The 57671-nt window shown below is 40.9% G+C and carries 55 protein-coding genes (1 of these 55 running past the window's edge); 46 read left to right on the top strand and 9 right to left on the bottom strand.

The genetic code is table 11. The annotated features are described in order from the left end of the window. The 10 genes from EKM81_RS03020 to EKM81_RS02975 all read left to right on the top strand — a co-directional run. Positions 1 to 7 carry the final stretch of a response regulator transcription factor gene (locus tag EKM81_RS03020; RefSeq protein ID WP_125648237.1) on the top strand. Its footprint begins 668 nt before the window's first position, so only the last 7 of its 675 coding nucleotides appear in the window; its start codon lies off the left edge, out of view; it ends in the stop codon at positions 5 to 7. A gap of 15 nt (positions 8 to 22) precedes the next feature. After that, on the top strand, positions 23 to 1072 hold the full coding sequence (locus tag EKM81_RS03015; protein ID WP_125648234.1) for a sensor histidine kinase: 1050 nt from the start codon (positions 23 to 25) through the stop codon (positions 1070 to 1072). A 58-nt stretch (positions 1073 to 1130) separates the two neighbouring features. Beyond that, the gene (gene thiD, locus EKM81_RS03010) at positions 1131 to 1946 is read left to right on the top strand and encodes a bifunctional hydroxymethylpyrimidine kinase/phosphomethylpyrimidine kinase (protein WP_125648302.1); all 816 of its coding nucleotides are present in this window, start codon (positions 1131 to 1133) and stop codon (positions 1944 to 1946) included. A 29-nt stretch (positions 1947 to 1975) separates the two neighbouring features. Continuing rightward, positions 1976 to 2461, top strand: a complete 486-nt coding sequence (locus EKM81_RS03005; RefSeq protein WP_125648231.1) for a nucleoside 2-deoxyribosyltransferase — start codon at positions 1976 to 1978, stop codon at positions 2459 to 2461. Between the two features lie 18 nt (positions 2462 to 2479). Then, positions 2480 to 3253 carry an ABC transporter ATP-binding protein gene (locus EKM81_RS03000; protein ID WP_225420156.1) on the top strand — a complete coding sequence of 258 codons (774 nt, stop codon included), beginning with the start codon at positions 2480 to 2482 and terminating at the stop codon, positions 3251 to 3253. Then, complete coding sequence (locus EKM81_RS02995; RefSeq protein WP_125648228.1) at positions 3231 to 5294, top strand: FtsX-like permease family protein; 2064 nt, start codon at positions 3231 to 3233, stop codon at positions 5292 to 5294. Before EKM81_RS03000 ends, EKM81_RS02995 begins: the two co-directional genes overlap by 23 nt. A gap of 104 nt (positions 5295 to 5398) precedes the next feature. Further along, the gene (locus EKM81_RS02990) at positions 5399 to 6133 is read left to right on the top strand and encodes an MBL fold metallo-hydrolase (protein ID WP_125648225.1); all 735 of its coding nucleotides are present in this window, start codon (positions 5399 to 5401) and stop codon (positions 6131 to 6133) included. 334 nt (positions 6134 to 6467) lie between these two features. Then, positions 6468 to 6866 (top strand): transcriptional regulator SpxA, encoded by a 399-nt coding sequence (spxA, locus tag EKM81_RS02985; RefSeq protein WP_125648223.1) that lies wholly within the window; start codon positions 6468 to 6470, stop codon positions 6864 to 6866. Between the two features lie 282 nt (positions 6867 to 7148). Beyond that, complete coding sequence (locus EKM81_RS02980) at positions 7149 to 7856, top strand: adaptor protein MecA (protein WP_125648220.1); 708 nt, start codon at positions 7149 to 7151, stop codon at positions 7854 to 7856. 237 nt (positions 7857 to 8093) lie between these two features. After that, positions 8094 to 9056, top strand: a complete 963-nt coding sequence (locus tag EKM81_RS02975) for a competence protein CoiA (RefSeq protein ID WP_125648217.1) — start codon at positions 8094 to 8096, stop codon at positions 9054 to 9056. 132 nt (positions 9057 to 9188) lie between these two features. Here EKM81_RS02975 and EKM81_RS02970 read toward each other — a convergent pair whose 3' ends face one another. Then, positions 9189 to 9839 (bottom strand): DsbA family protein, encoded by a 651-nt coding sequence (locus EKM81_RS02970; protein ID WP_125648214.1) that lies wholly within the window; start codon positions 9837 to 9839, stop codon positions 9189 to 9191. 108 nt (positions 9840 to 9947) lie between these two features. Continuing rightward, complete coding sequence (locus tag EKM81_RS02965; RefSeq protein WP_125648211.1) at positions 9948 to 10553, bottom strand: CYTH domain-containing protein; 606 nt, start codon at positions 10551 to 10553, stop codon at positions 9948 to 9950. Positions 10554 to 10895: 342 nt separating this feature from the next. Between EKM81_RS02965 and EKM81_RS02960 the strand changes: the two genes are divergently transcribed. The 4 genes from EKM81_RS02960 to mgtE are packed head-to-tail and all read left to right on the top strand — an operon-like array spanning position 10896 to position 14764. Continuing rightward, entirely contained in the window at positions 10896 to 11648 is a 753-nt protein-coding gene (locus EKM81_RS02960; RefSeq protein WP_125648208.1) for a GTP pyrophosphokinase, read from the top strand. Beyond that, on the top strand, positions 11645 to 12472 hold the full coding sequence (locus tag EKM81_RS02955; RefSeq protein ID WP_125648205.1) for an NAD kinase: 828 nt from the start codon (positions 11645 to 11647) through the stop codon (positions 12470 to 12472). Before EKM81_RS02960 ends, EKM81_RS02955 begins: the two co-directional genes overlap by 4 nt. Then, the gene (locus tag EKM81_RS02950; RefSeq protein WP_125648202.1) at positions 12462 to 13370 is read left to right on the top strand and encodes an RluA family pseudouridine synthase; all 909 of its coding nucleotides are present in this window, start codon (positions 12462 to 12464) and stop codon (positions 13368 to 13370) included. Before EKM81_RS02955 ends, EKM81_RS02950 begins: the two co-directional genes overlap by 11 nt. Positions 13371 to 13399: 29 nt before the next feature. Continuing rightward, positions 13400 to 14764, top strand: coding sequence for a magnesium transporter (gene mgtE / locus EKM81_RS02945; RefSeq protein WP_125648200.1), 1365 nt, complete (start codon positions 13400 to 13402; stop codon positions 14762 to 14764). A gap of 234 nt (positions 14765 to 14998) precedes the next feature. Here the strand turns inward: mgtE and EKM81_RS02940 are convergent, their stop codons facing one another. The 3 genes from EKM81_RS02940 to EKM81_RS02930 form a co-directional block, all read right to left on the bottom strand. Then, positions 14999 to 15532, bottom strand: coding sequence for a sensor histidine kinase (locus tag EKM81_RS02940; RefSeq protein WP_125648197.1), 534 nt, complete (start codon positions 15530 to 15532; stop codon positions 14999 to 15001). Positions 15533 to 15598: 66 nt separating this feature from the next. Further along, entirely contained in the window at positions 15599 to 16306 is a 708-nt protein-coding gene (locus EKM81_RS02935) for a histidine kinase dimerization/phospho-acceptor domain-containing protein (protein ID WP_125648194.1), read from the bottom strand. Positions 16307 to 16315: 9 nt separating this feature from the next. Further along, positions 16316 to 16903 carry a response regulator transcription factor gene (locus tag EKM81_RS02930; RefSeq protein ID WP_318531225.1) on the bottom strand — a complete coding sequence of 196 codons (588 nt, stop codon included), beginning with the start codon at positions 16901 to 16903 and terminating at the stop codon, positions 16316 to 16318. A 250-nt stretch (positions 16904 to 17153) separates the two neighbouring features. Here EKM81_RS02930 and EKM81_RS11490 point away from each other — a divergent pair, with 250 nt between their 5' ends. From EKM81_RS11490 to EKM81_RS02920, 3 genes are read left to right on the top strand one after another with little or no spacing between them, the layout of a single operon-like run. Beyond that, positions 17154 to 18431 carry an ArnT family glycosyltransferase gene (locus EKM81_RS11490; RefSeq protein ID WP_318531224.1) on the top strand — a complete coding sequence of 426 codons (1278 nt, stop codon included), beginning with the start codon at positions 17154 to 17156 and terminating at the stop codon, positions 18429 to 18431. Continuing rightward, complete coding sequence (locus EKM81_RS11485) at positions 18364 to 19473, top strand: mannosyltransferase YkcB-related protein (protein WP_318531223.1); 1110 nt, start codon at positions 18364 to 18366, stop codon at positions 19471 to 19473. The genes EKM81_RS11490 and EKM81_RS11485 overlap by 68 nt, the downstream gene beginning before the upstream one ends. Before the next feature lie 33 nt (positions 19474 to 19506). After that, the gene (locus tag EKM81_RS02920) at positions 19507 to 20484 is read left to right on the top strand and encodes a glycosyltransferase family 2 protein (protein ID WP_125648191.1); all 978 of its coding nucleotides are present in this window, start codon (positions 19507 to 19509) and stop codon (positions 20482 to 20484) included. Between the two features lie 280 nt (positions 20485 to 20764). Here the strand turns inward: EKM81_RS02920 and EKM81_RS02915 are convergent, their stop codons facing one another. The 3 genes from EKM81_RS02915 to EKM81_RS02905 form a co-directional block, all read right to left on the bottom strand. After that, a complete protein-coding gene (locus tag EKM81_RS02915; protein WP_125648188.1) occupies positions 20765 to 21406 on the bottom strand; it encodes a copper homeostasis protein CutC in 642 nt (213 codons plus the stop codon). A 66-nt stretch (positions 21407 to 21472) separates the two neighbouring features. Continuing rightward, on the bottom strand, positions 21473 to 22303 hold the full coding sequence (locus tag EKM81_RS02910) for an undecaprenyl-diphosphate phosphatase (protein WP_125648185.1): 831 nt from the start codon (positions 22301 to 22303) through the stop codon (positions 21473 to 21475). Positions 22304 to 22350: 47 nt separating this feature from the next. Beyond that, entirely contained in the window at positions 22351 to 23379 is a 1029-nt protein-coding gene (locus EKM81_RS02905) for a lactonase family protein (protein WP_125648182.1), read from the bottom strand. 296 nt (positions 23380 to 23675) lie between these two features. Between EKM81_RS02905 and EKM81_RS02900 the strand changes: the two genes are divergently transcribed. From EKM81_RS02900 to EKM81_RS02835, 14 genes are all read left to right on the top strand, one after another. After that, the gene (locus EKM81_RS02900) at positions 23676 to 24065 is read left to right on the top strand and encodes a PTS glucitol/sorbitol transporter subunit IIA (RefSeq protein ID WP_125648179.1); all 390 of its coding nucleotides are present in this window, start codon (positions 23676 to 23678) and stop codon (positions 24063 to 24065) included. A gap of 36 nt (positions 24066 to 24101) precedes the next feature. After that, positions 24102 to 25325, top strand: a complete 1224-nt coding sequence (locus EKM81_RS02895; protein WP_125648176.1) for an AI-2E family transporter — start codon at positions 24102 to 24104, stop codon at positions 25323 to 25325. 387 nt (positions 25326 to 25712) lie between these two features. After that, positions 25713 to 26222, top strand: coding sequence for a tRNA (uridine(34)/cytosine(34)/5-carboxymethylaminomethyluridine(34)-2'-O)-methyltransferase TrmL (gene trmL, locus EKM81_RS02890; RefSeq protein ID WP_125648294.1), 510 nt, complete (start codon positions 25713 to 25715; stop codon positions 26220 to 26222). Between the two features lie 251 nt (positions 26223 to 26473). Continuing rightward, positions 26474 to 29056 carry a DNA translocase FtsK gene (locus tag EKM81_RS02885; protein WP_125648173.1) on the top strand — a complete coding sequence of 861 codons (2583 nt, stop codon included), beginning with the start codon at positions 26474 to 26476 and terminating at the stop codon, positions 29054 to 29056. 33 nt (positions 29057 to 29089) lie between these two features. Continuing rightward, entirely contained in the window at positions 29090 to 30379 is a 1290-nt protein-coding gene (locus EKM81_RS02880) for an insulinase family protein (protein ID WP_125648170.1), read from the top strand. After that, positions 30376 to 31620 carry an EF-P 5-aminopentanol modification-associated protein YfmH gene (yfmH, locus tag EKM81_RS02875; protein ID WP_125648167.1) on the top strand — a complete coding sequence of 415 codons (1245 nt, stop codon included), beginning with the start codon at positions 30376 to 30378 and terminating at the stop codon, positions 31618 to 31620. The genes EKM81_RS02880 and yfmH overlap by 4 nt, the downstream gene beginning before the upstream one ends. Next, positions 31617 to 32363 carry an elongation factor P 5-aminopentanone reductase gene (ymfI, locus tag EKM81_RS02870; RefSeq protein ID WP_125648164.1) on the top strand — a complete coding sequence of 249 codons (747 nt, stop codon included), beginning with the start codon at positions 31617 to 31619 and terminating at the stop codon, positions 32361 to 32363. Before yfmH ends, ymfI begins: the two co-directional genes overlap by 4 nt. A gap of 80 nt (positions 32364 to 32443) precedes the next feature. After that, entirely contained in the window at positions 32444 to 33358 is a 915-nt protein-coding gene (locus EKM81_RS02865; RefSeq protein ID WP_125648161.1) for a helix-turn-helix domain-containing protein, read from the top strand. Positions 33359 to 33380: 22 nt separating this feature from the next. Then, positions 33381 to 33965, top strand: a complete 585-nt coding sequence (pgsA, locus tag EKM81_RS02860) for a CDP-diacylglycerol--glycerol-3-phosphate 3-phosphatidyltransferase (RefSeq protein ID WP_125648158.1) — start codon at positions 33381 to 33383, stop codon at positions 33963 to 33965. Positions 33966 to 34075: 110 nt separating this feature from the next. Further along, entirely contained in the window at positions 34076 to 35320 is a 1245-nt protein-coding gene (locus EKM81_RS02855; protein WP_125648154.1) for a competence/damage-inducible protein A, read from the top strand. 88 nt (positions 35321 to 35408) lie between these two features. Next, positions 35409 to 36491: a recombinase RecA gene (gene recA / locus EKM81_RS02850; protein WP_125648151.1), complete on the top strand. Its 1083-nt coding sequence runs from the start codon at positions 35409 to 35411 to the stop codon at positions 36489 to 36491. 536 nt (positions 36492 to 37027) lie between these two features. After that, positions 37028 to 38596 carry a ribonuclease Y gene (gene rny / locus EKM81_RS02845; RefSeq protein WP_125648148.1) on the top strand — a complete coding sequence of 523 codons (1569 nt, stop codon included), beginning with the start codon at positions 37028 to 37030 and terminating at the stop codon, positions 38594 to 38596. 102 nt (positions 38597 to 38698) lie between these two features. Next, positions 38699 to 39799, top strand: coding sequence for a glycosyltransferase family 4 protein (locus EKM81_RS02840; RefSeq protein WP_125648145.1), 1101 nt, complete (start codon positions 38699 to 38701; stop codon positions 39797 to 39799). Between the two features lie 227 nt (positions 39800 to 40026). Next, complete coding sequence (locus EKM81_RS02835; protein WP_125648143.1) at positions 40027 to 40521, top strand: AAA family ATPase; 495 nt, start codon at positions 40027 to 40029, stop codon at positions 40519 to 40521. A 7-nt stretch (positions 40522 to 40528) separates the two neighbouring features. Here EKM81_RS02835 and EKM81_RS02830 read toward each other — a convergent pair whose 3' ends face one another. After that, on the bottom strand, positions 40529 to 41173 hold the full coding sequence (locus EKM81_RS02830; RefSeq protein ID WP_225420155.1) for a YigZ family protein: 645 nt from the start codon (positions 41171 to 41173) through the stop codon (positions 40529 to 40531). Between the two features lie 48 nt (positions 41174 to 41221). Here EKM81_RS02830 and EKM81_RS02825 point away from each other — a divergent pair, with 48 nt between their 5' ends. The 15 genes from EKM81_RS02825 to phoU all read left to right on the top strand — a co-directional run bounded on the left by EKM81_RS02825 (position 41222) and on the right by phoU (position 57381). After that, positions 41222 to 42595 (top strand): DEAD/DEAH box helicase, encoded by a 1374-nt coding sequence (locus EKM81_RS02825; RefSeq protein WP_125648140.1) that lies wholly within the window; start codon positions 41222 to 41224, stop codon positions 42593 to 42595. A 188-nt stretch (positions 42596 to 42783) separates the two neighbouring features. Beyond that, positions 42784 to 43284 (top strand): ComF family protein, encoded by a 501-nt coding sequence (locus EKM81_RS02820; RefSeq protein ID WP_125648137.1) that lies wholly within the window; start codon positions 42784 to 42786, stop codon positions 43282 to 43284. Positions 43285 to 43389: 105 nt separating this feature from the next. After that, positions 43390 to 43956 carry a ribosome hibernation-promoting factor, HPF/YfiA family gene (hpf, locus tag EKM81_RS02815; RefSeq protein WP_125648134.1) on the top strand — a complete coding sequence of 189 codons (567 nt, stop codon included), beginning with the start codon at positions 43390 to 43392 and terminating at the stop codon, positions 43954 to 43956. Positions 43957 to 44231: 275 nt separating this feature from the next. After that, entirely contained in the window at positions 44232 to 46595 is a 2364-nt protein-coding gene (gene secA / locus EKM81_RS02810; protein ID WP_125648132.1) for a preprotein translocase subunit SecA, read from the top strand. Between the two features lie 115 nt (positions 46596 to 46710). Further along, positions 46711 to 47827 (top strand): peptide chain release factor 2 gene (gene prfB / locus EKM81_RS02805; RefSeq protein WP_164509188.1). Its coding sequence is split into 2 segments (ribosomal slippage): positions 46711 to 46782 and positions 46784 to 47827, totalling 1116 coding nucleotides; the frame shifts between segments, so codons are not numbered across the junction. 19 nt (positions 47828 to 47846) lie between these two features. After that, complete coding sequence (ftsE, locus tag EKM81_RS02800) at positions 47847 to 48560, top strand: cell division ATP-binding protein FtsE (protein WP_125648127.1); 714 nt, start codon at positions 47847 to 47849, stop codon at positions 48558 to 48560. Then, positions 48523 to 49410: a permease-like cell division protein FtsX gene (gene ftsX, locus EKM81_RS02795; RefSeq protein ID WP_125648125.1), complete on the top strand. Its 888-nt coding sequence runs from the start codon at positions 48523 to 48525 to the stop codon at positions 49408 to 49410. The genes ftsE and ftsX overlap by 38 nt, the downstream gene beginning before the upstream one ends. Positions 49411 to 49885: 475 nt before the next feature. Continuing rightward, positions 49886 to 50593 (top strand): response regulator transcription factor, encoded by a 708-nt coding sequence (locus EKM81_RS02790; protein ID WP_125648122.1) that lies wholly within the window; start codon positions 49886 to 49888, stop codon positions 50591 to 50593. Continuing rightward, positions 50577 to 52298, top strand: coding sequence for a sensor histidine kinase (locus EKM81_RS02785; protein ID WP_125648119.1), 1722 nt, complete (start codon positions 50577 to 50579; stop codon positions 52296 to 52298). The genes EKM81_RS02790 and EKM81_RS02785 overlap by 17 nt, the downstream gene beginning before the upstream one ends. Before the next feature lie 87 nt (positions 52299 to 52385). After that, a complete protein-coding gene (locus tag EKM81_RS02780) occupies positions 52386 to 53255 on the top strand; it encodes a phosphate ABC transporter substrate-binding protein PstS family protein (protein WP_125648115.1) in 870 nt (289 codons plus the stop codon). Continuing rightward, positions 53245 to 54171, top strand: a complete 927-nt coding sequence (pstC, locus tag EKM81_RS02775; protein WP_125648112.1) for a phosphate ABC transporter permease subunit PstC — start codon at positions 53245 to 53247, stop codon at positions 54169 to 54171. Before EKM81_RS02780 ends, pstC begins: the two co-directional genes overlap by 11 nt. Further along, the gene (gene pstA / locus EKM81_RS02770) at positions 54171 to 55067 is read left to right on the top strand and encodes a phosphate ABC transporter permease PstA (RefSeq protein ID WP_125648110.1); all 897 of its coding nucleotides are present in this window, start codon (positions 54171 to 54173) and stop codon (positions 55065 to 55067) included. Before pstC ends, pstA begins: the two co-directional genes overlap by 1 nt. Positions 55068 to 55069: 2 nt before the next feature. After that, positions 55070 to 55879 carry a phosphate ABC transporter ATP-binding protein PstB gene (pstB, locus tag EKM81_RS02765; RefSeq protein WP_125648107.1) on the top strand — a complete coding sequence of 270 codons (810 nt, stop codon included), beginning with the start codon at positions 55070 to 55072 and terminating at the stop codon, positions 55877 to 55879. Between the two features lie 18 nt (positions 55880 to 55897). Then, entirely contained in the window at positions 55898 to 56662 is a 765-nt protein-coding gene (gene pstB / locus EKM81_RS02760) for a phosphate ABC transporter ATP-binding protein PstB (RefSeq protein ID WP_125648104.1), read from the top strand. Positions 56663 to 56697: 35 nt separating this feature from the next. Beyond that, positions 56698 to 57381 carry a phosphate signaling complex protein PhoU gene (phoU, locus tag EKM81_RS02755; RefSeq protein WP_125648101.1) on the top strand — a complete coding sequence of 228 codons (684 nt, stop codon included), beginning with the start codon at positions 56698 to 56700 and terminating at the stop codon, positions 57379 to 57381. Positions 57382 to 57671 lie beyond the last annotated feature (290 nt).

Below are 57671 nucleotides of genomic sequence, written 5' to 3'. Positions count from 1 at the left end.
ACCATAAGTGGGTGGCGTAAGGATGACATTCTTTAAATTTTTGAAAGATCACTTGCTACAGATCCTGTTTTGGCTAATGGGATTGATTTTGCTGAATTTAGTTATTTGGTTAGATCCATCCAATTCTGTGGCATTAGCTAATTTATTATATTTAGATTTATTACTGGTCGTTTTTTTAGCGATATTTCTCTTTATTCTTTACTGGAGCCGGCGCAATTGGTATCAGCAATTAACCAGTAAAATAAAGGATGCTGATAATATTTTAAATTATCCACTAGATAATCCCCAGTCTAATGATGAACAATTGGTGGCACAGTATTCGCAAACGCTCTTAGATACTCATCAGCAGATTTTAAATAGCTTGATCAATGAACAAAATGATCAGCGCGAGTTTGTCGATAGTTGGGTTCATGATATTAAGGTCCCTTTAGCTGCATTAAAGCTAATTACTGATAGTGTTGAAGATCAAATCAGTGAAGAGAAGTATCTGCAGTTAACTGACGAAGTGACGCGGATGAATCATTATGTTGAAAAAGTGCTGTATTATTCGCGGTTAAGCAGTTTTGCTAATGACTATTTGATTCAGGAATATTCCTTAAAAGATATTATTAATCCGGTTGTTCGAGATAATATGAATTACTTCATTAATAAACGAATTCAGTTAGTGCAACATAATTTGGATTATACTGTTTTAACTGACCGCAAGTGGCTGAGTTTTATTCTGGAACAGTTACTATCAAATAGTTTGAAATACACACCTGCTCAAGGAACAATTACGATTGAGGTTGTGTCCCAACGTGATGGGTTAAACCTTTTGATCAAAGATAGTGGTGTGGGGATTCCAGAAGCTGATTTAGGTCGGATTTTTGATAAGGGATTTACTGGCGAGAATGGCCGTCACGCTGATACTCACGCGACGGGATTGGGACTTTATTTAGCCAAACAATTGGCCGATAAATTGGGCCATCAAATATCAGCAACTTCTAAAGTGGGTCAAGGAACGACTTTAGTGATACATTTTCCACTGCTGAGTTATTACAATAGTCCCGGCAGCGCGACACAAATTCGATAATATAGGTTTCAGGATGATGTAAAAATGAGGGAGATTTTGAAAGATGACGAAGCAAACTATGACGACTAATCAAACAATTCAGGTAGTGACAATCGCTGGTAATGATTCTGACGGCAGCGCGGGGATGCCTGCTGACTTACACAGCTTTTTCCAACGTGGTGTTTATGGGATGGGATTGTTGACGGCAGCGGTTGCCGGGAACTCTTATGGGATTGATGCGGCCCAAATTATGCCTGTGGACTTTATTGCCCAGCAATTTGCTACTTTAGCGCGTGATTTTGACATTCGTGCGGCTAAAACAGGTATGTTAGCTGATAGTGACGTGATTAATACTGTTGCTGATTGTTATCAAAAGTATGATTTTGGCCCATTAGTGGTTGATCCGGTGATTATTACCAAACATGGTAATTTGTTACTGGAAGCAGCAGCATATGAAACCTTTAAGGCGCGTTTAATTCCGTTGGCTACTGTCATCACGCCTAATTTTTTTGAAGCGCAGAAGTTAACAGGGTTGTCACTGGCTAATGATGCGGAAATTATGGCGGCTGCGGAAAAGTTACAGGCGATGGGTGCTCAAAATGTTTTGATCAAGGGGCGCCATGATCAAGATCAGCAAGCTGAGGTTCGTGATTATGTGCTAACGGCGACTGGCGAGCATTTCTGGCTAGCAGAGCCGTTTGTTCAGACTGATCGCGTGAATGGCACTGGTGACTCTTTATCGGCGGTTATTACTGCGGAAATCGGTAAAGGTCAAGATGTCGCGTCAGCTATTCGGATTGCCAAGAAATTTGTTCATCAGGCGATTGCGCAACCAATTGCGGTCGGCCATAAGTATGGTCCCATTAATCATTGGGCTACCGATAATTTAAAATAAGTAGATTCAAGTGAAAGTAGGTAATTACTATGGCAAAAGTTTATCTAGCCGGTCCTTTTTTTGATCAAGCGGGAATTGAATTACAGCGCTTAGAGGCTGTCAAAGCGGCGTTAAGTAAAAACCCCACGATCAGTGCAGTTTTTAGCCCGAAGGATGAAGATTTAAAAAGTCCGATTATCAGTCAATTACCTGTGATGAGTTCTGACTGGCAACAAGCTGTTTTCGAAAATGATCTGCGTGGACTTAAAGAAGCAGATGTCTTACTTGTCATCACTGATTCTGCCAGTAACGCAAATGGCTCTGATGATGGCACTGCTTTTGAAGTGGGCTATTGGTACGCAATGAACCAAGTCAGCCAACAGCAGCGTCCCATTGTGTTATATGCTGAAAGGGCTGCTAAATTGAATTTAATGATTGCGCGCAGTGCTGAGTATTACACAACAGTTTTAGCAGAGCTAGCTGATTTGGATTTTAATCAGCTACCCACAAATCCTTATCAAGGCGTGGTTAATTAATGAGGAGGCGATTTTGGCATGCGAATGGTGGAAGTCAAGCAAGTCAGTAAAAGTTTTGGTGCCCGTAATAATTTAGTGCGCGCCCTGAATAATATCAGTTTCACCATCGATCGTGGTGAGTTCGTCGGGGTAATGGGTCCGTCTGGTGCTGGGAAAACAACGTTGTTGAATATTATGTCAACAATTGATCACCCGTCAGTTGGTCGGGTTTATCTGGCCGGGCAAGAGATTACGGCCTTGCCAGAACGTGATTTAGCTACTTTTCGTCGTGAGAATATTGGGTTTATTTTTCAGGATTTCAATTTACTCCCAGCGTTATCAGTTAGTGAAAATCTAATAATGGTTTTATCAATGTTGAAGATTCCACGTGAGGAAGTTCAGAAGCGTTTAGCATACTACAGTGAGCATCTAAATTTAAAGCAGTTGTTGAATCGCTACCCAAATGAACTGTCGATTGGACAAAAGCAGCGCGTCGCCGCAGCGCGAGCGTTGATGACGCAACCTAAAATTTTATTTGCGGATGAACCAACAGGAAGTCTGGATTCCAAATCAGCAACCGAATTACTTCAGTATTTGGCGACAATTAACTTAGAAAATGAAACAACCATTATGATGGTGACTCATGATGCATTTACCGCTAGTTATTGTAATCGCATTGTTTTTATTAAGGATGGGGCCTTTTATTCAGAGGTTGTTCGTTCTGGTAGTCGTCAGCAGTTTTTTAATCAGATTATTGACATGCAAGCGGCAATTGGTGGAGGCAAAATAAGTGATTTTAGAAACCGCGATTAAGAATTTTCGCCGCCATTTAGCTGGTCGAGTTTTGTATTTAGTTGCTCTGGCCTTACTGGTCATGGTTTCTTACGATTGTTTAACGACCTATCAAGATTCATTTATTAATCAAATTAGTCAAGGAAATCCGGCATTAGTCGCTTTATTGCTGTTGTTTTTTTCGTTGCTAGGTTTTGGCGTTTTAATTATTTTTTATGCGAATCGCTTTTTTATTCATCAACATCGACCAGAGCTTGGCTTAATGATTATCTCAGGATTATCACGGAGTCAAATTGCTTTAATTTTTTTCTTGGAGACGCTATTTGGTGAATTATTAGCGTTGGGCTTTGGCTTGATATTGGGGTTACTAACTAATAAGTTGTTTGCCATGTTGCTACTCAGGTTGATGGGGTTGCACGCAGCGACTAATCATTGGTTCTCCTTAGCAGCACTCTGGAAAACTGGCTTAGGTTTCTTGATTGTTTTTATATTAGTTGGCATTTTTGATAGTTCGCGAATTTTTAGTTTACGAACGGTCAGATTACTGTATCCCAATGATTTGGAGGGTATTCGGCAAAGAAATTCTTGGTTTAATCGATTACTAGCTTGGTTAGGGCCTTTATTGATTATTGCTGGATACGTCGCAATTTTTAAATTAAGCTGGATTCATTTTATGGAAACGTTGCGCTTCAGTGATCGCGCTACCTTAAATACAGGCTTAATTATGATAACTTTGATTTTGGGTATTTGGTTTTGTTTTCGAAATACGATTCCTGCACTCTTTGCTTGGTTGCAAGGGACAAACTGGGCCTATCGCCAGCAGCGAATTTTGGATTTTGCGACTACTGGCCAAGAAGTGCAATTCCATCATCAATCATTAACGCTGACAACTCTATTTGTTACTGCTTCAGTGGTACTATTGGGCTTCGCATCAGTACTATATTCAGATGGCTTTCGTAATTTAGAGGAAGAAGCCCCGATAGATCTAGTGGCTGATCACCAATATCATGATCAGGTTTTGCAACAAATTAAAGCACGTGGTGGTCAATTAAAGCGATTGGCTCACTTGCCTGTAAAAATTATGCCAGTGGCGTTTCACGGCCCGAAAAGTGAAGTGATTATGTCACAGGCAACTATGCCGATTGAAATTGTCGGGATGCATAATTATTTGCAGATTCAACGGCATCAAAAAAACTTGCTGCCAGTAATTCTTGATCGTAACCAAGCACTATTCATATCGGCCGACTTTCAGTATCAGCATGTGCGTTTGCATGAGTTAATGAAGAATCAAGTGCAGTTTGCTGACGCTAAATTACCTCGCTTACAAATTGTCGCTTTTTCTCGGGTTTATCCCTTTGGCAGTAATCTTTTCTTCGGCAATGTTCTAGTGGTGCCGGATAATATATTTGAACAAATTCCGGACACCAATAGTCGGGTACTGGTGGGCTACCGCTTGATGAAAATTGCCCCTGACAGTAACTTCCTGCAAAAGATTGACGATAATTCCTATAAGTCTAAGGCTTCACGCCAAATGCGTTACACTTACCCTAAACAGTTGCAAAAAGCTAAAATTACCATTTATCAGGATGTCAAACGTGATTTAACTAACGCCTATATTAGTTCTAATTATTCGGTCCGTGGTCCAGCTCAAGTCTTGTTACAGCGGGTTTTGGGCGCGATTGTTTTTGTGATTGGTTTATTGGCCATTCTGATGACTTTTGCCTGGGCCAGTGTTTGTTCCTTGCGGGAACTATCCGAAGTAGAGCGAACACGGTTTGATTATTTAACCCTAACCAAAATGGGTATTGAACAGCATTATCTATTGCGTTACAGCAATTGGAAAAATCGCTTGCTTTTTCTTAGCCCGGTTATTTTTGGGATTGGTAATGGGCTACTCGTGATGCGCTTTGTGGGGCTATATTTGAATCACTTACCATTAAAACTGCTATATTTGTTAACGGCAGTGGTTTTTGTGATTTATTGGTGTTTCTACTTATTTACGGCCTATAATTATCGTCGCATCATTAAGATGAATAGACCACCAGAACAACAAGCGCGTTAGTAATCAGCGCCAATTTTAAATAGGTTTTCCAGTGAAGTAAGATTTTTGCTGAGCTACTCAGCAAGGATTACAATAATTTTGTGATCAAAAGGAGCTAGATATTATTGAAAATAACTATTTTAGGCTATTATGGTGGTTATCCAACTGCTAAAGCGGGAACGACAGGTTTTTTAATTGAAGAGAGTGGCTACCATTTATTGTTAGATTGTGGGAGTGGCGTTTTGACAGAATTGGAGCGTCATTTGGATCCGCTACAATTAAATGCGGTATTGCTAACCCATTATCACCAGGATCATATTGCTGATGTGGGTGTTCTTCAATATTATTGGCAACTACGATCTGGTCAGCGTCAAGAACCCATTTTGCCGATTTATGGGCATACTGAAGATTTATTGAATTTTCCTAGTTTGACCTGGACTAATGCGACTAGGGCTCAGGCGTATGATCCTGATGTGCCTTTAAAATTAGGGCCTTGGACCATTACTTTTCAGCGGACCATTCATCCAGTGCCGACCTTTGCTGTTCGGATTGTTAACGCAAGCGGTAAAGTCTTGGCTTTTACAGCTGATAGTGCTTATTTTCCAGAATTAGCGGATTTTGTTCAAGGAGCAGATTTGCTGATTACAGATACGAATTTTAATAATCAAAAAACGGGGAAAATGTGGCATCTAACTTCTGGACAAACCGGCAACTTGGCAATGGCCGCAAAAGCGCATCGAGTCTTGCTTAGTCACTTACCACAAACTATTGATCATCAACAACTTTTGGCTGAGGTGAAAGCTGCAGCACCAACTATACCAATTTTGCTAGCTAGTCGTGGCTTGACTCTAGAAGTATGAAATAATTATGCATGATTGGCTACTAACTTTAAGTAAGCCTAGTGGTAACGGCATTTTTAACAGGCGGTTAACAACTAATTTATACAGAATATTTAAATTATCTTAATAACAAGAAAAATATTTGATTAATCAAATTATTATATAAAACGCGAATCAAGTTTAACATTGATATATCAAGAAAGTATATTTGGTCATACCATGTATATTTCAGTTTCTTTACAATTTTTTTGAATTTAACTAGATTTTTCTCACTAGAATGGTTATAATTAACTTGTGAATTGATAAGGGAAACATCTAGTTATGTTCAAGATTATGTTATAAGGGAGCGAACGTCATGGTAAATTTATATACATCACCAAGTTGCACATCCTGCCGTAAAGCCCGTGCTTGGCTTAAAGAACATAATATACCTTTCAAGGAAAGAAATATTTTTTCTGAGCCATTAAGTAAGGACGAAATTAAGGCAATTCTTCGAATGACTGAAGATGGAACTGAGGAAATTATCTCAACTCGTTCGAAAGTATTTCAGGAATTAAATGTCAATTTAGACAGCCTCAAGATGGATGAATTACTCGACTTAGTTGAGCAAAATCCTGGCCTCTTACGTCGGCCAATTATTATGGACGATAAACGTCTTCAAGTTGGCTATAATGAAGATGAGATCCGTCGCTTCTTACCCCGGGAAGTACGGGCATTGGAATTACAGCAAGCACAATTATTGGCTGGTTATTAAATTAAAAAATTTAACTGGTAGGTGAATCGTTTATTAAGTTACCTACTTGAATTTAGTTCCGTTTGGCCATTTGGCTGGACGGAATTTTTGTATCTTTAAAAGCTGAAGTAACTTCACAATCTGGTTAATTCGTGTTACTATACTTTAGTAAGTGACTATAAAGATAAAAAAGTAGTTTAGTCGGTTTTTTTAAGTCTGGTGGTGTAGTATACTGCTTAGATAGGGATGAACTTTGTCGATGATGGCAAAGAGTCCTTTGGTCGCAGAAATGAGGTGGACCTAATGGAAATGGAACGAATTGATGAAAATACGATCCGGGTCATTCTTGGCAATGATGATTTAGCTGAGCGTGGGGTCACAGTTTTGGATTTACTGGGTGACCACCAACAAGTCGAGAAGTTCTTCTATTCTATTCTAGAAGAGGTTGACACAGATCATATGTTTGCCAGCGATGAGGCGGTTTCGTTTCAGGTGATGCCCAATAAGAAGGGTTTAGAGATTCTGATCAGTAAAATGTCAGATGAAGATTTAGCCGAGAAGGAACAATTACAATCAGCTTTTAAACCAAAAGCAAAAGTTAAAAAGAATAATAGCCAATTGGCAGCGTTACAACGTAAATTACAAGGTACCGATCAGGATGATGATGACGATTTCAGCCATTATTTAGAGGATCGGGATGTTAATTATCGACAACTTGTTTTACAATTACCTGATTTTGAGGCCTTGATTCAATTGGCCAGTGTTTTGCGAGTGGATTCAGCCATCTCCAATTTATATCGTTATCAAGGGGCATTTTACCTTGAGTTAGTCCTGTTTGAAGATGAGATGCATGATATCAGTGCTGATGATGCGCTAACGATTGCGAAAGAATATGGTCAGAAGACAACAGTTACTGCTGAAGTTTTAGCAGAGTATGGTGAGAAGATCATGGATCAAGTCGCCTTACAGTTGATCCGACATTATTTCTTAAATGATCATCAGAAGGACTAGACTAGCACCGTTGTTAAGTATGAACTGAACAAAAAGGCCGGCACGCGGTAAAGACGTTTAGCTGGTGAGCATTAACGTAAAAAGGCGAACAATTCGGCAGAATTGCTCGCCTTTTTGGCGTTAAGCTGGACCGATTCTCTGGGGAAAACACGCTTCAGTTGTTATAGCTGGTTTTGTTTTCTAGCACAGTCGCGGTCTTTTTTTATTAGTTGGCGTAATTATTATTGGTGATGAGAAATGTATGCTGCTTTACAAGCCGATAATCGTTTAATTAATGCTCAGCGAGATTTACCGCGCCAAGCAAATTATCGTTGTCCTAATTGCCAACAACCAGTTCAGTTAGTTATTTCTGGTCGAGGGCGGCCTTTTTTTCGTCATGTGGCAGCTTTCGAGACCAACTATGCTGAAAGTCAGTTACACGAACAAGGCAAATTACAACTTTATCAGGAAATGCAGCAGCTAGGTGTGGCTGCGCAAACTGAAGTTATTTTAGGGAGTGATCAGGAACGACGGGCCGATGTTTATTGGCAACATGGTCGACAAAAATGGGCTTTAGAATTCCAATGTGCGCCCTTATCGTTGGTAGAATTGACACAGCGTCATGTATCATATCAAAGCTTACAGGTCAATGAAATTTGGTTGTTGGGCGCAACTTATTGGTCTGCCGGTCAGGTACCTGTGAAAGCCGCACGTCATTATATTAGTTATGGTCAGTATTGGGGATATTATTTAGCTTATTGGCAACCTCAGCGGCGGCAAGTTTGTTTATTGAAGCATTTGCAGTATCGACCACCAGCAAGTCAACTTTATTATCAGCTAGCGTGGTTACCATTAGCAGAATTTATTCAGTTGGTGGCTCGGCAACGTGTTGTAGGCTTGCCCCGAGTGCTCAGACCGCAATCCTTGTCATTTGACCCGCGGCTATGGTTATTTGAACAATTGCACTGGCCAACAACGCGTTGGTGGCATTGGCAAGATCGTTGTTATCAGCAAGGTTTGCGGCTAACCGATTTACCACGGTGCTTGTGGTTACCCCAGGTTTTACCGCCAAGTACCAAACAATGGTCGGTGTTGTTAGAACGGCAAATTGCTTGGTATCTACAGTATCACGAACTAAATTGGTCACAACGAAGTCGACTGTACTTACAAAGTCAGTGGCCACTGTTGCCCAAACCAATTCAGAAACACGCAGTTAAATAGTTGCTGGACCGATTCGAAATAGAAAACTGAAAAATATGGTAAAAAACCCAAGTACAATTCTGATTCGACGATCAGAATTGTACTTGGGTAATTTAACGAGCTAGATTTAATTAGTAGAGTTGCTGCTTTGCTCTAAATAAGATGGGATAAAGTCCGACTGCTAATAATTTTTAGCACTGGCCGTTGGCTATCGAAATCAGATTGTTGTTGTGGCAGTTTATCTTCTAATAATTGGTCAATTAGGACTTGGGAAACAGAACCATTAATTAGAATACCATCGCCATCAGGATTATGGCGATAGTCAACAAAAACAGTTGATGGCGTTTTGAGTACACCTAAATCATTTGCTAGCTGGCGATCAGCGTGGCATAAGTCTTGAACTAGTTGCCCTTTGCGATCGTCCCAGAATGTATCTTGGTCAAGTTGAACTTCGTCGGCAATCTGTTCAACTAATTGGTCAGAATAATGGCTAAGTCCAGCATCACAGAGATGTTCTTGTAAACTCATCATGAAGGCACGGGCTTTTTTGTTACCTTGAAAGGAGGCTGCCTTAAAGTCAAGCATTGATTGATAGGTGATGGTCATGACTTGATTACGCAAGGCCAAATCATGGTCATCAAGATGGTTTCTTTGAAGATAATCGGTTACAATCCGCATATTAGTCATTGGTACTAAATTTATCTGTGCTCTTTGTTGATGTTGCTTAAGACCACGCATAATATTTACTTCAGTTGTTAAACAAAGCTCACCAATGGGATTGGCAAACATAAATATTTCTAACAAGGTTGTTCCCCCATATTAATCGTAAGTTCAGAATAAAAATAGAGTAACTCAGCGTCTAGAAGACCCGCTTACTCAATAATGATCGAAGAATTTAACCAATTACAATTATTAATTACGTTTAAAATCGTTTTCAAATTCTTTGACGGCTCGAGCAACTTTATTTAGTTGTGGACGCTGTGGAATTTGATGTTGTTGTAGTAAATCACGATAAAAGTTGTTGGCCTGAATTGGTTCCGAGGTCTCCAGTTCCAATTCGAAATCTTGTCGACCATTAGGATAAGAAGTGCGATCGATAGTTAAATCACCAACTGGTAACTTCGCGATTTGTCGTTTAGTTGTTCCTTGACCAATTAACTTAAGCCGCCGCGGGTCAAGCTTGTATTTTGCTAAGGCAAGAATCGATTGGCCAGTCATTAAGATCTGATGCTGGTCCAATAATTGAGCTGCCTGCTTAAGTGTTAAACGATCAGTGATTTCATATAACTGGTGTCGCGCCGGTGTCGTCACGGGCGCTGGCACTTTCAACGTTTGTTCAGCATAATCGACAAAAAGGCGAATGCGCAAACCACAATGTGCTTGCTGTAATAAGCGATCCGGCGTGTCGAAATAATAATTCTGCTGCAGGAAGGGTTGACCAAACGGATAAGCTTGACGCAACTCGTCATACTCTGTGACTGTTAGTAAATTCTTAAATTCAACCTCTAAAGTCGCCATTGTCTGACCTCCCAAAAATTATTCTAACATGGCCATATATGAACTGCATTAAAATTGCTTGAATTAAGTATTACAGCTTGATGACGGTGCACAATTTTTTGCTTTAACTAGACAACTATTTGGCCGCTAGCTGTGCCAGTTAGAAAATAATCGGCTAAAAATTCAAGCCTTAATAAGGGTCATTGAGGTTAACTAGTTAAGGCATATTATTCGGTGCTGGCGGGCAGTTGAAATAATTGGTACGGTTAGCTTTTAACGCTGGTACGATATCCGGTTTCCCCGCGCTAAGAGCAAGAAGTGTGTTAAAATAAATGTGGATTACGAAGAGTGGGGAATTTTAATATGATTGAAAATTGGTCACATTTTTTAATGCCTTATAGTCAAGCTGTTGATGAGTTGAAATTGAAGTTTCGTGCCATTCGTCAACAATATCAAACTGCTGGCGAACATTCACCAATTGAGTTTGTGACTGGACGAGTCAAACCAGTTGGCAGCATTCAAGAAAAAATGAAACGGCGCTTTATTCGTGAAGATGTTCTAGAAACTGATATGCAGGATATTGCTGGTTTACGGATTATGTGTCAGTTTGTTGAAGATATCTATCAAGTTGCCGATTTATTACGGCAACGAGATGACATGACTGTCATTGAGGAACGTGATTACGTTTCGAATAGCAAGCCGAGTGGTTATCGCTCTTATCATATTGTCATTGAATATCCAATTCAGATGTTAGATCATACCAAAAAAGTTTTAGTTGAAGTTCAGGTACGAACATTGTCCATGAATTTCTGGGCGACAATTGAACATTCATTAAATTATAAATACAATGGGGCGTTCCCTGAAGACATCAGTGCCCGGCTTAAGCGTGCTGCTGAGGCATCATTTATGTTAGATCAAGAAATGTCAGAAATTCGTGAGGAAATTCAAGAAGCACAACGTTATGCGTATGGCCATAAATTAATTGACAGTGATGCGCATCGACTAGCGTCTACCACGACAGCTGATGATGACCCGAACGACGCTTCAAATGCACCAGGGACCAAGGATAACGACAAGGCGCCAACTGATCAAGAGAAAAATGAGGATAAGCTATGAGAATTGCAGTTTTAGGAAATCCAGGTAATCAATCTCAGCGCGTTGCGACTGAACTGAAACAACGTTTACTTGCTTCTGGGCATACACTGGACGAACGACAGCCAGAATTAGTTATTAGTGTTGGTGGTGATGGTACTTTGCTTAATAGCTTTCATCGCTACAATCACCAGTTGGATCAAGTGCGGTTTATTGGGGTTCATACTGGTCATCTTGGCTTTTATACTGACTGGCGTGATTATGAGTTGCCAGAATTAGTCCAATCAATTAATGAGGATCAAGGTCAGAGTGTTAGCTATCCCTTATTAAGCGTCGCAGTTGATTATCAAGATCAAGAAGAGCCGAGTCACTTTTTATCATTAAATGAGTCAACGATCCGGCGCAATGCGTTAACAATTAAAACCGATATTTATATTCGCGATGAGTTATTCGAGAGCTTTCGAGGTGATGGTATCTGTGTCGCAACGCCAACGGGTTCCACTGCTTATAGTAAGTCACTTGGTGGAGCGGTGTTACATCCACGTTTAGAGGCGTTACAAATGACTGAAATTGCTTCGATCAATAATCGCGTCTTTCGAACACTGTCATCACCAATTGTGATTGCCCCAGATGAATGGATCACGATTAAAGCAAGCTCGGCGGCTGATTATACTTTGACGGTTGATCAAATGAGTAGTCATAATCGCTCAATTAAACAAATTAGATACTCAATTGCGCAAGAACGGATTCGCTTTGCTAAATATCGCCACATGCATTTCTGGTCGCGAGTTGAAGATGCTTTCTTGGGAAATGCCCAGCAGGAACGGCGCCTAACGCATGGAATTTAAATGGACTTATCAAGCTAAAAATGCTTGGCCGCAACCAATGATTTTACAAACATTCCTTAAACAAAAGGGTTTTTCTAAGGCCCAACTTGCCCGTCTGAAATTTTCAGGCGGACAAATTTTTGTCAATCATCGTGAACGTTATACCAATTATCAGCTACATGATCAGGACGTGATTCGGGTTTTTCTGGCCCCAGAATTGGCGGCTGCGACTATTCAACCGAGTCAATTACCAATAGAAATTGTTTACGAAGATGATTTGTTTTTGGTGCTGAATAAATCGGCCGGTGTTCCTTCGATCCCATCGCGGACGCATGCAACTGACACGATTGCTAATCGAGTTAAGGGTTATCTTCAGGCGCAAAATGCCGAGAGCCTTAGTATTCATATTGTGACGCGCTTGGATATGGATACTTCAGGCTTGATCATTTTTGCCAAGAATGCTTATGGGCATAGCGTACTGGCACAGCAAGGTAAGACCCATACCTTGCAAAAGTCTTATTTAGCAATTGCTCAAGGGCAATTTACTCAGACCTCAGGTTTAATTGATTTACCAATTGGTCGTGAGCGACAGCATTCAATGAAACGGATTATTACTAAGACTGGCAAAGCGTCACAAACTTCCTATCAAGTGCAGGCCAGTACTGCCAAGGCTACTTTGGTCAAGTTAGCCTTGCTGACTGGTCGAACGCATCAAATTAGAGTACACTTAGCGGCAATAGGGCACCCGCTATATGGTGATCAATTGTATGGTGGCCCAATGTCAATTGAGGCACAACGCCAAGCGTTACACTGTACCGAGGTAAAATTCTACCAGCCAATCAAGCAGCAAGAAATCGTATTAACTGCGCCATTGCCAGCAGATATGGCTCAATTATGGGCTCATTTAAACTTGGTGTGACGTAAGAACTTTAATCGTGGGGTGACATTATGGAGCAAAATAATGGGACGAACAAGGTAATGCAGGCGAAATTATTACAAGCGCTGACGAAAAACGAAAATAAAGTTTTTCGTAAAGCATTCTTGGATATGCATTTTTATGATCAGGCTCAGTTTTACCTCTCATTAGTGCCCGAGCAACGACAAAAACTTTATCAGATTTTGGACCCCCATGAAGTTGGCGATTTCTTTGATACGATTGAAGATGATTTACCAGAAATGCGGGAATTATTACTAGAAATGGACACGAGCTATGCCGCTAGCTTATTGAATAGTATGTTTGATGATAACGCAGCGGATATTTTGGAGCACTTGCCTAAAGACGAAGTTGATCGTTATTTGAATTTGATGGATAAAGCTGATGCCAGTCAGTTACGCAAATTATTACATTACGATACGGAAACTGCCGGCGGGATCATGACTACCGATTTCATTACCTTACAGGCGGAGTTAACGGTTGGTGAAGCACTCACTATTTTGAAACATGAGGCTGACGAAGCGGAAACAATTTACTATGTCTATTTAGTTAATGCCGATCAGCGTTTGGTGGGTGTGATCACGTTACGAGATTTAATTGTCACCGATGATGATACCAAGTTGGCCACCATTATGACTGCTCAAGTAATCACTGCCAGTGTTCATGATGAACAAGCTGATGTTGCTCAAAAGATCCGTGATTATAATTTTATTGCTTTACCAGTTGTTGATGATCAGCAACGCTTAGTAGGAATTGTCACGGTTGATGACGTTATTGAAGTTATTGATGACGAAGCTCAAGCAGATTACTCTGGGTTAGCCGGGGTCGATGTGGAAGATGTTTCAGATAATCCTTTGAAGGCTGCTTCAAAACGGTTACCCTGGCTGATTACGTTGCTTTTCTTGGGGATGTCAACAGCTACTTTGATCAATCATTATGAGGACTTGCTAAGTGAAGCCAGTATTTTAGCTGTTTTTATTTCCTTAATTACTGGGACTGCCGGTAATGCTGGTACTCAGAGTTTGGCCGTTGCTGTTCGGCGCCTGGCTTTTAAGGGCAATGATAAGCCTAAACTTGTGCGCTTGGTCGTCAGTGAAATTCTGACTGGTTTGGTGACTGGTTTGATTACTGGCTTAACCATCATGTTAATTGTCGGTTTTTGGAAGCAGAATTTTGCCTTAGGTTTAACGATTGGTTTGGCAATGACAGCCGCCATCACTGTTGCCAACTTGGCCGGAAGCTTGATTCCAATGTTAATGGATAAATTAGGTTTTGATCCCGCTGTCGCTAGTGGTCCTTTTATCACAACCTTGAGTGACTTAACAAGTGTGCTGATTTATTTCAGTATTGCGCAAGTCTTTATTCATGCTTTTATGTAAGAAATTTATAAGTAATTATTTAAAGAGTGGGGTCAGTTGATTTTTGTGGTTTAGTTTGTTAATGGCAATGTAGTCACGGCGAAAAATTGGTGGCACTTAACGTTAAAATAGTCTGTTTGACCGTCTTCAATTTTATTTTCTGAAGGCGGTCAAACAGACTATTTATTTACCAGTGCATGGTCATTAGACAATATTTCTGATTGTAACTAGCCAAAAAAATTATTGTTGTGAGTGTTAGTGTCGTTTGCGAGAGGCTGCTTTTTCGGTACGCGGTGACTTTAGTGGTAAACGAACCAGCATTTTTGTACCAGCAGGATGATTGGCCTGAACTGCTAGGTGGCCTTGATGCTGCTGAACAATAAGTTGCGCGATGGCTAGGCCTAAACCACTACCGCCAGTTTGTTGGGTACGTGAATGATCTGCTCGATAGAAACGATCAAAAATATGTTTTTGGGCCTCAGGACTAATGCCAATTCCGGTGTCGCTAACGTCGATTGCTAACTGACCGTTCTGAGCTTTAATGGTGACAGTAATGGTATCACCGGCGTGAGTATACTTAAGGGCGTTATCCAATAAAATCACCAGTAATTGACGGATTTGCGTTGGATCGGCCACAAACTTTTGTTGATAGAAATTTTGTAGTAGTAAAGACTTTTGTTGCTGACTAGCGATTTCCTGATAGGGTGTCACTATTTGATTCCAGAACTCAAGACTGTTGATGGTTGTTGGCTGGTTGGTCAAGGCTTTTGCGTCAGCACGAGCCAGCATTAATAGCTCGCCCGTGATTTTTTTAAGCTGTGTGGTCTCGGTGAGTGCCGTATTGATTGGTTCAATTTAATCAATGATGGTTTGTCGTGGCTGGGTCAATAAATACTCGAGATTATTTTGAATGATTGTGAGTGGGGTGCGTAACTCGTGGGCTGCATCGGCACTAAAATCGCGTTGCTTCTGCCAAGACTGAATAATTGGTCGCATACTACGTTGGGTCAGGAAATAAGCAATAATAACCGCCAAGAGACCGCAAATAATTAGTGTGAATAATAATACCAAGCGAAAATTATTGAAGGCATTGATTTGTGGATCGATATTCTGAATAAGTAAAACATAATGACCAGCATAGGCAGGATTGGGATTCTTACGACTGGCCTTAACTAGTAATGTCCTAAAATTAGCTTGATTATTATTTCTAGTTAACGTGATTGTTTGCAGCTGATTAAGGGTTTTTGTATCCAAGCTAATTGATTTAAACAGATTGTAATTTTGCTGACCTAAAAAATTTTGATTACTGATCTGACCGTTTTGATTGAAGACGACTGCATTGGCCTGAAATGGCAAATTAGGTGCGTTTTTTGGTTGTCCTTTGGTTGAAGTAAGTTGCGTTCGTTGTTGATTCAGATTTTGGTCCACATCATTGTATAAAGTTCGCTGATACAAGTTTAAAATAATCAAGGCTAACACGACAAAAATTAGGCTAAAACTAAATAATTCAGCCCAGAATAATTGCCAACGTTGATGTTGGATCACAGTAGTTGTTTTTTTCATGGCCTAATCCTAATCCTCCAACAAATAACCAACATTGCGGACTGTTTTTATTTTTAATTGGGCCTGAGCTTGTTTGAGCTTTTTACGTAGAGTGCTTAAATAAACTTCCACAACTGTCTGACCAGTTGTCGAGTCCAGTCCCCAAATGCGTTGGAAAATCTGCATTTTTGTCAAAATAATTCCGGGATTCTCTAATAAATAAACAAGTAAATCATATTCCTTACCAATCAAATTTAATGATTGCTGATTAACTAGAACAGTTCGGGCGGCAAGATTAACGACTAGGTTTGCATGAGTCAATTGTTGAACGGTTTGTTGTTGACCACTGCGGCGCAATAATGCTTGAATTCGCATTAATAATTCTTCGCGATGAAATGGCTTAACTAAATAATCATCTGCGCCCAAAGCAAAGCCATTCGCCTTATCTGGTAAGGTATCTTTAGCGGTCAAAATCAATACAGGAAAATTTAAATGATCTTGCTGCCGCCAAGCTTTTAAGAGCTCATAACCGTTTTTGCCAGGAAGCATTAAATCAAGAATGATTAAGTCAAAGGTACCGGACTCGCCGGCAACTTGACCATTTAGGCCGTCACTAATAATTGTGACAGTCGCATCTTTTTTTTAAAATTGCTGGATGCTTTCAGCAAGTTTGAGGTTATCTTCAATTAGTAGAATATTGGGATTCATCATTATTTACTCCTAAAAAGATCACATTTATTTCATATCGTTTTAATCTTGGTTTATGGTGGTGTGGCTAAACTTAGAAATAAGTTCTGATTGATTAATAATTTTAAAACAAATCAATCAGTAATTAACTGGTAATGATGTTCACTTTAGCATCATATCAATGAACTTATTTAAGGATGAGGTGATGTCTTTGGCACCAGTAAAAGAAAGCACGATTGCTACAGGACAATCAGCTACGCCAAGTCAATCTGTAAAAAAGAGTCGTAAGCTGCAAGTTGATTGGTTTCTGATTAGTATTTTAATTTTAGCACTATTTTTGTATGGTTGGAAAATTTGGGCAGCAGGCAATGCCAATGATTTTTATACTGCTGCAATTGTTAGTATGACTAAAAGCTGGAAGAATTTCTGGTACGCTAGTTTTGATCCGGCTGGTTTTATTACAGTGGATAAACCGCCAGTGGCATTGTGGTTTATGGCCATCAGTGCGAAAATTTTCGGTGTTCACGGTTGGCGTATTGTTTTGCCCTCAGTACTTTTTGGTGTCGGGTCGGTCTATTTGCTCGCGCGTTTAGTAACCCCCAAGTTTGGTCGCCTGGCTGGCAACTTAGCCGCCTTGACCATGACATTGACGCCGATTGTTGTGGCTGATTCGCGGACGAACAACATGGACGCTACTTTAATTTTTTTCCTATTATTAGCGTTGTATTTTCTCCAGAAAGCGACTAAGGCTAGCCGCCCTTGGTTGGTCATGTTAAGTTTCGGCTTAATTGGCGTTAGTTTTAATATTAAAATGTTACAAGCTTTTATGATTTTGCCGGTAATGTATTTGTATTATTGGTTGGCAACACGCAAAAGTTGGCGTCGTAAGCTAGGTCATTTAGTTCTGGCAACGATTTCCTTAGCATTTTTTACATTGTTATGGCCAGTAGCGGTGGATTTAACTAGTGCTGATCAGCGCCCCTATGAAGGTGGTTCAGAAACCAATTCAGTTTTAGAGTTGGCCTTCGGTTATAACGGTAGTCAGCGTTTGTTAGGACAATCAACCGGGATCGGTTCACGCTTTAGCGGCATGGGCAATTCGACTAAAAAAGTGACCACGACTGGTAAAACGACTGGCAAACAAGCGACAAATAAGACTGCGCCAACACCGCCGAACGGTAAAAAGTCCAGTGGGATGACACCACCAAATATGAAGAATGGTGGCAAAACCGGCACAAAACCTAGTGGTAATCCGCCAAGTGGGCTTCCCGGAAAAAGTAACAATCCTCAAACTGGCTCCAGCAAGCAATCAACATCTGGGAGCGGTCAGCAGCCAAACGGTCAGACTGGTGGGCAACAAGGCGGACCTAGTGGTAATGGTGGTGCCGGTGGTGCATTTAACATTGGTACGGCTGGGGCCATTCCGAATCTTCCAAAAGGCTTTGGGACAGCAAGTTAGTTGGTTTTTGGGCATTGCGATCCTGGGCCTGATTAGTGCCTTAGCTTACTATCGACGTCGGCGTCAGCGTTGGTTCCAAACTAGTGAACGTCAGAATGAAGTCTTGTTGTGGACAGGCTGGTTAGTACTAACTTATGGTTTCTTCTCTATTGCAAGTTTCTTTCATCCTTACTATATGATCATGTTGGCACCAGCAATTGTTGCTTTAGTAGGGATTGGTCTCCCAACAATGTGGCAACAGTTCTTCCGGCAACACTTACGTTGGTCAACCTTTTTATTGCCAGTGGCGATTTTAGGAACGAGTGCCTTACAAGCTTGGTATGTTTATGAGAATTATTCTTGGTTGGCCTGGTTGATTTTGATTGCCGGTGTTACCACGGTGGCTTTATTATTTGTGGCTAAGGATAGTGCGCGTCAACATCATTGGTTCCCAGTAATTCTGATTACCGGAATTATCGGGACAGTGATTGCCCCAGCTTGGTGGTCCTTAACGCCAACGATCGCAGCTGAATCGGCAGCCATTCCTTACGCTGGACCGGCTCTGTTAACGACAGCAAGCAATCAAGGTGGTCTAGGTAATGGGACTGTTAATCAGAAGTTATTAACTTATTTAGAAAAAAATCAAGGTCAAGCAACTTATCTTTTTGCCACGACTGATTCAGGAACGGCGGCACCATATATCATTGCGACCGGGAAAGCAGTCATGGCTATTGGCGGCTTTAATGGTACTGACAATGCGATTAGCTTGGCCAAGTTTAAACAATTAGTAAAAAATGGTCAGGTGCGCTACTTCTATGTTTCTGGTCGTAGTAGTGATAACGAAATTGTCACTTGGGTTAAAAAGTATGGTACGAAGGTTGCAACTAAGAAATATAGTCAGACAACTAGCCAGAATTTTGCTCAGACTAATCAGACGCAAAGTACGTCAAAACAAGCAAGTGGTACACCACCAAATAAGCCAACTGGTACTAAACAAGCCGGGACAGCTACTGGTGGCATGGACCAAACTGGTACGCTTTATGATTTATCAAGCATTAATTAGTATCGTAATTTTACTGCAGAAAGGAGTCAGACAATGACCGATAAACTTATTTCAATTGTCTTACCAGTTTATAATGAACACGAAATTTTACCGACCACGATTCAGACTTTAGAGGATTTTGTTGCCGGGCAGCCCCAAGACTATGAATTGATTTTTGTAGACGATGGTTCGCGTGATTATAGTGCCACCATTGTGGAACATGCCCGCTTAAAATATCATAATTTGAAGTTGGTCCAGTTTTCTCGCAACTTTGGCCATCAGATTGCTATTACAGCAGGAATTCGTTATGCAAGTGGCGATGCAATCGTGGTCATGGACGCCGATTTGCAGGATCCGCCAGAAGTAATTCCGGCGATGATCAAGCAGTGGCAGGCAGGTTATCAAGTTGTTTATGGTAAACGACTTCAACGTGATGGTGAAACTTGGTTTAAGAAGATCAGTGCGCATTGGTTTTACCGCATTCTTGCTAAATTAACGACGATTCAAATCCCAACTGATACTGGTGATTTTCGGTTAATTGACCGCCAAGTTGCCGAAACTCTTAAAAAGGTCAACGAAGATGATCCTTATGTTCGTGGATTAGTCAGTTGGGTCGGCTTTCGGCAAACTGCGGTTGAATACGAACGTCATGAACGTTTGGCTGGTAAGAGCAAGTATCCCTTGAAGAAAATGATTAAATTAGCTTTTGATGGTATTACTTCTTTTTCAGCCGTACCATTAAAGTTTGCCACTTGGCTGAGCGCTATTTTAATTAGCTTTGGTATTTTACTAGGATTAATTAGTTTAATCGTGGGGCAAGCGACGAATATCACACTTTTAGTTTTTATGATGTGCCTTTGCAGTGGGGTAATTCTCTTGATCATTGGGATTCTTGGTGTTTATCTAAGTCGCATCTTTGCTGCCAGTCGTCAACGTCCGTTATACATTGTGGCTAACACTGTTGGTTTCAACAAAACAGCAGCCATCACTTGGCACCATTCGACCCACAATGAAATTCGTAAACGTGGTTAATATGACCGGCATTAAAAAACAGTTAGTCAGCGTAATACTATTTGCGACTAATAGTTTATCCTGATTGATATAAATAAGCAGCGGGCGACCAAAGATAATCTTCCGTTGCGCATTAACAAAAAATGCCGAACAATTCGTTAGAATTGCTCGACATTTTTGCGTTAAGCGGAACCGTTTTTTCTTTTGTGAACACGTTTCAGTTGTTAAAGTTTATTTTATTTTTTGGAGAATTGACTTTTGTTACCGCATGTTTTAGGTGATGGGGCAAGAACCATTGATTTTATTCAAGTGCACCAAGAATTTTAGTGCCATGGAGTTGGTTTACGCCTAAGAAACTACCAATTTGTTCAGCGTTATCCGCAGTAATACCACCACCAGGGAGAATTTCGATTCGATCTGCAGCTAAAGCAACTGTTTGCGCTAATTGAGCTAAATGTTGTTCAATTGGCACAGTTAATGGACCACCATGGGTTAAAATTCGTTGGACATGATGCGCAACTAGCCAATCAATTGTTGCCGCTTGTTGGTTGACGGGAATTTCATCAAAGGCCATGTGCATCACAATATCTAAACCACCAGCTGCGCCAATTAACATTTCCATGGCTTCGGTATCAAGCTCGTGATTAACTGTTAGGGCACCAAAAGTGACGGCATCAACACCTAGCTGTTGTGCGACAAATAAATCTGATTCCATCATCTTTAATTCAGTATCATTGTAAACAAAATTGCCACCACGCGGCCGAATCATAGCAACTAGCGGAATTTGCTTTTCATTTAAATAGCGTGCGGCTTCAGCCATAACGCCATGACTAACAGTGGTGCCACCAACTGCTAGGTTATCATTAAGTTCAATTCTTTGCGCACCGACAGCGACTGCACGAGGAATCAAAGTATAATTTTCAACTGCAACTTCTTTTAACATAAGCTCACTCCAATTTTTTAGTTGTTAGAAGTAACTAATTATCATTCTTTATTTGATCAATTATTCCTAGAGAATGGCGCGAATTCCAAAGTAGGCAATCACAACAAGTCCTAGAGCGATACGATACCAGCCGAAAGCTTGAAAGTCATTTTTCTTAATATAGTTCAATAAGAAGCGGATGGCAAAGTAGGCAACGATGAAGGAAACGAGGGTCCCTACTAGTAAAACAACCGTTTGTTCACCAGTAAAAACATTCCCATGGCTGAAATATTTCCAGATTTTTAGTAATGAGGCCCCAAACATGGTTGGAATTGCCAAAAAGAATGAGAATTCAGTGCCGACATAACGGGATGTTCCCACTAAAATTGCGCCTAAAATAGTTGCGCCGGAACGAGACGTCCCTGGTACCAATGATAATACTTGGAACAGCCCAATTTCTAAGGCAGTTAAATAAGGTAAAGTATTAAGGTCATTGAGACGACTTGTTCGATGCGCATTGCGACGTTCGATGACGATAAATAGAATCCCATAAACAATTAACGTTGTGGCAATCACTTGCCAAGAAGTGAGGTGTTCATCCATCCAATCATTTAATGGGAAACCAATAATAACTGAAGGGAGAATCGCGACAATGACTTTAAACCAAAGCTGCCAAGTTTGACTGCGTTCGACCCGATTTTTCTTCGGGGAAAATGGATTTAATTTATGGAAATAAAGAATCACGACGGCCAAAATTGCACCAAGTTGGATCACGACCATAAACATGTTAATGAAAGCTGTTGATTCTTTTAACTTAATAAATTCATCAGCCAAGTACAGATGGCCGGTGGAACTGATTGGTAAGAACTCAGTGATCCCTTCGATGATACCCAGGATAATGGCTTTAATAATGTTCACGTGGCGAACATCCTTTCATGTTGGTTTTGATGATTAATGACTAAATATTAGTGGAAAACAACACAGACACTTTCAGGTGTGACAATATCTTGTTGGACTTTTGTTAAGAAGCCAGTTTCTGGGTTACGCCGATATAACGTTGAATTATCAGTGTTTTGATTGGCGCAGATGACGAATTTTTCAGTTGGGTCAAGATTGAAATCACGAGGAAAATCACCTTCAGAGCTGATCCGTTGAATCAGCTGTAGCGCTAAGCCATCAGCACTAACTGTGAAAACAGCGATTGAGTTATGACCACGATTGGAAGCATAAAGGAAACGACCATCATGACTAATCCGAATCGCAGCACTACCGTTATGTTCAGTATAGTCAGCTGGAATTAAGTCATAAGTGGTTTCTAGTTCAAAAGCACCCGTTGCTTTGTCATAACGCAAAACTTGCACCTTACTGGATAATTCGCCGAGTAAATAGGCAACTTGACCATTGGGGTTGAAGACTAAGTGGCGAGGACCGTAGCCAGCTTCAGTTCGATAAGTAGCTGCTTTAGTTAAACTACCATTGGCACTCACATCATAAGTGACCAGCTCATCAATGCCTAAATCACAAACGGCTAACCGTTGATCAGGAGTGAGATCAGTAAAATGAACATGAGCACTGTCCTGTTCTGGTCGAGGACCGCTACCAACATGAGTGGTGGTGCTGGCTAGTTCTAGGCCACCATTAGCTAAAATCCGATAGACTAAAACTTGCCCTTTATGATAATTAGCCCCATAAACTAATTGTCGTGCTTCATCAATTGCCACATAAGCTGGGGGTGCCCCAACAGCCATGACGTCATTGATGAATGTTGGCTGCTCACCAGTTAAATCATAGGCACTAACACCACCATCACCGGCAGCATTTTTGCTGACAGTATAGAGAATATTGCGTTTGCTAATTGCCAAATAAGTGGCTTGGGGAACATTGATGTATGATTGAGGTGCACTGACTTCTTCTTTTTCAGTATCAAGCCAAGCTGTATAGATGCCTTGACCTTCGCGGCGCGTATAACCGCCAAAAAAAACTTTTTCTTGCATTGAACAAACCTCCATTTTTAGTCATTGTAAGTATAGCATACCCGTTCTTTACCATGACTAAATGTGGCAGAAATTTAATGTTTTAATTCATCACGAAGTAGGTTAGAAGTAGGTTAATCGCTGCTTTTCAAAAATATCACCAGCTTTCGCAGCAATCGCCTTGACTTATTCATCTCGCTACATTAAATGAGTGGCCTGTGCTAAAATTGGGGTATGATGAAATTAAGTTTGACGAGGTTATCTGGTAACAGAGCCTGACTAATGTCGAACTATTCAAGTAGAGGTAGGTAGCTAAAATGGATGTTAAAGCACATGTGACAGCAATTGGCCCGCAAGCATTGACTGATGGCGATGAAATGGTCATCTTGTTTAATCAAACAGCTAGTGAGGCTTTGCGTGAAGTCGCAGTGATTCAGAAATTTGTGACGCCAGAAGATCAGGCCAAAATTACGCTGGCCGTTAATGATCATGTAACGATTGATGGTCATGATTATGTTATTAGCAGAGTGGGTAAGCTAGTCAACGATAATCTTGAATCAATCGGTCATGTGACCTTAGTCTTTGGTGAGGCTGGACCTTCTGGACTACAGAATGCACTTCATTTTGATAATCAAGGTGTCAAACCTGCTTTTAAGATTGGGACCGAGATTATTTATCATTTTGCGCAGGCAGCAACCAAAGATTAGTTGCAATCAAATCTTTAAAGTTAAGGGGTCAAGCCAATGAATGAACCACATTCGGATAAAACAAAACGAAATTCCTGGTTTTATCAATGGTTCTTGAACAATAAGGCAACTGTTATTTTAATTAATGTGATGTTACTGCTGATTGTTGTTTGGTTATTTGCCAATATGAGTTGGATTTTCCAACCGGTCGGCACCTTTCTCGGCATGGCCTTACCGCCAATTCTCTTGGCAGGCGTGCTTTATTATTTAATTGAACCAGTTGTCGAGTTAGCAGAGCGCCATTTTCGTTTTCCGCGAATTTTAACTATTACCATTATTTTTATTGCGGTCATTGCTTTGATTGTTTGGGGCATCTTAACGTTAATTCCGATTATTCAAAATCAAACCCAACAAATCATTAAGAATTGGCCACTGTATTGGCAAAATATTGAAGATACGTTTAATCAAATTTTAAGTAGTCCACACTTAGCGGCAATTCGTAAGCAAATTAGCGAACAAATCAGTGATTCTAGCAAGGTTTTAACAAAACAAATCAATAGTAGTGTTAATGATTGGTTTAACAATATTACTTCAGCTGTTGGTGTCATCACGAATATTTTGGTAATTTTGGCAACCGCACCGTTCTTATTATTCTTCATGCTGAAAGATGGTCCGAAGTTTAGACCATATATTTTGAAGTTTGTGCCGGTTAAGTTTCGGGAATCCACTAATCAATTATTGACCGAAGTTAATTTATCTTTAAGCAATTATATTCGTGGTCAGCTTACCGTAGCCTTTTGGGTCGGCGTGATGTTTTCGATTGGTTATTCAATTATCGGCCAAAAGTATGCCTTAACGTTAGGCGTATTAGCTGGTTTTCTAAACTTAATACCATATTTAGGCTCATTCTTAGCAATGATCCCCGCATTGATTATTGCGGCTTTCACAAATTCATTCATGGTGGTTAAAGTTTTGATTGTTTTTGCAATTGAGCAAACGATTGAACAACGTGTTGTGGCGCCATTGGTCGTCGGCAGTAAAATGGAAATGCATCCCGCGACAACCTTAGTTTTATTGCTAGCTGCCGGTAAAATGTTTGGCCTTTTAGGTGTTTTGTTAGGTATTCCCGTCTATGCGGTTTTGAAAATTTTGATTGGTCATTTATTCCAATGGTTTCAACAAGTTTCAGGATTGTATGAAGAAGCGCCGCTCACTACCAAAGACTTAACGTCACCAACAACGACGCCACCAACTGATTCAGAAGAAACCGATTCTAAGTAATTCACGGTAAAGTCGCTGGTTAAGACAAGGGCAAGTTGCATGATAATTATTGGTTAATTTTCTGAAAGCAAGGCTTGCCAAATAAATTTTAGACGTGTTATATTATTGCTAAGGTCTAAGTCAGACTTTTATCAAGGGTAGCCTTTGCTAAAAGTGTTGATCATAATCTTACTAATGTAGTTTCTCGCTGTCGGCTGACCGAGGGACTACATTTTTTTGTGGCGTGTTTTCCACCGATTAAGTATGTTAAAATGGTTAGCGAGTATTCAGTTTCTTTAAATGAAATTAATAATCCAGTTGGCGTTAGATAGTGGTTACTTTTATGAGTGTTGCAATCAAGATGGCTGTCTGCGACTAGCTTTTAAAATTAAAAAAGAGGTTTATCAATTGACTAATCATATTGCGTTATTTGAACCATTAATGCCTGCCAATACAGGTAATATTGCTCGGACATGTGCCGCAACCGGCACTACTTTACATTTAATCCGGCCCTTAGGCTTTCAAACTGATGATAAACATCTAAAACGTGCTGGGTTGGATTATTGGGATAATGTTAATATTGAGTATCACGATGATTTAGATGCTTTTCTGGCCACGATTCCTGACCAACGTTATTTATATTTAATTACGAAATTTTCTAATTTAGTTTACAGTGATCAGGATTTCACCGATACCACGCATGACCATTACTTCTTGTTTGGTAAAGAAACAACTGGTCTACCAGAAGATTTTATGCGGGATAATCCTGAGAAATGCTTAAGAATTCCTATGACTGATAAAGTTCGCGCCTTGAATTTATCTAATACGGCCGCTTTAGTTATTTATGAAGCGTTGCGGCAACAGCAATTTGCAGGCTTAGAGTTAAGTCATCGCTACGAACATGATAAATTAAAGTAGACTTTAATCAGTAATCAGGATTTCTCAGACTAAGTTAGGCTTCTGAGATGACGGTATTTGATGACGGTATTTAGTGATGATTCAGTTTAATTTTTTAAAATTAGTTGCTGTTTCTGACAGTGAAAACCCGTTCAATCGAGTTGCTGAATTGGTCGGGTTTTTAGATTAATTTTGATCAATCTCAAAATTAAAGTTACTGATTAGGAGTAAGCACTGATTGAGCTAGTTTTGCAGAAAGGTTTGGAGGAGCAATGGCTAAGACAAAACGTAAACGTCGGCCAACAAGTAAAAAGAAACGCCGTCAGCAAATCAAAGTTGGTTTCAACATAACCGGCTTGGCTTTCATGCTAATTGCTATTTTGGCTGTTTTCCGGTGGGGGTTCTTAGGTAATTTATTTGCCAATACTTTCCGGTTATTTGTTGGTGATACTTATTTGATTGCTGCTGTAGTTTTCGGGATGACAGGGCTATATTTGTTATTCAGTGGCCATTTTCCTGATCGAATTCCGGCGAAGCGGTTTTCTGGTATGGTGTTAGTCTATTTAGGAAGTTTGGTGCTTGACTCAGAAATTCTTTTTAGTCATCAACAAATTCATACGCAGTTCTTTAATATTACTTGGTCTTTACTGAAAGCTGATTTTCAACGCGGCCGCGTGACCCAGCCTGTTGGCGGTGGCCTGTTAGGCGCACTGGGCTATAGTGCCACTTACTTTTTAGTGAGTAACTGGGGCACAATTTTGATTGCTATATTAGTGATTTTAGCTGGTTTACTGATGTTCGCGGGTATTCCTTTTCAAGAGGTTGTGCGCTTTTTGCAGAAAATCGGACGTGGGTTACAATTTGTGGCTAGCAAAATCAAACTTAGTTTTGCTAATTTACAGGCGCGGCTTTTTGCTGAGCCTGATGAAGTAGCTGCACCACAAAAGACGACCGCAACAGAAACAGATGCGGATTTTGATATTCAAACCAGCCAGGCACAAACAACGCGGAGTCATGATTCGGTTGCGGCAATGTTACAACAACAGCAGACACAATTAGGTGATTCAGCAATAACAGCAACGTCTAAAAAAGCGACTACACCTAAAAAGCCGGCAACTCAAGCGACATCACCAGTTTCGACTGAAAAAGATTTACCAACGGCTCACGATGGGTTTGATGTTAATTTTACGCCAACCGGTGGTGTGGTCACGCCCGAGCAAATGGCGACCAATTCAGCTGCTGACGCTGACCTGAATAATACGGCAATAGCTGCAGCGGCGAGTGGGTCGACCCCAGCAACCCCAGCAGCTGTAGCGGTACCGCCGACAGATAGTACGACCAATGCAGTCACGGCGGCAACCGCTGACAGTCAGCCGGATTATACGAACTATCAATTACCAACAACAGATTTATTAAGTGTGATTCCACCAACTGATCAAAGTGGTGAATTAGAATTGATTCAGAAAAATCGACATATTTTAGCGCAGACTTTCCAGAGTTTTGGTGTTGACGTTAAAATTATTCATGCCGATTTAGGTCCAACTGTTACGAAATATGAAGTTAAGCCTGGCTTAGGCGTTAAAGTTAATAAGATTGTTAATTTGGCTGATGATTTGGCGCTAGCCTTAGCTGCTAAAGATATTCGAATTGAGGCGCCGATTCCTGGGAAACCTTATGTGGGGATTGAAGTACCCAATCGTACAATTGCAACTGTTTCTTTCCGCGAAGTCATTGAAAAGCAACCACGCCATCCGGGCAAAGTTTTGGAAGTACCTTTAGGAAAATCAGTAACTGGCCAGATTATGACAGCTGATTTAACTAAAATGCCGCATTTATTGATTGCTGGTTCGACTGGTAGTGGGAAGTCAGTCATGATCAACGTCATTATTACAAGCATTTTAATGCACGCACGTCCAGATGAGGTCAAGCTAATGTTGATTGACCCTAAAATGGTTGAATTATCAGTTTATAATGATATCCCGCACTTACTTTTACCAGTTGTGACGGATCCGAAAAAGGCTGCTAATGCCTTAAATAAGGCTGTGACAGAAATGGAAGATCGCTATCAACGTTTTGAGGCGGCAGCAGTTCGCGATATTAAAGAATATAATCTTAAAGTTCGTGAGAATAATGCCGATAAAAATAACCCAGTCATGCAAGAAATGCCTTTCTTAGTCATTGTCATTGATGAATTGGCTGATTTGATGATGGTCGCTGGCAATGAAGTTGAAACATCAATTGTTCGTTTGGCACAGAAAGCACGGGCGGCAGGAGTTCATTTGATAATTGCCACCCAGCGGCCATCTGTTGATGTTATCACTGGCCTTATTAAAGCGAATGTTCCGTCACGAATTGCTTTTGCAGTTTCGAGTGGCATTGATTCACGAACGATTCTTGACATGAACGGTGCCGAGAAATTACTTGGTCGCGGGGACATGATGTTTGCCCCATTAGGCTTATCAAAGCCAGTCCGGGTCCAAGGGGCTTATATTTCTAGTCAAGATGTGGAACAAATTATTGATTTTGTTAAGGCGCAACGTCCAGCTGAATATGATGAAGAATTAATGGCACATGTCAACGATGTTAGCGAAGCTGATCCTGAAAATGATCATGATGAACACTTTAATGATGCTGTCGCCTATGTGATTCAAGAAGATAAGGCCAGCACGTCAATGATTCAACGGCGGTTTCGAATCGGATATAATCGAGCAGCTTTAATTGTTGAAGATATGGAAAAGATGGGCGTCGTTGGTCCTTCGGAGGGCAGCAAAGGGCGGAAAGTTCTTTGGACTGAGGCCAACTATCAACAATTTGTCGGTCAAACACCACCAGCAGCTGAACAATATTTATCGTAATTTTTAATGGTTAACAATCTAGAGGAGTAAGTTGTGGATAATTCAACGACTAATGGTGTTGGTATTTTAATTCAACCAACCACGAAATTTCAGACCAATCTGATCGAATGTCACTTTTTTGCTAAAATTAATCAAGCTACATTTACGGAATTAGAGTTATTAAGTCGGCTGTTGGCATCTGGTTGTCAACAATATCCGCAAAGTGAACAGTTGGCAGCTCATTTGGCCGACTTATATGGTACCAATTTGCAAATTATTCATCGCGCTTTAGGCGGTTATCATGATTTAATGTTTCGCTTAGCTTTTGTAGAGCCTAATACACCTCAAAATTATCAGCAAAGTAATTTGCAGGATGTTTTAGCCTTACTTCAGCAACTGATTTTTAAACCGTTATTAACAGTTGCTGCTGGCGCCAAGGCCTTTAAAATTGAACGGCAAGCTTTTACTAGCGAGTTACGTGATTTGCAGGAAGATTTTGAATATCAAGCTTTTGTGCAAACTAAGGCGGCTTATTTTGCGCAGGCAAAGTTGCCAGCTAATTATCAAACCGCAGCTAGTGGCAGCTTAACAGAATTAGCTGCGATTACTTACTCGCGTTTACAGACGTTATATCAACAAATCTTGGACCAATGGCAAGTGACGCTGACAGTGTTAACTAATGATCAGCAACAGTGGCCGTGGTCACAGTTACTGACACAGGCACTGCCATTTAAGCCACGTCCAGTTCAAATTACTAATAATCTGGCCTTGCTAACCAATGTGGCTCTGCAGCAAACACTGCGCCGTCCGATTCCCGGTCAGCAAAGTCGCTTGACCTTAGCTTATCAGGTTACCGGTATCCACGAACCTGCCGAGATTCAGCGCTTTAGTTTACTGACGCGAATTTTAGGCGGAAGTGAACAGTCATTATTGTTCCAGATGTTTCGGGAAAAGTTAGGCCTAGTTTATGATATTAGTGCAAGTTATGATGCTTTGAATAATTGGTTATTGATTGAAACCGGGTTGGATCGTCAGAATATCGAGCTAGCGTTAACGACAATTGAACGGGCCTGGCAGCAAATTAAATCAGGTAAGATTCCCGATTCATTAATTCAGCTCACACAGTCAGAAATGATCAGTCAACGTCGCTTAATTGTTGACTCACCACAACGTTTGCTGAATCGCACACTATTGCAAACTTTACAACCAGCCATGCAACGGTCAGCGGCTAATTACGCGCAGGCTTTTGCAACTGTTGATGCCGCCTATTTAGGTCAAATAGCTGCTCAGGCCCAATTACGAGTAACCACAATTTTTCAAGGGCAGGAGGCAACACAAGCATGAGCCAATTTCACCTTAGTAATGGATTGACAGTCAATTTAATTGATAAACCAGGTTTTTTAAGTCAATTTGCAGTGGTCATGGTTGATTTTGGTGGCCTTGACCGTAGAATCAAGCTAGCTAATGAAAACTTAGTCTTACCTGCTGGTACTGCACATTTTTTAGAGCATCAATTATTTAATAAAGCCAGTGGTGATATTAGTCAGAAGTTTGCCAGTCAACAAGCACAAACGAATGCTTTTACCACTGCTTCCAAAACGGCTTACTATTTTTCTGGCGCTGGTCATTTATTGGAAAATCTTGATTTATTGGCAACATTAGTTAGCGAGCCGTATTTTCAGCGTGCGAGTGTTCAAAATGAACGCCAAATTATTAGTCAAGAAATTAAGATGTATCAAGATCAGCCGGATTGGCAATTAGAAATGCAATTAATGGCGCAGTTGTATCCTGGTCAGGCTTTAGCAGAGGATATTGCTGGTGATCTGAATAGCTTGGCATTGATCACCCCGGAAGTTTTGCTAGCAGCGCATCACTATTTTTATCAACCACAGCGGATGCAACTAACAATTGTGGCTGATTTTGCTCAGCAAACAGTGACAGATTATTTACAGCGTTCGGCTTTATGGCAACAACTAGGGTCAGCTGTGATGACGTCGCCCGCAACTTGGCCAGTAGTTGAATCTAGTCAAACGGCTCCAAGCGGCGTGCCAGTACCTACTGCTAATACCAAATTAGGCCTAGGATTACGGGGAGCTAATGAAACAAATCTTAGTCAGGCTATTTGCCTACAATTAGATTTGGAGTTGGCTTTGACAACCTTGTTTGGCGAAATGTCGCTGCCAGTCAGACAATGGCGTGATGCTGGTTTAGTCGATGACAGTTTTCAATTCAATACAACAGTTGAGCGCCAATTCAATTATGTTTTATTTACGGCTAATTCACCGCGCCCACAAGAATTACAAGCAGTTTTACAGCAGTTATTACAACCAACTGTGCTGTTGGAGCCAACTTTATTTGAGCGGGTTAAACGGGAAATGGTTGGCAATATTCTATTCAGTGATGATGCTTTAGGCGGTTTAGGATTGGAGTCAGCCGAACTTGGCTTTTATGGCTGGCAAACTGCCGATATCAAACAATATCTAAGCACACGTAAAGTAATTGACGTTCAGACCCAGTTTCATAAGTTTTTGCAAAATAGTCAGTTGGTTAATGTCCAATTAGTAGGCGGTGATTTTGAAAAATGATACAATCAAATGGCAAGCAACGTGCATTTGTTTTTGGTGCTTCTGGTGATATTGGTCAGGCCATTTGCCAACAGTTGGCAGCGTCAGGTTGGTCATTGATTTTGCATGGCTTTCAGCATACTGATGTGCTAGCAACGGCTTGTCAGCAATTGAGTCAGCAGTATCCGCAGCAGGACTTTCAGTATTTTTCAGCTGATTTAATGGATCCTAATTTTCTGAAACCGAATTTGCTAAGTCAATTTGGTGATTATCAAGCGTTGGTGTTTGCGCAAGGCACGACTGATTATCAACTCTTCTCAACAACGACAGTGCAGCAACAACAAAAATTGTTTCAACTGCATCTTTTTTCACCGTTGACGTTAATTCGAGCCGCCGAGTCACACCTGTTAGCCCAAGATCATGCACGAATCGTTTTTATTGGCTCAATTTATGGGGCAGTTGGCAGTGCCATGGAAGTGTTGTACAGTGCAGTTAAAGGCGCACAGACAAGCTTTGCTAACGCGTATGCTCGTGAAGTTGCTGGGAGTGGATTAACAGTTAATGTGGTGGCCCCAGGTGCAGTTAACACACAAATGAATGCCGATTTTTCAGAAAATGAACTTGCAGCGCTAAAAGCAGAAATCCCGTTAGGACGTTTGGCGCAGCCTCAAGAAATTGCTGTGTGGGTGGCACATTTAGTGGCAGCGGATGCGGACTACTTAACCGGACAAACCCTCTATGTTGATGGCGGTTGGCTGAAGTAAAATATAAGGTAATCTTAATAGGTCCTCTTCAGAGAGTATGATATAATAATTAGGATAATAGCTGGTGGTGAACATAACTGATGGATGAAGTAGGAAAGAAATTACGTAGTGCGCGAATTGAAAAAGGTTATACACTTGACGATTTGCAGCAAATTACGAAGATTCAAAAACGTTACTTAGTCGCAATCGAGGAAGGCAATTTTGATCAGCTCCCCGGTGACTTTTATGTACGTGCGTTTATTAAACAATATGCGGAGACAGTTGGGTTAGATAGTCACGAGCTGTTGGACCAATACAGTGATAAAATTCCTGAACCACAACCAAAGGAATATGCTGAAAACTCAATTGAAAATAAGGCCCGTGCTTTACATGATGAGTCAACTTCTTTTGGAAGTTGGTTGCGCAATAATACCGGTAAAATTATTATTGGTGCTGTCGTGATCATCGTGATTGCTAGTCTTTACTTCTTTGCAGTGCGCGCGGCTAATTCACGGAAAACACAGATTCCAGATCAGAGTTCTGAAATTGTGTCTTCGAGTAAGAAAGTCAAAGAGTCTAGTAAAGAATCTTCGTCAGAATCAAGTAAGAAGAGTGAGTCCAGCAAGTCATCTTCCAAATCTTCTAGCTCTTCCAAGAAGGCTGAGCTAAAGATCGAACAAGATAGTAGCTCGACAAATGCTTTTACAGTCACTGATTTACCTAGTGGTGAGAACACCTTAGTTGTTGGTGCTAATTCCGGTTCAGCTTGGATTCAAGTGCAAATCAATAATGGTAGTGGGGCTAGTTGGCAAGGCGTGTTACAAGCTGGCGGCACGCATAGCATTACCTTGCCTGCTGACACGACTGTTTTCACCGTTCAAAGTGGGAATACGCCAAATACAACGGTTAAACTGAATGATAAGTCAGTTGCTTTATCAACAGCGACTGGTGCTTCAGTCGTCCAGACCTTTACCTTTAATGTACAGAGCGCAAGTTCAACCAGTGATTCTGAATAAATTAAAGGGTGGGTTAATTTAAATGAATTTACCAAATAAATTGACAGTTTTTCGAATTATTCTAATTCCAATTTTTATGCTATTGTTGGCAATTACTTGGCCATGGGGGCAAATAGTTATTGGTGGTGCAGTGATTCCGCGCCAGCAATTAATTGCGGCAATCATCTTTATTGTGGCGTCGTTAACTGATATGCTTGATGGTAAAATTGCGCGCAAAAATCACTTGGTGACTAATTTCGGTAAGTTTGCTGATCCTTTAGCTGATAAAATGTTGGTTATGACTGCTTTTATTTTCCTAGTGTCTTTAGGAAAGGCACCAGCTTGGGTAGTGGCCATTATCGTTTGTCGCGAGTTGGCGGTCACTGGCCTACGGTTATTGATTGTGGAACAGAATGGTCAAGTCATGGCAGCAGCAATGCCAGGTAAAATTAAAACCACAACGCAAATGTTAGCCATTATTTTCTTGTTATTGAATGATATTTTCTTTGCGGCAATTCATTTCCCAATTGGCTTGGTCTTGTTGTATATTTGCCTATTCTTTACCATCTATTCTGGTGCTGACTACTTTATCCAGAATCGCCAAGTTTTTAAGGATACTAATGATTAATTTAATCACTTTAATGAAGAATGAGGTTGGTGCAGGTATTTGCAGCAGCCCGTTCTTTTTTTGTTAATTTAAAAAAATCCGCATGGAAATGCGTATATGGAGGTAGTGGCATGAAAGCAGAGATTATTGCTGTTGGAACCGAAATTCTTTTAGGCGAGATTGTTAACACAAATGCTCAGTTAGCGGCCCAAGCTTTGGCTCAGGCGGGAATTGCAAGTCAGTATCAAACTGTGGTTGGTGATAATCCGACTAGATTAATTGATGCAATTGCAATTGCCGAAGGTCGTAGCGATTTACTTATCTTGATTGGAGGATTGGGGCCAACTCCTGACGATTTGACGAAACAAACGTTGTCCCAACACTTAGCAGTCAAATTAGTCGAAGATAAAAATGCAATCGCTAAGTTAGAAGCGTGGCAACAACAGCTGAATCGTAAAATGCCGGCTAATAATCTTGCCCAAGCACTTTATTTGGCCGGTGGCGAACCACTGGCAAATGAAGTCGGCTTAGCAGTTGGTTGTTATTATAAAACACCAGATCATAGTTATTTTATTTTACCAGGACCACCACGCGAGTTCAGTCCTATGCTAGCGGCTGAGGTTGCCCCACGTTTGCCGGAAATTGCTGGTCAGCCACAGAAGATCGTTTCCAAAATGGCGCGCTTCTACGGACTAGGCGAGTCATTCTTGGCAACACAAATAGCTGATATTATTGCTCAGCAACAGAATCCGACAATTGCAACCTATCTGAAGGACTATGAGATAGGCGTGCGCGTGACCGCACGTGCTACCACAACTGATTTAGCAACAGCTATAATTGAACCAGTCATGCAACAAATTACAGCACGACTAGCCCCTTATTTTGTTGGTTATGGTGAAAACCAACGCTTACCTAATGAGGTTGTCGCTTTATTAAAACAAGCTAAGCGAACAGTGACTGCCGCTGAAAGCCTGACTGCTGGTCTATTTCAAGCAGATTTAGCGAGTGTTGCTGGTGCCTCTTCGGTTTTTGCTGGTGGTTTTGTAACTTATGCGAATGCCATCAAAACCGAATTGCTGGGAATTCCGGCAGCAGTAATTGCTGACCAAGGTGTTGTTAGTCGTGAAGTGGCACAACAAATGGCCGAACGTGCACGTCATTTGATTGGCAGTGACTATGGGCTAGGCTTTACTGGGGTAGCAGGTCCGGAGCAGCTAGAGGGTCAGGCAGTCGGCACAACGTATATTGCGTTGGCCCGACCAAATGAATTCACCATTGTTCAAGAATATCATTTCGCCGGCCTACGTAACGAAATTCGCCAACGGGCAGCACTAGCAGGTTTTAAACTGCTGTATGATGAATTAAATAAAAGTTAGAACGTTTGTTCGCTTTTAGCTTGCATTTTAGTAGTGCACTAGGTAAAATTAGAGATGTGCTAAGCGTCAAAGCTTAGAAGGAGGACTTATGGCTAAAGATGAACGACAAACCGCGTTGGAAAACGCGCTAAAGAAAATTGAAAAAAATTATGGTAAAGGCGCCGTTATGCGGATGGGGGATAAAGTTGATACGCAAATATCTACTATCTCAACTGGTTCGCTTGCCTTAGATCATGCGCTAGGTGTTGGTGGTTATCCCCGAGGCCGAATTATCGAAGTCTATGGACCAGAAAGTTCTGGTAAAACTACTGTTGCCTTGCATGCCGTTGCTGAAGTACAACGACTTGGTGGTACAGCAGCTTACATTGATGCTGAAAACGCCATGGATCCTGCTTATGCAACTGCCTTAGGCGTTAACATTGACGATTTACTTTTATCACAGCCTGATACCGGCGAACAAGGGTTAGCAATTGCTGATGCCTTAGTAACCAGTGGCGCGATTGACTTATTAGTTGTCGATTCAGTGGCGGCATTAGTACCTCGTGCTGAAATTGAAGGTGAAATGGGAGATTCCCATGTTGGTTTACAGGCACGGTTAATGTCACAGGCTTTGCGAAAGCTTTCTGGGACAATTAATAAGACTAAAACGGTTGCCATCTTTATTAATCAAATTCGTGAAAAAGTGGGAATCATGTTTGGTAATCCCGAAACAACACCAGGTGGTCGCGCACTTAAATTCTACGCAACAATTCGCTTAGAAGTCCGTCGTTCTGAACAGATTAAGAATGGGACGGATATTATTGGTAATCGAACTAAAATTAAAGTTGTTAAGAATAAGGTTGCCCCACCTTTTAAAGTTGCTGAAGTTGATATCATGTATGGCAAAGGGATTTCTCGTAACGGCGAGTTGCTGGATATGGCCGCTGATAAAGATATTATCAACAAAGCTGGGTCCTGGTATTCTTATCACGACGAACGAATCGGTCAGGGACGTGAAAACGCTAAAGAATACTTGGCAAGTCATCCTGAAATGGAGGCAGATGTTCGTAAACAGGTACGTCAAGCTTTTGACATGGACGGCGACAGTGTTGAGTCAGAAGATGAACCTGCAACCAAGGGCAAGTCTAAAGGAAAAAAAGCAGAAGAAACAACCTTACCAATTGATAAATAATTGAACGCTATAACGACGTTATAGATAGTGTTGGCCTAATTTTGAATAACATCAAAAAATATGTCAAAGGGCAATCTGCTAATAAACATCAATAAAGCAGCCTGGGACAAAAGGCGGTCAGCCAGCGAGCATTAACGAAAAATGCCGAACAATTCGTTAGAATTGCTCGGCATTTTTTCGTTAAGTGGTACTGCTTATCTTTTGCGAACAAACTGCAGCAGCTAAAATTCGGTTTATTTTGCTAAAGAAACTTAGGCTATTATCGGTTTTCGTTGATTTTCAGTAGACTGACCACCTTTTGTCACGGCCAGATATTTTTTATTTTGGTTGGAATTAGGGTGTTTTATGTCGCACTGACTACTGAATTAGGATGAACTTAATGAAGTATTCTGATGAGTTGCTTGATTAGGAACCACGAAGTTTCATTGACACACAACGCTGGAAACGCTAGAATAAAAGACGTGTAATCAATCTAAAAATTTAACATCTTTGAAATTTACTAAATGTATTTTTTTGATGATGCGGAGGTGGAAAGTATGGCACCAAACTTACCAATAATCCTCGCAATCGCATTCATCATGTTAGGCCTTGGAGTTGTCGTCGGATATTTTATTCGCAAAGGCACTTATGAAGAACAACTTGCTGAAGCAAAAGATACTGCTGAGGATATTATTGCAAGAGCCAAAAAAGAAGCAGCAACAGCTAAGAAAGAAGCTTTGTTAGAAGCCCGAGATGAAAGTCATCGCTATCGTGGTGAAATCGAAGCTGAGTTAAAAGAACGGCGTAACGAAGTGCAGCGTTCCGAGAATCGTTTGGTTCAACGTGAAGAAACTTTGGATCGTAAAGATACGGCCTTAGATAAAAAAGAGGCTAATCTTGAGGAACATGAGAATCGACTGACTGCTAAACAGGCTGAAGTGGAAGCACAACAGGCTAAAGCAGCAAAATTAGTTGATAAGCAAGCGACTGAATTAGAACGAGTTGCTGGTTTGTCAAAGGATGCAGCTCGTAAGGAAATTACGGACCAGTTGAAAGATGATTTGACGCATGAACGGGCAGTGATGATTCGTGAAAGTGAATCAGATGCTAAACGTGAAGCTGATAAGAAGGCTAAGAATTTAGTCGTTGATGCAATTCAACGCAGTGCAGCTGATTTGGTAACGGAGAACACCGTTACAGTGGTCAACTTGCCGAATGATGAGATGAAGGGCCGAATTATTGGTCGTGAAGGACGCAATATCCGAACTTTGGAGACACTAACTGGGATTGATTTAATTATTGACGATACCCCAGAGACAGTCGTCTTAAGTGGGTTTGATCCAATTCGACGTGAAATCGCGCGGATTGCTTTGGAGAAGCTTATTCAAGATGGTCGGATTCATCCCGCTCGTATTGAAGAGATGGTTGAGAAAGCTCGGAAAGAAATGGATGAACGCATCCGTGATCTTGGCGAACAGGCTATTTTTGAGTTAGGTTTGCATTCAATGCATCCTGATTTGATTAAGATTGTTGGTCGTTTACATTTCCGGACTAGTTATGGTCAAAATGTCCTTAATCACTCGATTGAAGTAGCAAAATTAGCTGGCGTATTAGCTTCTGAACTTGATGAAGACGTGAATTTAGCGAAACGCGCAGGATTATTACACGATATAGGTAAAGCAATTGATCATGAAGTCGAAGGGTCCCACGTGGAAATTGGGGTTGAATTAACAACTAAGTATCATGAATCTCCGGTTGTTATCAATACAATTGCCTCACATCATGGCGATGTTGAGCCAACCTCACCAATTGCCGTCATTGTGGCAGCAGCTGATGCAATTTCAGCGGCTCGTCCTGGGGCACGTTCAGAATCATTGGAAAATTATATTCATCGGTTAGAGAAGTTGGAATCAATTACTGATGCTTTTGATGGCGTTGACCATAGTTTTGCGATTCAAGCAGGACGAGAGGTTAGAGTTATCGTCAAGCCAGCGGAAATTTCTGATGATCAAGCAGTTATTTTGGCTCGCAATATCAAAAACAAAATTGAAACTGAACTGGAGTATCCTGGACACATTAAAGTGACTGTGATTCGGGAAACACGAACGGTTGAATATGCAAAATAGCCGCTAAACGGCTATTTTTGTTATACATAGTCCTAACAAAAAAACATTTGTCCGCAATTGGGCGGTAAAATGACAGTTTTGACTGAGAAAGCGAGTTTATTTATGTTTAGCATTATTGTCAAGTTATTTTTAACGATGATTATCGCCGCATTAATTACCCCATTTGTTCGTAAGTTGGCCTTTGTTTTAGGCGCTGTTGATAATCCTAATGCACGACGTGTTAATAAAAAACCGATGCCAACGATGGGTGGCTTAGCGATTTTTATCGCGTTTAACTTCTCAGTTTTTATTCTGTTGCGCGATCAATTTCCCAGTCATGAGTTGTTTGGCATTACTTTAGGCGAATGTATCATTATTCTAACTGGGATGATTGATGATATTCGAGAATTATCGCCTAAAATGAAAATGTTGGGCATCATTATTGCCGGTTTAGTCATTTATTTTCTCGCTGGCATCCGGATGAACATTGTTTCGTTACCTGGACTTGGCACTTTCCAATTAGGTTGGCTGAGTTTGCCGATTACTTTGTTCTGGATCATGGCGATTACTAATGCGGTCAATTTAATTGATGGACTGGACGGGCTTGCCACTGGAGTGTCGATTATCGCCCTGTTTACAATGGGCGTAATGGCTTACTTCTTCTTGGCTGTAGCGAATACTTATGTGTCCATTTTAATTTTCACATTAGTTGCTGCATTGATTGGCTTTCTACCACATAATTTTCATCCCGCTAAAATCTTTCTTGGTGATACTGGTGCACTATTCATTGGTTTTATGATTGCCGTATTGTCGCTTAAGGGATTGAAGAACGTGACCTTTATCTCTTTGATTATTCCGGTCATTATTTTGGGTGTGCCTATTACGGATACAGTTTACGCAATGTTGCGGCGTATTTTGAATAAACGGCCAATTTCAGAGGCTGATAAACATCATTTACATCATCGCTTGATGCAATTAGGCTTGTCACATCGGCAAACAGTTTTGGTTATTTATGGGTTGGCGCTAATCTTTGCATTTATTGCTTTGATCTATCCCTTATCAACTTTGATTGGTGGTATTTTGTTAACAATTGGTGTTTTGTTTGGTTTGGAGTTATTCGTGGAGTCGATTGGCTTAGTTGGTGAAGATCGACAACCGTTACTACATTTGATTCAACGAGTCGTTCATAAAATGGAACGTCATCCTGGTGACCATGAAGAATAACTTAGTTCAAGGATAGCAGTTAGTAAAACATACTGGGACATCAGTCAGTTAAATAAAATAAGGCCGATCTTTGGTTGCTGAAACGTGTTCTTAAAGGGCAACCGGCTCCGCTTAACGCCAAAATACCGATTAATTCATCAGAATTAATCGGTATTTTACGTTAATGCTCGCGGGCTGACGGCCTTTTGTCACACGCTCTATAAAGTTAGCTTAACGCGGGGGATACGATGGCAAAATTAATTTTGTTAAGAGGAAATTCGGCCAGTGGCAAAACAACATTGGCGACGCAATTACAAGCTCATTTTGGCACCGACCAATGTTTTGTGTTACATCAGGACTGGATTAGACGTGAATTATTGCAGGCAAATGATCATCCGGGTACACCAGCTGTTGCACTAATAGAAGATTTATTAGACTTTGGCGCTCGTCACTATCAGTTGGCTATTTTAGAAGGAATTTTGCGGCGTGACGTTTATGGGGCGATGTTGCTTCGGGCCAGTCAACAATTTGAGCAACCAAGTTTAGTTTATTATTTGGATTTACCATTTGCACAAACTTGGCAACGTAATTTATTAAAAGCGAGGCCATTTACGGAGGCGCAATTAAAATCCTGGTGGTTGGTGGCCGATCAGCTAACGAGCAGTGATCGGCGACTGACTGCACCAACGACTGCAGATAATTTACAACAGGTTTTAAATGATTGGCAGCAAATAAATCAGTAAATTGACACTAATCGACTAAGGGCACTTCGTGGAATGCTTGCCCTCGTTCTGTTATTTTGACACGGCCATTGAGGAGATTTTTTAGGCTTGTGATTTGATCAAGGGCAGTCGTCAGATCTAGCCAAATACCAATGGTGATTTGAGCTGCGTATTCTGGTGGATCATTACTAATTTTCTGTTCGCGTAAATAATGATTGAGAATATCAAATTGATCGTAGTCGATGGTTAATTGATAATTAACTTGGGGAATGGCAATGACACGTTCGGCAGCATTAACGGCAGCGGTAGTTGCTTGACCGTAAGCACGAATTAACCCGCCAGCACCTAACTTAATACCACCAAAATAACGAGTAACAATACAAAGAACATTACAGAGTTGTTCTTGCTGCAAGACATTTAATATTGGCGCGCCAGCCGTTCCTGAAGGTTCACCATCATCACTACTTCGTTGAGTTTCGTTGTGTAATCCTAATTGGTAGGCAAAGCAGTTGTGATTGGCTTTATGGTGGGTTCGCCGAGTTTCAGTTAAGAAAGCTTGGACTTCGGCCTCAGTAGTGACGCGGAAAATCTGACCAATAAATTGGGATTTTTTGATGATTAATTCGGCCTGATTGTTATTGGCAATTGTTCGATAACTTTCGATGATTAACACATCCTTTGCGTATTATATAGTAACCGATAATTAAGGGTGGTCAGGCTAATGAATTTACCGGAAGTATTGCTATGTCAAAGTTGGTGGCAACTGCTGCTAGGTCGGCAATTATTATTCCAAGAATTGCCAAATGAGTTACAGGCGTTTCTTCAGAAAACTGATTATCAAAGTTGGTGGCCGGAATTAGTGGTAGTGAAGGGCATTGAACAAGTGGCGACTGGTCAATGGTTTTGTCAACGCTGTTTTACTGAAGTTCCTGCAACGCAAAAATTAGCCACTGGTGCATTATACTGTACTGCTTGTTTAGGTTTGGGGCGGATCAGTCAACGAGATCAATTAGTTAGCTTACCAATTGATCAAGCGTTTGCTAAGAACAATCCCTTAACGTGGTCTGGTCAGTTAACGCAACAACAAGCTCAAGTCGCTAAGGCTATTTTAGCACAGTTTCAGAATGATTCTGTGTCAGATCAGTTGTTATGGGCAGTCACAGGCGCCGGCAAAACCGAAATGATTTTTCCAATTATTGCTGCTGCTTTACAACGTGGCCAGCGTGTCGCCGTTGTTGCGCCGCGACTAGATGTTTGTAACGAATTGTATCCGCGGTTACAACAAGCTTTTGCTAAAACGAGCTTGATTCTGTTGCATGGCCAACAGCATCAAACCTATTATTTGGCCCAGTTAGTGGTGGCAACAACACATCAATTACTTAGATTTAAACAGGCGTTTGATTTATTGATTATTGACGAAGTGGACTCATTTCCTTTTGCTGGCAACCAAATGTTGGCCAACGCAGTGCGGCAAGCGTTAAAGCCAAATGGCCAGCGGCTCTTTTTGAGTGCGACGCCGCCATCTGATTTGCAACGCCTGAGTCAACGAGGTCAGTTACCCTTGCATTATTTGCCGCAGCGTTTTCATGGGCGTAATTTGCCAGTACCAGAAATTTTAATTACAACTATTTTCAAAAAAACTATTTTTGCACCGAAAGTTCAACGACTTTTTCGTTATTTATTTGACCAGCAGCGGCGTTGGTTGGTCTTTGTTCCGCAAGCGGCCCAGTTACCACGATATCAGGACGCTTGGCAGGCCGCTTTTCCAAGGGTACCTGTTGCAACGGTTCATGCGAATGATCCCCAGCGGTTGGCAAAGGTGGCCGCTTTTCGGGCTGGCCAGGGCAAGGTACTGTTTACGACAACAATTCTGGAACGTGGGGTAACTTTTAACCACATTGACGTGGTTATTCTCGCAGCAGATCATCGGCAATTTAGTACCAGTAATTTGGTTCAAATTGCTGGCCGCGCTGACCGCGCTTTTAGTGGTTCACGGGGTCATGTTTATTTCTGTTGTCAATATTATACCTGGGCAATTCAGCAAGCTTGTCGACAAATTAATCATTTAAATCAAGTACCAACAACAAAGTCATGACGGCCTGTTTACTGTGTCAGCAGACAATCGTTAGTCAGTATTCGTTACACGAACTCTGTTTTAATCGATATTTCTATCAAGATTTGTTATGTCGAACTTGTCGTGATGAATTTCAGGAGATTATTAGACCAGCTTGCTGTCAAATTTGTGGCCGCCATTTAAATCAAACTCATCTTTGCCGTGATTGTTTGCGCCGACAGCAATCTTCGACTGAGTTACTTACCAATCAAGCGCTATTTCGTTATAACACTGCGATGCATGATTATTTTCAGCAATATAAAGGTCGCGGTGATTATCGGTTACGCTTAGCTTTTGCCGGCAGTTTGCGGCGTGTTGTTCAGCAATATCAGGCAACAACGTTATTTGTGCCGATTCCAACGAGTCCCAATCATTTTGAAGAGCGCCAGTTTGATCCGGTTCTAGGCTTGTACAGTGATATTTTGCCGCTAACGTGTTTATTGGCTTGTCACGATCATGCTGACCATCAGGCACAGCTAACCCGGCATCAGCGTTTGATCAGTCCTCAGTATTTTTATTGTGAGACACCCGCCACCCCAAAAAATGGAATTAAACAAATCTTATTACTTGATGATATTTATACAACGGGAACCACGTTATACCACGGTTTAGCTGCGTTACGTCAAGCTGGATATCGTGGCAAAATGACTAGTTTAACCTTAGCGCGCTGATTTTTTCGTGGGTTTATATTTGTTAATTAGTAAGCGCTTCGATATAATAAGGGTGAGCCAAAAGTAAATTGGCTACTGATAGCAACTTGAAAGGAGCGAACGACTATGTTATCGTTCAATGTTCGTGGAGAAAATATCGAAGTTACCGAGGCAATCCGCAGCTATGTAGAAAAGCGGCTGAGTAAACTGGATAAGTATTTTGAAGAGACTTCAAACTCAATTGCCCATGTTAACTTGAAAGTTTATTCCGACAAGAGTGCTAAAGTTGAAGTAACGATTCCTTTACCATACTTAGTTTTACGTGCCGAAGAGACTTCACCTGACATGTATGCCAGTGTTGACTTGGTGACTGATAAGCTGGAGCGTCAGATTCGTAAGTATAAGACTAAGATCAACCGTAAGAGTCGTGAGAAGGGCATTAAGGACTTCGAATTAACTGGTCCAGCAAATGGTGCCATCGATGCTCCTGAGAAAGCACCTAAGAAAGACGATATGAAGGTTGTCCGGACTAAGCGTTTGGCCTTAAAGCCAATGGATTCCGAAGAAGCAGTGTTACAAATGGATATGCTTGGCCATAACTTCTTTATTTTTGAGGATGCTGAAACAAATGGTACTAGTATTGTTTATCGGCGCCGCGATGGCCGCTATGGTTTGATCGAAACTGATGAATAAATAAATGATGTGATTAAGAACGTCACCTTGGTGCAACGGCACTCATAATAGGTGGCGTTTTTTTTGCATTAATTTGGTATAATGGATACTAAGGACCATTAACTGTGAACTTGCTAGCAGTGGATATCAATCAGAATAAGCTTTTTGTTTATTTATTGACAAATTAGGCTTAATTTTCAGCTATCCATTCACAGTCTGTATATTTAATGATAAAATAGATTGAATACTGTCAAATGACAAACTGAATTTAATTGACAGGAGAGGAATTTTGATTTATGGCAAACATTTTAAAAACCTGGATTGAAAGTGACAAACGCGAAGTTAATCGGATGGGTAAAATCGCCGATAAAGTAGAAAGTTATGCTGACAAATTCGCGGAACTTTCTGATGAGGAATTACAAGCTAAAACTGCAAAATTTAAAGATGAATTGGCTAATGGTAAAACTTTGGACCAAGTTTTACCGGAAGCCTATGCGACTGTTCGTGAAGGTGCGCGTCGAGTATTAGGACTTTATCCATTTAGAGTTCAAATCATTGGCGCAATTACGTTGCACGAAGGTAATATCGCTGAAATGAAGACTGGTGAAGGTAAGACACTGACAGCGACAATGCCAGTTTATCTAAATGCTTTGACTGGCGAAGGCGTGCACGTTGTTACAGTCAACGAATATTTATCTAGTCGTGACGCTGAAGAAATGGGTGAACTTTACAAGTGGCTCGGTTTAACTGTTGGCTTGAATTTGAACAGTATGGATACTGACCAGAAGCGTGAAGCTTACAATTGTGATATTACTTATTCAACGAATAGTGAGTTAGGATTCGACTACTTACGCGATAACATGGTGGTTTATAAAGAACAAATGGTTCAACGACCATTAAACTACGCGATTGTGGATGAAGTAGACTCGATTTTGATTGATGAGGCACGAACACCGTTAATTATTTCTGGACAAGCTAAACGTTCGACAGCAATGTATGTTCGGACCGACCGTTTTGCCAAAACATTAAAAGAAGACGATGATTACAAAATTGATTGGCAGACCAAATCAATTTCATTAACCGAGCAAGGCATCAAAAAAGGTGAAGCTTACTTCGGGACTAAGAATCTTTATGATATTGATAACACTGTTTTAAACCATCATTTGGATCAAGCCTTGCGCGCAAACTTTGTGATGTTACGCGATGTTGATTATGTGGTTCAGGATAGCAAAGTCATGATTGTTGATCAGTTCACTGGTCGAGTGATGGATGGGCGTCGTTATTCAGATGGTCTTCATCAGGCAATCGAAGCAAAAGAAAATGTTAAAATCGAAGATGAATCTCAGACTATGGCTAACATCACGTATCAGAACTATTTCCGGATGTATAACAAACTTGCCGGGATGACTGGTACTGCCAAGACTGAAGAGGAAGAATTCCGCGAGATTTATAACATGGATGTCATTGCCATTCCGACTAACCGTCCAGTTATTCGGGTGGATCATGCTGATTTACTTTACCCAAGTTTGGATAGTAAATTCCGAGCAGTTGTGGCGGACATTAAAGAACGTCACGCCAAAGGTCAGCCAATGTTGATTGGGACGGTTGCTGTTGAGTCCTCCGAATTGCTCTCACATTTACTTGATCAAGAGGGGATTGCGCATGCAGTGTTGAATGCGAAAAATCACCAAAAAGAAGCTGAAATCATTATGAATGCCGGCCAACGTGGTGCTGTTACAATTGCCACCAACATGGCTGGTCGTGGGACTGATATTAAATTAGGACCTGGTGTCGTTGAGGTTGGTGGTCTTTGTGTGATTGGGACCGAACGCCATGAGTCACGACGGATCGATAATCAGTTGCGTGGCCGTTCTGGTCGTCAAGGTGATCCGGGCGAAACCCAATTCTATCTTTCTTTACAGGATGATTTGATGAAGCGTTTCGGTTCTGAACGAATCAAGGCGTTCTTAGATCGCTTAAATGTAGCTGAAGATGATCAAGTGATTCAGTCACGGATGATTACCCGTCAAGTTGAATCAGCCCAAAAGCGGGTTGAAGGTAATAACTACGATACGCGTAAGAATACATTGCAGTATGATGATGTTATGCGGCAACAACGTGAAGTGATTTATGCACAACGCATGGAAGTTATTTCGGCAACGGATAGCTTGGAATATGTTTTGATGCCAATGATGAAGCGGACAGTGGCTCATCAAGTTGACGTGCATACACAAGGTGCGCAAACCGAATGGAATTTACAAGCCTTGTATGATTATGCGATTGCGTCATTGATCAGCGAAGATAAGTTAAAGCTTGAAGATTTACAGAATAAGACTGCTGACCAATTAAAAGCTTATTTTGATGATTTGATTGAAAAAAATTATCAAGATAAGAAAACAAAATTGGTTGACCCAAGTCAAATGCTGGAATTTGAAAAAGTCGTTATTTTACGTGTGGTTGATGATCATTGGACCCAACAGATTGATGAAATGGATCAATTGCGTCAGTCAATTGGATTACGTGGTTACGGGCAAATGAATCCATTGGTCGAATATCAAGAAGAAGGCTATCGGATGTTTGAAGAAATGATTTCCGATATTGATTATGATGCAACTCGCTTGTTCATGAAGGCCGAGATTCGTCAAAACATTCGCCGTTAAAGCCGGATAAGATAATTGTAAAGATAAAAGAGGGTGCTTAACCAAATGAATTCGTTTGGCAGCACCTTTTTTACCGAATTGATTAGAACTCAAGTTAATTGAAAGGATGATTCACATGGAAATGGCGGAAATGCGTCATTCATTGAGCACGGCCCAAGCAAAAATAAAGCAATTTAGGGGGTCGCTTTGACTTAGATCGGTTAAATGAAGCAATTGCACTTAACGAGCACGAAATGAGTTTACCCGATTTCTGGCAAAATAACGAACACGCCCAAAAAGTAATTGACGAAAATAATTCCTTAAAGGAAAAGTACGACAATTTTAATCATTTAGTTACATTAGCGGACAATATTTCTGTTAGTCTAGAACTATTGCAGGAAGAACCTGATTCTGATCTGCAAACCGAAGTAACGAGTGATTTGACCAATTTACAAACTGAACTTCATCAATACGAGTTGAATTTGCTTTTGGCTGAACCATATGATAATCATAATGCAATTCTAGAAATTCATCCTGGTGCTGGTGGCACTGAATCTCAAGATTGGGGCGCTATGCTGCTGCGAATGTATCAGCGTTGGGCAGCTAGCCACCAATTTAAAGTTGAAGTAGCTGATTACCAACCTGGTGATGAAGCTGGTATTAAAAGTGTGACGCTATTAATTGAAGGTCATAATGCGTATGGTTTACTACGTTCAGAGAATGGGGTCCATCGGCTAGTTCGAATTTCTCCGTTTGATGCAGCTGGACGTCGGCATACATCCTTTGCCTCGGTAGAAATCATGCCGGAGCTAAACCATGAAATTGATATTGAAATCAATCCCGATGATTTGCGAGTGGATGTTTTTCGGTCAAGTGGGGCTGGTGGTCAGCATATTAACAAGACATCATCAGCAGTCCGAATTACCCATTTGCCTACTGGGATTGTTGTCAGTTCTCAGGCCCAACGGTCACAATTACAAAACCGGGAAACGGCAATGGCAATGTTAGAGGCGAAACTTTATCAACGTCAGCAGGAAGAGCAGCGGGAGCGCGACGCTGCAATTAAAGGCGAGCAATTAGAAATTGGTTGGGGTTCACAGATCAGATCATATGTTTTTCATCCCTATACGATGGTTAAAGATCACCGCACTAATTACGAAACTGGTAATGGTCAAGCCGTACTTGATGGTGATCTTGACGAGTTTATGTATCGTTATTTGCAATGGCAACTACAACAGAAGAATCCGGAATAAAGTCTATTGAGGTGACAAAATGTTAAAGCTTTTAAATGTTGAGAAACAATACGATAACGGTGTCTCAGCTTTAAAAAATGTTACATTAACAGTTGAACAAGGCGAATTTGTCTATTTAGTTGGGCAAAGTGGTGCTGGTAAATCAACGTTAATTAAATTGTTATATCGAGAATTGATCCCAACTAAGGGATTTATTCAAATCAATAATTTTGATTTACGACAAATGAAAGAACGTCAGGTTCCCCAATTACGGCGAACTTTAGGCGTTGTTTTCCAAGATTTCAAATTACTACCTAAGATGACTGTTGCTGAGAATATCGGTTATGCTTTACAAGTTATTGGTAAAAGCGATACTGAAATTGAGTCGGCAGTGCAACAAGTACTTGAAGAAGTTGGCTTAGCGGAACAAGCAACTCATTTCCCAGATGAATTATCTGGTGGTCAGCAACAACGAGTGGCAATTGCTCGAGCGATTGTTAACCGGCCCAAAGTTTTGATTGCTGACGAACCAACGGGTAATCTGGATCCACAAACAACCGAAGGTATTATGGAAATCTTACAACGAATCAACGACAGTGGCACCACTATTATTATGGCGACCCACAATCAACAAATCGTTGACGAATTACCACATCGGGTCATTGAAATAGCTGATGGCCAGATCGTTCGAGACGAACAAGGAGGACAATACACACATGAAGTGGACAACGATAAAAAGACATCTGCGCGATAGTCTCCGCAGTTTAAAACGGAATGGCTGGATGGCTTTTGCGGCAATTAGTGGTGTAGCAGTTACCATTTTGCTAGTCGGAATTTCTTTGGCCTTAGTTTTCAACGTGACTAAGTTATCACGAGATGTTGAGAATGATGTTCGTGTACAAGTTTTAGTTGAACCTAAAACGACTGCTAAACAAAAAGATACTTTAAAAAGTGAATTAAAAGAAATCACTGGTGTAAAAACTGTTAGTTATTCATCAAAAGCTAACGAACTGAAGAAAGTTGTTAGTCAATATGGTAATTCCTTCAAGATGTTTAGCGGCGATGATAATCCCTTAAATGACGTCTTCACTGTAAAAGCCAATGATCCTAAGGCTACCGTGAAAATTGCTAAAAAAGCTGCAAAAATCAAACATGTTGCTAAAGCAAGCTATGGTGGTGATCAAGCTCGTAAATTGTTCCGAACAATGGATAGTGTCCGAAACTGGGGCGTTGCTTTCTCCGTCCTCTTGTTGATTGTGGCGATTTTCTTGATTGCTAACACAATTCGAATTACAATTTTATCGCGGCGAAATGAAATTGAAATTATGCGCTTAGTTGGAGCTACTCGTTGGTACATTCGCTGGCCATTTATTTTGGAAGGTGCTTGGACTGGCTTATTAGGTGCCATCGTTCCGCTAATCATCATTGATTTCGGTTATGCAAGTGTTTACCGCGCAGTTGGACGTCAATTAGCCACTTCGGGATATAGCTTAATGACGACTAGCCAACTAGTCTGGCCATTAAACTTGACCTTGTTACTAGTGGCGATGTTAATTGGTGCCTTTGGGGCAGCAATTTCAATGCGGCGCTTCCTGAAAGTTTAATTTAAGCATTAGTTGCAATTTAATAAATATCTGTCATCACTTTAATCAGTCGTGACAGGTATTTTTTTGTGGTGAGAATTTTTTGCTGTCTGGCGCAATACCAGCATGTACCCAGTTAATAGCGATCATAACTTTTTAACCTGTTAAATCAACCAAAACTTCTTGGTGTCACAGCTACAGCCCAACACTTGTTAAGTAACAAGCTCAAAATACAGTTCGCTTAGTGTTACTCACACTCTGTTCCTTTAAAATGATATACTTAAATTGTTTATAGCTTATTTTTAGTTATTTTTTCAGATCAAAAGATAATGATTTACTTGATGTTAGTTGATTTATTCAAAACGTATTCGGGTTGCCCAATGGCTATGGCTAATTTAATAATTGCTCGATCGGCCGATGCCGCGCAATCAATTATTTGAAATTACCTTATGCTAAAAGACCGGCACCCCTCACACGCTATTTTAGGAGTTTACTCATGGAAAAAATTCTGGTCGTTGATGATGAGGCAGCGATTCGTGATTTAATTCAATATAATTTGGAAACAGCTGGGTTTGCTGTTACTACTGCGGATAATGGTGTGACAGCTTGTCAATTAGCCGAAAATGAAACATTTGCTTGTATTGTGCTAGATTTAATGTTGCCTAAACGTAGTGGTGTTGAGGTAACGAAGTATTTGCGATTGCGGGAAATTATGACCCCGATTATTATGTTGACGGCGCGCCATGAAGAAGCTGATAAAATCATTGGCTTGGAATTAGGTGCTGATGATTATATGACGAAGCCTTTTAGTCCTCGGGAATTGGTGGCGCGGATCAAGGCGATTCGGCGACGTGTTCAAGAACCACCCACTTTAGCTAAAAATGTCCAGGTCACTTTTGGACCAATTACTTGGCAAATGAACGAAACATTCTTGCGTCAGGGAAAACGTGAATTGCCATTAACTCGTAAGGAATTTGAGTTATTAACTTTTTTAGTGCAAAATCGGCAGAAAGTTATTTCACGACAGCAAATTATTTTAGAAGTATGGCAATCCCATGAACCCATCATGAGTCGCATGGTTGATATGCAGGTAAGTCATTTACGTGACAAAATCGAACCCGATCCTAAGCACCCACAGTTTCTTCTGACGGCGCGTGGATTTGGGTATCGTTTGGAGGTTAGTAGTTATGAGAAACAGGCCTAAGACGAAAACAGTGATTTTTATGCTGGGGGCAATTATTTTTTACGCCTTAATCTGGGGAATGAGCAATCATTTTGTTCGTAGTGAGCAGCGACAACAATTAGTTGGTCTTGGCAGTGAATATCGGACTGCCTTAACAACCAAAACAGTTAAAAAACAAACAGCTAGTTGGCAGCGCGATTTCTCAGCGCAAGTCGTGGCTTTGCCTGCCAATGGTAATAGTGAGTTAGCCAAAATAGCGCGCAATGTTGCCGATCATAATCTGGTTAACAGTGGGGCGCCGTTTACTAAGGTACAGTATCAAAATAAAGATTATTTACTTTATTTAGTGAGTGCGCCGATTTCTAAAAAGAGTCAAGCAGTTCTGTTGCAACCACTACGGCGCGTCAGCCAAAATTATGCGCTGATTTGGTGGAGTTTTAGTTTTCTTTATTGGCTGCTAGTAGCGTTATTTATTTGGCTAGCGTTTCTCAAGGCCAAAGATCAGCGCCAAAAACTTGCGCTAATGGCTGCTAATGTTCAAGCAACTGGCGCACAAGCAGAGGCAGAACCAATTTTGCTAACACCGGATGATCCATTTTTTGAGTTGGAAAATCGGTTAAAAGATTTACATCATTTTGTAACGACGGAATTAGCTGATGCGCAGTTACATGAACAAGGCTTGCGTTCGTTGATCAATAATTTACCCTTAGGCGTTATGTTATTGAATCAAGCTGGGCAAGTTGAAATGGTCAATCGCGCCTTAGGAACAATTTTGGATGTGCCCATAGCAGCAAAACCAGGTTTAGACGATACTTATGTTGATTATGTTAAGACTTATGCCCTGAGCCGAATGATCGAGCACGCTTTACGTCAACCTCAAGTTAAACGTCATCAACGTCGGGATATTCAACTAGTTGGTGATGAAGGCCGCTTTGTTGAAGCTGATGTCATTACTTTAGTGGGAAGTCCTGATCATAATGAAGCCGATATGAAAGTGTTGGTGATGTTATTCGACTTAACCGAAATTAAACAGAATGAACAAATGCAGTTAGACTTTGTGGCCAATGCCAGTCATGAATTGCGCACCCCAGTAACCGCGATTAGTGGTTATGCAGAAACGTTACTTGCAGGGGCGCAGGATGATCCGCAACGACGGCAAGAATTTCTGACAACGATTCTTGAGCAAGCACAACATCTAGAAGCTTTAATTCAGGACATTCTACAATTGTCGCGTGCCGATCAAGCAATGCCGATTCGTTGGCAATCGGTTAATTTGGATCACTTGCTACAGCAAGAGTTGCAACTAGCCGCGCCAGCAATTAAGCAACGGCAATTAACAGTTGCGGTAGATACTAAGCACTATCATGGCCCAACTTTATCAGATCAATTAAAACTTGAAGAGATTTTAAAGAACCTCATTACTAATGCGGTTAGATATAATGTAGCTGGCGGTAAAATCAATGTGCGCTTAGCTACCGATGCCACGCAAACAACAATGATTGTCAGCGATACTGGGATTGGCTTAACCACTGAAGATCAAACGCGAATTTTTGAACGTTTTTATCGGGTTGATCAAGCGCACAGTCATTATCAAACTGGTACCGGGTTAGGCTTGGCAATTGTCGCAAATTTAGTGGACCAATTAGGTGGTTCGATTACTGTCCGAAGTCAACTAGGAGTGGGGTCAACCTTTACTGTTAAGCTACCACTGAATCATATTGCTTAATCTTTACAAACAATTTACAAGAATCACGTGTAACTGTGATATTACCAATTTATACTAGTTATGTTAGTTATTTTGGAGGATTAAAACTTGAAGAAAAAATGGTTTACATTATTCGTCTTGCCAATTGCGACGTTATTACTGGCAGGATGCTCGTTCAAGCAAACTGGTCAATCAATTACTGCTGTTGGTTCCTCAGCTTTACAGCCACTTGTAGAAGCGGCTGGCGATGAATTCACCAAAGAAAATCCTGGTGAGTTTATTAATGTGCAAGGTGGGGGCTCTGGGACTGGTTTATCACAAATTCAAACTGGTTCGGTCGAAATCGGTAATTCTGACTTATATGCCAGTCAGAAATCTGGCATTGATGCCAGTAAGCTGGTGGATCATAAAGTTGCCGTGGTTGGCGTTACACCAGTGATTAATCGAAAAATTCCCGTTAAGAATTTGACCACAACGCAATTAGCAAAAATATTTTCAGGCGATATTACTAATTGGCAACAATTAGGTGGTCCTGATCAGGAGATTGTCGTGATCAATCGCGCCCAAGGTAGTGGGACTCGTGATACTTTTGAACGTTGGGTGATGAAAGGGCGCAGTGCCGTGCAGGCCCAGGAACAGGATTCTACCGGCATGGTTCGTCAAATCGTCGCCACAACGCCTGGTGCCATTAGTTATATGGCCTTTCCTTATGTTGATAAAACAGTTAAAACCGTGAACGTTGATGGCATTACGCCAACTGCAAAACATGTGACGACTAATCAATGGCAGATCTGGTCTTATGAGCATATGTATACCAATGGTCAGCCAAGTGGGTTAACGGCTCGTTTTATGGCCTATATTTTATCTGATAGTATTCAGGATAAAGTGGTGGCCAAAATGGGTTATATCCCGGTTAAAGACATGCAGGTATCACGGAGCTTACAAGGAAAGGTGGTCGAGATTAATCATGAAAAATGATGATATTCGTGCTAGTTTGTTGAAACGTTCTCGCGCTGCCAAAAATGAACGTTTTGGTAAAATTCTGACAGGATTATGTATTTTAATTATTATTACTGTGGTCGTTGCAATTTTCTACTTCGTTGCTTCTAAGGGTTTGGCCACTTTCTTTACAGATAAAGTTAATTTATGGAAGTTTCTGACAGGTACGATTTGGAATCCGGGAACAACTGATGCCCAAGGTAATCCTCAAGTTGGGGCTTTGCCAATGATTGTTGGTTCTTTTGGCGTGACTTTTTTGGCGGCAATTGTGGCGACACCGTTTGCAATTGGTGCAGCAGTTTTTATGACCGAAATTTCGCCTAAAGTTGGTCGCAAAGTTTTACAACCAGTCATTGAATTATTAGTCGGGATTCCTTCGGTTGTTTACGGCTTTATTGGTTTATCAGTAGTTGTGCCATTTGTTCGCCGGACTTTTGGTGGTAGTGGTTTTGGGATTTTGTCAGGGACTTTTGTGTTGTTTGTCATGATTTTACCGACGGTGACCTCGATGACTATTGACGCATTGAACAGTGTGCCGCGTAATTATCGGGAAGCGTCGTTGGCTTTAGGTGCGACACGTTGGCAAACAATTTATAAAGTTGTTTTACGGGCCTCGACTTCAGGAATTATTACTGCAGTTGTGTTCGGTATGTCGCGAGCTTTTGGTGAAGCATTAGCTGTGCAAATGGTTATTGGTAACGCGATGCTATTGCCAAGCAATTTGATTTCGCCGGCGTCTACATTAACTTCTGTACTGACTATGGGCATGGGCAATTCAGTCATGGGTTCCTTAAGTAATAATGCTTTGTGGTCGTTAGCGCTCCTACTATTGATCATGCCATTAATTTTCAATATTATTATTCGTAAAATTGCTAAGAAGGGGGCGATGCGTTAATGAATCCACGTAAATGGGATAAAGTTGCTACAACCGTCCTTTATATGATTTCTGTTTTCATTATTGCGGTATTGGCCTTCTTGCTACTCTATATTTTGATTTCAGGCTTGCCACATGTGACTTGGCATTTCATCACTGGCCGCTCTAGCTCTTTCGCTGCTGGTGGCGGGATTGGCATTCAGTTGTTTAACTCACTGTATTTGTTGATTTTGTCGATGTTGATTTCGATACCACTATCTTTAGGAGCGGGTATTTATTTATCGGAATATGCGCCTAAAAACTGGCTGACAGATTTAATTCGGAACATGATCGAAATTCTGAGTTCTTTACCATCTGTTGTTGTTGGTTTGTTCGGTTTTTTAGTATTTTCAATTAATATGAAATTAGGTTTCTCAATTCTCTCGGGCGCCCTTGCCTTAACGGTGTTTAATTTACCCTTATTAACTCGGAAAGTTGAAGATTCTTTACAGTCTGTTCATTACACCCAACGTGAGGCCGGCTATGCTTTGGGCTTGTCACGCTGGGAAACAGTGATTCATGTGGTTGTACCATCGGCCTTACCGGGGATTCTGACTGGGATGATTTTAGGTGCCGGTCGTGTTTTCGGTGAAGCTGCAGCGCTAATTTATACGGCCGGGCAAAGTTCGCCACCGTTAGATTTTACTAACTGGAATCCTACTTATATTGCCAGTCCTTTAAATCCCTTACGCTCAGCGGAAACGTTAGCAGTGCATATCTGGAAAATTAATTCAGAAGGGATCATTCCTGATGCTAGTGCTGTTTCAGCGGGGGCATCTGCAATTTTAATTTTATTTGTGCTATTATTTAACTTTGCCGCTCGTTATTTTGGTAATAAATTATATCGCCATTTAACTGGGGCAAGAGAGCGAGGCTAGGCATGGAAAAATATGATCGCTCAGATCGCTATTTAAAACCGCTTGATGATGGCCAGCATGAGATTGCGCTGGCAACCAAAGATTTACATGTTTCTTATGGTGAAAAAGAAGCCATTCATGGTGTCTCGTTAGATTTTGAACGCTTTAAAATTACGGCGTTGATTGGAGCTTCAGGTTCAGGTAAGTCAACTTATCTTCGTTCTTTAAATCGAATGAATGATAATATTTCTGGTACCAAAGTAACTGGTCAAATTATGTATCGTGGTCTTGATGTTAATAGTAACCAGATTGATGTTTACGAAATGCGGAAACATATTGGCATGGTTTTTCAACAGCCGAATCCTTTTGCAAAGTCAATTTATGATAATATTACGTTTGCGCCTAAGCGTCATGGTGAGCGTCGCAAGCAAGTTCTGGATGAGATGGTTGAAACAACATTAAAACAGGCCGGTTTGTGGGAGCAAGTCAAAGATGATCTGAAACAAAGTGCGTTAGCGCTATCTGGTGGTCAGCAACAGCGACTTTGTATCGCTCGCGCAATCGCCATGAAACCAGATATTCTCTTACTTGATGAGCCAGCCAGCGTTTTGGACCCCATCTCAACGGCAACTTTGGAAGATACCTTATTAGAATTGAAAGAAAATTACACCATTATTATCGTGACTCATAATATGCAGCAAGCAGCGCGGGTCAGTGATTACACGGCCTTCTTCCACTTAGGTGATGCGCTGGAATATGATGAAACTCGTAAAATCTTTACCCGGCCGAAAATTAAAGCCACTGAAGATTATGTTTCTGGTCACTTTGGTTAGGTTAGTAAGGAGTTAGTCATGGCAGAACCAAAAGATATGATTACTGTGCAAGATTTGCATTTATATTACGGCCAACAAGAAGCGTTACGCGGGGTGACAATTGACTTTCGACGTAATGAGATTACGGCCGTGATTGGACCTTCGGGCTGTGGTAAGTCAACTTTATTGAAAACAATTAATCGGCTCAATGATTTGGTGCCTGATGTCACTGTGACTGGAACTGTCAAGTTGAACGGTCAGGATATTTATGCACCTAATATGGATGCCGTTGAATTGCGGAAAGAAGTGGGCATGCTGTTTCAGCAACCGAATCCATTCCCGTTCTCTATTTATGATAATGTTATCTATGGCCTACGGATTTCTGGCGAGAAACGAAAAAATGTTCTCGATGAAGCAGTTGAGCGTAGTTTAAAGGCGGCGGCTATTTGGGATGAAGTTAAAGATCGGTTACATGATAATGCCATGAGTTTATCTGGCGGTCAGCAACAACGGATCTGCATTGCCCGAGTTTTAGCAACCCAGCCAAAAGTAATTCTGATGGATGAACCAACTAGTGCGCTCGATCCAATTTCCAGTAGTGAAATTGAGCGGACCATGCTAAAATTGAAAGACGATTATAGTATTGTGATTGTCACGCGAAATATGCAACAAGCCTCACGTATTTCTGATCGCACCGCTTTTTTCCTAGCCGGTGAATTAATTGAGTACGGTCCGACGCGAGATATTTTCATGCAACCACAGAAGAAAGAAACTGAAGATTATATTTCTGGACGTTTCGGTTAAAATTAGCAACAATAACAAAGAGGTGGGTTCATTAAATGTTTAGAAGAAATTTTGAAGACGAATTAAATGACCTTCACGTCCGCTTTTCGGAAATGGGCATGATGGTAAATGAAGCGATTTATAAATCGGTTAATGCTTTTATTAATCATGATAAGACCCTAGCAAAAGAAGTGATTGAGGCTGACGAACGAATCAATCAGCGTGAAGTTGATCTTGAGAAGCGCTCGTTTGAAATGATTGCGCTCCAACAGCCAGTGACCGGCGATTTACGAATGATTGTGACGGTAATGAAGGCGAGCTCCGATTTGGAACGCATGGGTGATCATGCCGTTAGTATTGCTAAATCAACCATTCGCGTTAAGGGTAATGTGCGCGTTCCTGAAATTGAACAGGCGCTGGCAGAAATGGCGACTAAAGTTAAACAAATGGTCGAAGAAATTCTGGATGCCTATGTTAAAGCCGATATGAAACGGGCCAAGGCAATTGCTTTAGAAGATAAAAATGTTGATGAATATTCCAACCGCATCTACAAGATGTGTGTCAGTCAAATGCAAGAAAATCCCGATACGATTGTTGGTAGTATGGATTATATGTTGGTCGGTAGTTATTTGGAACGAATTGGCGATTACGTGACCAATATTTGTGAGTGGATAGTTTACTTGGAAACTGGCAAATTGGTTGAATTGAATTCTAACGTTGAAGAAGACAATATTTTTTAGTTTTGCTATTAATTCTGAGTGAACGCTTTAAGCGCTCTAAATTGTTAAAGTCTAGTGAAGATGTTGAAACAGAACGGGTTCTGATGCCATTCCGTCTGGAGTTGAGGTCGTGCATTTGATTGTTGTTAGTTATTTTGGCGGTTAGAGTGCGTTAAAGTAACTTAATTTTAATCGTTATCACAACTAAATAGTAAATTAAAATAAAGCCTGATTGTGAAGTGCAAGAGAAAAGTTAGACAAAAATATTATTTTAAGCAATTAAGGTGTGTTGCCGGTATTCTATCGGTGAC

The sequence above is a fragment of the Lapidilactobacillus gannanensis genome (assembly GCF_003946675.1).
Lineage (GTDB): Bacteria > Bacillota > Bacilli > Lactobacillales > Lactobacillaceae > Lapidilactobacillus > Lapidilactobacillus gannanensis.
Note: the sequence above shows the minus strand (reverse complement) of the source record. Positions and strands in the feature narration are given on the sequence as shown.

Bases quoted from the DNA above. Each gene is read 5' to 3' on its own strand.
- EKM81_RS03015 (WP_125648234.1), top strand. From the start codon at position 23: ATGACATTCTTTAAATTTTTGAAAGATCACTTGCTACAGATCCTGTTT.
- thiD (WP_125648302.1), top strand. From the start codon at position 1,131: ATGACGACTAATCAAACAATTCAGGTAGTGACAATCGCTGGTAATGAT.
- EKM81_RS03005 (WP_125648231.1), top strand. From the start codon at position 1,976: ATGGCAAAAGTTTATCTAGCCGGTCCTTTTTTTGATCAAGCGGGAATT.
- EKM81_RS03000 (WP_225420156.1), top strand. From the start codon at position 2,480: ATGCGAATGGTGGAAGTCAAGCAAGTCAGTAAAAGTTTTGGTGCCCGT.
- spxA (WP_125648223.1), top strand. From the start codon at position 6,468: ATGGTAAATTTATATACATCACCAAGTTGCACATCCTGCCGTAAAGCC.
- EKM81_RS02980 (WP_125648220.1), top strand. From the start codon at position 7,149: ATGGAAATGGAACGAATTGATGAAAATACGATCCGGGTCATTCTTGGC.
- EKM81_RS02975 (WP_125648217.1), top strand. From the start codon at position 8,094: ATGTATGCTGCTTTACAAGCCGATAATCGTTTAATTAATGCTCAGCGA.
- EKM81_RS02965 (WP_125648211.1), bottom strand. From the start codon at position 10,553: ATGGCGACTTTAGAGGTTGAATTTAAGAATTTACTAACAGTCACAGAG.
- EKM81_RS02960 (WP_125648208.1), top strand. From the start codon at position 10,896: ATGATTGAAAATTGGTCACATTTTTTAATGCCTTATAGTCAAGCTGTT.
- EKM81_RS02955 (WP_125648205.1), top strand. From the start codon at position 11,645: ATGAGAATTGCAGTTTTAGGAAATCCAGGTAATCAATCTCAGCGCGTT.
- EKM81_RS02950 (WP_125648202.1), top strand. From the start codon at position 12,462: ATGGAATTTAAATGGACTTATCAAGCTAAAAATGCTTGGCCGCAACCA.
- mgtE (WP_125648200.1), top strand. From the start codon at position 13,400: ATGGAGCAAAATAATGGGACGAACAAGGTAATGCAGGCGAAATTATTA.
- EKM81_RS02940 (WP_125648197.1), bottom strand. From the start codon at position 15,532: ATGCTGGCTCGTGCTGACGCAAAAGCCTTGACCAACCAGCCAACAACC.
- EKM81_RS02935 (WP_125648194.1), bottom strand. From the start codon at position 16,306: ATGAAAAAAACAACTACTGTGATCCAACATCAACGTTGGCAATTATTC.
- EKM81_RS11490 (WP_318531224.1), top strand. From the start codon at position 17,154: ATGAACTTATTTAAGGATGAGGTGATGTCTTTGGCACCAGTAAAAGAA.
- EKM81_RS02920 (WP_125648191.1), top strand. From the start codon at position 19,507: ATGACCGATAAACTTATTTCAATTGTCTTACCAGTTTATAATGAACAC.
- EKM81_RS02915 (WP_125648188.1), bottom strand. From the start codon at position 21,406: ATGTTAAAAGAAGTTGCAGTTGAAAATTATACTTTGATTCCTCGTGCA.
- EKM81_RS02905 (WP_125648182.1), bottom strand. From the start codon at position 23,379: ATGCAAGAAAAAGTTTTTTTTGGCGGTTATACGCGCCGCGAAGGTCAA.
- EKM81_RS02900 (WP_125648179.1), top strand. From the start codon at position 23,676: ATGGATGTTAAAGCACATGTGACAGCAATTGGCCCGCAAGCATTGACT.
- EKM81_RS02895 (WP_125648176.1), top strand. From the start codon at position 24,102: ATGAATGAACCACATTCGGATAAAACAAAACGAAATTCCTGGTTTTAT.
- EKM81_RS02885 (WP_125648173.1), top strand. From the start codon at position 26,474: ATGGCTAAGACAAAACGTAAACGTCGGCCAACAAGTAAAAAGAAACGC.
- yfmH (WP_125648167.1), top strand. From the start codon at position 30,376: ATGAGCCAATTTCACCTTAGTAATGGATTGACAGTCAATTTAATTGAT.
- ymfI (WP_125648164.1), top strand. From the start codon at position 31,617: ATGATACAATCAAATGGCAAGCAACGTGCATTTGTTTTTGGTGCTTCT.
- EKM81_RS02865 (WP_125648161.1), top strand. From the start codon at position 32,444: ATGGATGAAGTAGGAAAGAAATTACGTAGTGCGCGAATTGAAAAAGGT.
- pgsA (WP_125648158.1), top strand. From the start codon at position 33,381: ATGAATTTACCAAATAAATTGACAGTTTTTCGAATTATTCTAATTCCA.
- EKM81_RS02855 (WP_125648154.1), top strand. From the start codon at position 34,076: ATGAAAGCAGAGATTATTGCTGTTGGAACCGAAATTCTTTTAGGCGAG.
- recA (WP_125648151.1), top strand. From the start codon at position 35,409: ATGGCTAAAGATGAACGACAAACCGCGTTGGAAAACGCGCTAAAGAAA.
- rny (WP_125648148.1), top strand. From the start codon at position 37,028: ATGGCACCAAACTTACCAATAATCCTCGCAATCGCATTCATCATGTTA.
- EKM81_RS02840 (WP_125648145.1), top strand. From the start codon at position 38,699: ATGTTTAGCATTATTGTCAAGTTATTTTTAACGATGATTATCGCCGCA.
- EKM81_RS02835 (WP_125648143.1), top strand. From the start codon at position 40,027: ATGGCAAAATTAATTTTGTTAAGAGGAAATTCGGCCAGTGGCAAAACA.
- EKM81_RS02825 (WP_125648140.1), top strand. From the start codon at position 41,222: ATGAATTTACCGGAAGTATTGCTATGTCAAAGTTGGTGGCAACTGCTG.
- hpf (WP_125648134.1), top strand. From the start codon at position 43,390: ATGTTATCGTTCAATGTTCGTGGAGAAAATATCGAAGTTACCGAGGCA.
- secA (WP_125648132.1), top strand. From the start codon at position 44,232: ATGGCAAACATTTTAAAAACCTGGATTGAAAGTGACAAACGCGAAGTT.
- ftsE (WP_125648127.1), top strand. From the start codon at position 47,847: ATGTTAAAGCTTTTAAATGTTGAGAAACAATACGATAACGGTGTCTCA.
- ftsX (WP_125648125.1), top strand. From the start codon at position 48,523: ATGAAGTGGACAACGATAAAAAGACATCTGCGCGATAGTCTCCGCAGT.
- EKM81_RS02790 (WP_125648122.1), top strand. From the start codon at position 49,886: ATGGAAAAAATTCTGGTCGTTGATGATGAGGCAGCGATTCGTGATTTA.
- EKM81_RS02785 (WP_125648119.1), top strand. From the start codon at position 50,577: ATGAGAAACAGGCCTAAGACGAAAACAGTGATTTTTATGCTGGGGGCA.
- pstC (WP_125648112.1), top strand. From the start codon at position 53,245: ATGAAAAATGATGATATTCGTGCTAGTTTGTTGAAACGTTCTCGCGCT.
- pstA (WP_125648110.1), top strand. From the start codon at position 54,171: ATGAATCCACGTAAATGGGATAAAGTTGCTACAACCGTCCTTTATATG.
- pstB (WP_125648107.1), top strand. From the start codon at position 55,070: ATGGAAAAATATGATCGCTCAGATCGCTATTTAAAACCGCTTGATGAT.
- pstB (WP_125648104.1), top strand. From the start codon at position 55,898: ATGGCAGAACCAAAAGATATGATTACTGTGCAAGATTTGCATTTATAT.
- phoU (WP_125648101.1), top strand. From the start codon at position 56,698: ATGTTTAGAAGAAATTTTGAAGACGAATTAAATGACCTTCACGTCCGC.